This is a genomic window from Mesorhizobium sangaii (assembly GCF_014207355.1).
Classification (GTDB): Bacteria; Pseudomonadota; Alphaproteobacteria; order Rhizobiales; family Rhizobiaceae; genus Mesorhizobium; species Mesorhizobium sangaii.
The window spans coordinates 898312-955982 of the sequence record NZ_JACHEF010000002.1 but is presented as its reverse complement, the minus strand read 5'-3'; the positions used below and the strand labels follow the sequence as shown (position 1 = coordinate 955982).

The following is a 57671-nucleotide window of genomic DNA, read 5'->3' as shown; positions in this document are numbered from 1 at the left end:
TTGCTTCGGCGGAACGGGGCGACATGACCTTGTCCTTGTCCCAGGGTTTGATGCGTTCCAAGCCTTCACCGGCTTGAAAACGAGAGCCTTCTAGCAGCATGATCCGGCGATTGCCAGTTGCCATCCGGGTCGCTATCGAGCCGTTTGCAATCACCGGGCCCATGCATACATATGGCCGATCAACTCACTCGTACCGCGCCAATCGCCTTTTTGGGATAGCGCGAATCGGAGCCAGGAAATGTCAAATGAACTGACCATGCACGCCACGACCATCGTGACGGTGCGTAAGGGCAACAAGGTGGTGATTGCCGGCGACGGCCAGGTCAGCCTTGGCCAGACCATCATGAAGGGCAATGCCAAGAAAGTGCGCCGCATCGGCAAGGGCGGCAACGTGATTGCCGGTTTCGCCGGCGCCACCGCCGACGCCTTCACGCTGCTGGAGCGGCTGGAAGCCAAGCTCGAACAATATCCCGACCAGCTGACGCGCGCCTGTGTAGAGCTCGCCAAGGACTGGCGCACCGACCGCTACCTGCGCCGGCTGGAGGCAATGATGCTGGTTGCCGACAAATCGATCTCGCTGGCGCTGACCGGGACCGGCGACGTGCTCGAGCCCGAACATGGCGTCATGGCCATCGGCTCCGGCGGCAATTACGCACTCGCCGCCGCACGCGCGCTGATGGACACCGACAAGGACGCCGAGGAGATCGCCCGCAAGGCGATGCAGATCGCGTCCGACATCTGCGTCTACACCAACAACAATTTTGTTGTCGAAACGCTGGATGCCGCTTGAGACGCCGGATGCCGCTTGCGCAAGCCGGCCGTGATCCCGAAAAGTGGAAACCGGTTTTCGGAGAAGATCTTGGCCAAACAAGAAGATAGAGCCTCATCCCGATCTCGTCGGGATGAATCGGGCTCGCTCTACGATTTTCGGCCGGTGACCGAGAAAGACCTGCCGATGATCGCCGGCTGGCTCGCCCAGCCGCATGTCGCGGAGTGGTGGGACGACCCCGAGACGGAAATCGCCGAGATTCGCGAGCATATCGACAGCATTTCCGTCGAGCCGCTGATCGTCGAACTCGACGGCAAGCCGATCGCCTACCTGCAGAGCTACGACCCGCATCTGGAGGACGACCACCCCTATGCCGACCAGCCGTTCGGCACGCTCGGCATCGACCTGTCGATCGGCCGGCCGGAGCTGATCGGCCTCGGCCACGGCTCGGCGATCCTGCGCCAATTCGTCGAGCAGCTGTTCGAGGAAGGCGTGCCGCGGGTCATCATCGACCCGCATCCGAACAATGCACCTGCGATCCGCGCTTATGAGAAAGCCGGCTTTGCCGCCTTTGACACCAGAACAACGCAATACGGGCCAGCCCTGATGATGGCGCGCGATGCACCGCAGGAGGCCAGTTGATCAGCGCTGAAACACTCGACAAGGCAGTCGCAGCAGGTCTGATCTCGCAAATCACGCGGGATCAGCTGGAGGTCATGGAGCGCGCGGTCGCTCTCGCCCCCGAGGCTAGGCGCGCCGATGACGAGGGTGACGAGGAAAACCTGCGGCTGGTCGGCGGCGGCAATGATCTGTTCGTCACGGTGGGAACCGTTCTGCTCAGCGCCGGCTTCTTCTTTGTACTCACCACCTTGCTTCCAGGCCAGACATTCTGGATCGCTGGCATCCTCGCGGTTTTCGCCTGGGGGCTCGCCGAAATTGTCACGCGTCAGCACCGGATGAAGTTATCGTCGTCCGTGCTTGCCGTGATTTTCATGGCCGCCACTCTGGTCGTTCTGGCGCTACAGGTGGAGGCCAGCTTCGGCATACGCAAGCCAGAGACTATCTGGCAGCTATTGGCGTTGCGCCAGACGGCGTCCCGGGCCGGGTATCTGTTCCTGGGCGGAGGAATAATCGCGGCGGCGATCTATTTCTGGCGCTTTCGCGTCCCCATCATTGCCGGGGTTATCGCGATCGCCTTCACACTGCTTGCCTTCTTGCAAACGGCGATAATCCTGTATGACAGTGTGACAACGGGCGCGATTGCGCCGCCGCGCCTTGAGGATGTTCCCGAATTGCTCCGCGCGGCACTTTACATGCCGCTGATCTGCGGCCTGATCGTGTTCGCAACGGGTGTAGCTTTTGACATTTACGATAGGGATCGACGCAAGATCTGGTCCGATTGCGCTTTCTGGCTGCATGTCGTCTCGGCGCCCATGCTGGTGCATCCGCTCTTTATCATGGCAACCGGCCAGAACGTCGTATTCGGACATATCGCGCCGGACGCCAATGCAACCATTATGCTGACGATCCTGATCCTTGGCTTCCTCTATGTCGCGCTCGCCATAGACCGCCGTTCGCTTCTGGTTCCTACGTTGGCTTACTTCGGCTCGCTGGGCATCTATTATCTGGTGAATTCCGCCTCCGATTCGACGGGCATACCGCCTTTTGCCTTGATCCTGGTCGTTGTCGGCGCGCTGATTATTCTGTTCGGGGCTGGCTGGCAGCGTATCCGGCGCATTGTCGTCAAACCCACCTTGCCGGCGGCCGTGATCCGGCGGCTACCGCCGCTGAAGGCGTGACGGGCTTTGTGATGGTCGAGACGGCGACGCGGAAGAGAGGCAATAGGGCATGAACGCATCGGGCGACGACAACAGCTACTCGGCCTATGAAGACAGCTGGCGAATGGGGCTGCTGCTTGTCCTGGCCCTGCTCATCTTCCAGGCCGGAGCCCTTTACGGCATGGGTCATCCGCCGATCTGCACCTGCGGTTACATCAAGCTCTGGCACGGCGTGGTGAACAGTTCCGAGAACTCCCAGCACATTTCGGACTGGTACACGTTCTCGCACATCATCCACGGGTTCCTGTTCTACGCGCTGGCACGGTTCCTGTTTCCGCGTTCGCCGATCGGCTTGAGGCTGGCGTTCGCGGTCCTCATCGAAGGCGGCTGGGAGTTGCTGGAAAACAGCCCGTTCATCATCGAGCGCTACCGCGCCGGCACGATCTCGCTCAACTATTACGGCGACAGCATCATCAATTCGGTGTCGGACACACTGGCCATGGTGCTGGGATTTGTGATGGCGCGAAGGCTACCTATATGGGTGATCGTCAGCCTCGCCATCATCTTCGAACTCGGTACCGGCTATCTCATCCGGGACAATCTGACACTCAACGTGATCATGCTGCTGCATCCGTTCGAGGCCATCAAGCAGTGGCAAAGTGGAATTTAGTGATATGAGCACATTCTCTCCCCGCGAAATCGTTTCGGAACTCGACCGCTTCATCATCGGCCAGAAGGACGCCAAGCGCGCCGTGGCCATCGCCTTGCGCAATCGCTGGCGCCGCCAGCAGCTGGAAGGCCAGATGCGCGAAGAGGTGATGCCGAAGAACATCCTGATGATCGGGCCGACGGGCGTCGGCAAGACCGAGATTTCACGCAGACTGGCGCGCCTTGCCGGGGCGCCTTTCGTCAAGGTCGAGGCGACCAAGTTCACCGAAGTCGGCTATGTCGGCCGCGATGTCGAACAGATCATCCGCGACCTGGTCGAGATCGCCATCGGCCTGGTGCGCGAGAAGATGCGCGAGGACGTCAAGGCACGCGCCCATATCAACGCCGAGGAACGCGTGCTGGAGGCGCTGGTCGGCAAGACGGCGAGCCCGGCCACGCGCGATAGCTTCCGCAAGAAATTGCGCGACGGCGAACTCGACGACAAGGAGATCGAGATCGAAGTGGCCGACACCGGCAATGGCGGCATGCCCGGCTTCGAAATCCCCGGCATGCCGGGCGCCAATATCGGCGTGCTGAATATCAACGACATGCTGTCGAAGGCGATGGGCGGCAAGAAGACCAAGACGCGCAAGACGACGGTCAAGGAGTCCTACGCGCTTCTGGTCGGCGACGAGTCCGACAAGCTGCTCGACCAGGAGGTGGTGGTGCGCCGGGCGCTGGATGCGACCGAGAATGACGGCATCGTCTTTCTCGACGAGATCGACAAGATCGCGTCGCGTGAAGGCGGCATGGGCGCCGGCGTTTCCCGCGAAGGCGTGCAGCGCGACCTGCTGCCGCTGATCGAAGGCACCACGGTGGCGACCAAATATGGGCCGTTGAAGACCGACCACATCCTGTTCATCGCCTCCGGGGCGTTCCATGTCTCGAAGCCGTCGGACCTGTTGCCGGAATTGCAGGGCCGCCTGCCGATTCGGGTCGAACTGCGGGCGCTGGAGAAGGACGATTTCGTCCGCATCCTGACCGAGACCGAAGCCAGCCTGATCAAACAGTATATCGCGCTGATGAAGACCGAGGGCGTCGACCTGACCTTCACCGATGACGCCATCGATTCGCTGGCCGGCATAGCCGTCGACCTCAATGACAGCGTCGAGAATATCGGCGCCAGGCGGCTGCAGACGGTGATGGAGCGGGTGCTGGACGAGATCTCCTATGACGCGCCCGACCGCAACGGCACTGCGGTCACCATCGACGCCGCCTATGTGGAAAAGCATGTCGGCGACCTCTCCAGAAACACAGATTTGTCGCGATTCATCCTTTAAAGGACGGCGCCGGGTCATCCCGGCGCCGGCTTCTTCAAAGTGACGCAACACAGTCCGGCAAACAGAATCATGTGTGGCCAGATGGCACCATCTGGCCACCTTTCGTCTTGCCGGCGGATGGGGCGCTCTCGACTCGACCAAGAGCACTACCTAGTTTGCGCGGCAATATCTGCAGGCGGCGGCGCATGAAAAAACTGATCCTGGTCATTCTCGGCTTGACGCTGGCGGCGACGCTGTTCGCCGCCGATGCGGCGACATTGGTGCCGCCGGGAAACCGCAATGCCGAGCAGCCGGATATTCCTGGCGCTTCGAGCCGGCGCACGCAGGCCACCAACACCACCTTCCAGGCAAAGTACCGCAAGGTCTACGCCTTGCTGCAGAACGACGCCGACCTGCGCGGCAAGATCAAGAAGGCCGCCGCCGCCTACGGCATCGATCCCCTGCACATTGTCGGCGCCATCGTCGGTGAGCACACCTACAATGTCGACGCCTACGACCGGCTGCAGACCTACTACGTCAAGGCGATTTCCTATCTCTCCAGCAAGCTGTCCTTCGCCTATGACGGCGAAGACATCACCGATTTCGTGCAGCGGCCGGAATTCAAGAAATGCGCTGGGGTGTCGGACAGCTATGATCTGTGGGAATGCCGCGAGCAGGTGTGGAACCATTCGTTTCGCGGCAGAAGCGTCGGTGGCGAGAGCTTCCCCGACAACCGTTTCGGCGCCACCTTTTTCCAGCCCTATTATGCCGGCCAGACTTTCGGCCTCGGCCAGCTCAACCCGCTGACAGCCTTGCAGATGAGCGATCTCGTGCACAAGGTTTCGGGCCTGCCGAAGCTCGACGTCGCCGATCCCAACTCGGTCTACAAGACCATCATGGATCCCGACCTGACGCTGCCTTACGTCGCGGCGACGATCCGGAAATCGATCGACGCCTACAAGAACATTGCCGGCTTCGACATTTCGGGAAATCCCGGGCTCACCGCCACGCTCTACAATGTCGGCAATCCGGAGCAGCGCGCCGACGCGCTGAAGACGGAGAACGACAAGCGCCGCGCCGCCGGCGAGCCGGAAAAGCTACCCGAGGAGAATTATTACGGCTGGCTGGTCAACGACAAGCTGCCGGAGCTGAAGGCGCTTTTCTAGGATGCATTGCGGTTTCAGGCTTTTGAGCCGGAACCGACGTCGTCCCACTTTCGGCTTTCGCTACGCCGCCAGCAACGACTTCAGCTTGATGGCCTGCGAGCCGAGTGCTTCCCGTGCCGGCTTCGCCCGCTTGCCGATCAGCATTTCGGCGAGCCTGATGTCGCGGGCGACCGCATTGCCGGGACCGATGCCGCTGGCCGCCACCAGTCTGCCGTCTTCAGCCAGATGGAAGAGAATGAAGGCGCCGTCGCCGAGATCGCGGCGCACGACGCTGCGGCCTTCGTCGGAAAGCCCGGCGATCTGCAGGGACAAGCCATACTGATCCGACCAGAACCACGGCACCGCGGCATGCGCCTCGCCGGCCCCCAACATGTTCCTGGCCGCCAGCGCGCCCTGCTCCTGGGCGTTGCGCCAGGCTTCCAGCCGCACCCGGCGGCCGCCATAGACTGCAAGCGGAAACGAGCAGCAATCGCCGGCGGCGAAGATGTCGGGATCGCTGCTGCGCAGCTGCGCATCGACAGCAATGCCGTTGTCGATCGTCAACCCGGCTTCGGCTGCCAGCCCGGTCACCGGCACGGCGCCAATGCCGATGATCGCGAGGTCGGCTGCGATCTGCTGTCCGCCGGCAAGCGCGATGCACACCTCCTTGCCGTCGTCGGCAACAGACGCGATCCCGTCGCCGCACAAGATTCTCACGCCCTCGGCAACATGAGCAGCATGAATGATTCCGGCGATCTCGGCCGGCACGCCACGCATCAGGATGCGTGGCTGCGCCTCGATGACGGTGACCGAAGCGCCGAGCTTGCGGGCCGCGGCGGCGAGCTCGAGGCCGATGAAGCCGCCGCCGACAATGGCGATACGGTTGCCGGCACTGAGATGGGCGCGAATGGCCAACGCATCGGCGAAGGTGCGGAGATAGACGCAGCGCGAACCCAATCCCGGCATCGGCAGCTTGCGCGGGGTCGAACCGGTTGCCAGCAAGAGCTTGTCGTAAGGCAGGACTGAACCGTCTGACAGACGCACCATATGCGCAGCACGATCGATCGCCACGGCCTGGACGGAATGGATATGGCGGATCGACTTTTCAGCCAGCAACACATCACTGGCGATCGCCTTGATTTCGGGCGCCTCGCTGGCCATCGCCTCCTTGGACAGAGGCGGGCGTTCGTAGGGCAGATGCGGCTCGTCGCCGACCAGCGTCACCGGCCCCTCATAGCCGAGATCGCGCAGGGCCAAGGCTGCCCGGCCGCCGCATTCTCCGGCCCCGATGATGACCATCCCTCGCGTCATAGCGGTCATCCGACCTGGATGAGGACTTTGCCGGCGTCGACCCTGACCGGATAGGTCCTGAGGTTGACGCAGACCGGCGCGCCGCGGGCGTCCCCGGTCTTGTAGTTGAAGCGGCCATTGTGCTTGGGGCATTCGATGATGTCGTCCATCACCAGGCCATCGGCGAGATGCACCTTTTCGTGGGTGCAGAGGCCGTCGGTAGCGAAATAGTCATCGTCCGGGCTGCGATAGATGGCGAAGGTGCGGCCGCCATGATCGAAGCGCATCACATCCTCTTCATCGATGTCACCGGCGGCACAGGCCTCGACCCAGTCGCTCATTCAGTCCTCCCGTGGAAATCGGATAGCCGCACGATCACTCAGCCGCCGCGACGGCATCGTTGTGGAATTCCTCGCGATATGGCCTGGCGGTGGGCGGCAGCTCGCGCTTGAGGAAATAGTCTTCGTTGCGCAATTGGCGCAGGAAGGCCGGGATCATCTCGCGATAGCCGGCCAGGATCGACGGCGTCGGCGCCGGCAAATCGTGCTTGACCAATTCATGCAGCTTCGGCAGCGCGTGATAGGGCACCATCGGGAACATGTGATGCTCGACATGGTAGTTCATGTTCCAATAGATGAATCGGCTGATCTGGTTCATGTAGACGGTGCGGCTGTTGAGGCGGTGGTCGGTGACGTTGTCGGCTAGGCCGCCATGCTGCAGCAGCCCGACCATGACATGATGCCAGGCGCCGTAGAGCCTGGGCAGGCCGACCAGCATCAGGGGCAGGAACGAACCGGTATAGAGCGCCAGTGCGATGGTGGCGGCATAGATCGCCGTCCAGATGCGGGCGAAGCGGATTGCCCTTGGCTGCTCCTGCTCGGGAATGAAGGTCTTTTCGGCCGCGCTGATGTTGCCGGCCGCGTTGCGCAGCATGTCGCTCATTGCATGCCAGGCATCGAGCACACCGACAAAGGCAAGGACGACGCGAACCAGGTCCGGTGGCCGCATGACCGAGATTTCCGGATCGCGGCCGACGATGATGGTGTCGGTGTGGTGGCGCGTGTGGCTCCAGCGCCAGGTCACCGGATTGCGCATGATCATGAAGCAGGCGATCTGATAGATCACATCATTCATCCACTGCGTACGGAAAGCGGTGCCGTGGCCGCATTCATGCCAGCGTGAATCGGTGGATGAGCCGTAGAGCACGCCGTAGACGAAGAAGAACGGCACGCACCACCACGTGCCCCAGAACCAGGCGGCGCCGGCGCCGCTGAGGATCAGGGCGGCGAGCCAGATGATGGTATCGCGGATCGCCGGTCCGTCGGAGCGCTGCATCAGCTCCTTCATCTGCTTGCGCGGGATGTCGGTGTGATACCACTCGGCCGCAGACAGGCCGGTCTCGACGGCGAGCTTGGCGTCGCGGCCGATCAGGCTGTAGTCACGCCGGGACGGCGTTGTGGACATGATTGCCTCCCACGGCAAAGACATTCGCCAGGCGAATGCCCGATATCCATTGGCTTCGAGGGCTGAAAATAACGCCAACGCATGATAGACTCAACATCACAAAGATAGTTTCTATCATTTCCTATCAGAATGATGTAAGACGGGCGAGGCAACCCGATGAGGCAAGCATGGCAAAACGGCCGACCATCACCGACCTGGCGCGCATCTCCGGTGTCAGCGTTGCCACGGTAGACCGTGTGCTCAACAGCCGGCTGCCGGTTCGCGAGGACACGGCACGCCGCGTCTACGAGGCGGCAACCGAGATCGGCTATCACGCGGCCGGCCTGATCAAGCAGCGGATGCGCCATGAATTGCCGGAGTACCGGCTGGGCTTCCTGCTGCTCAAGGGCAATTATGTCTTCTACAGCGAGTTCGCCCGCGAGCTTGAACTCGCCGTGTCGCGATCGCCGCGTTTCCGCGGTGTCGCCATCATCGACTTCGCGGACTCGCTGGCCCCCGACGAAATCGTCGAGCGAGCGCGCAGGCTGGCGGCCAAATGCAGGGCCGTCGCCTTGGTCGGCCCGGATCACCCGACGCTGACGGTCGCCGTCGAGGAGATGAAGGCGAAAGGGCTGCCGGTGTTTTCCCTGCTGTCCGACTTCGCCGCCGGCATTCGCGAAGGCTATGTCGGCCTCGACAACCGCAAGGTCGGCCGCACCGCCGCCTGGATGATTTCGAAGGCCGCCAAACGGCCGGGCAAGGTCGCGCTCTTCGTCGGCAGCCATCGCTTCCATGGCCATGAGCTGCGCGAGATCGGCTTTCGCTCCTTCTTTCGCGAGCAGGCGCCGGAATTCATCTTGCTTGAGACATTGGTCAATCTGGAAGCAAACCAGATCACGCAGGACACGCTGCTCGACCTCCTCGGCCAGCACCCCGATCTCGTCGGCTGTTATGTCGCCGGCGGCGGCATGGAAGGCGCAGTCTCCGCGCTCAGGCAAGCAAAGCCCGCCGAAATGCCCGCGGTTATTTGCAACGAGATCACAGCCATATCGCGCTCCGCCTTGGCGGACGGTGTCCTGACGATGGTGATCTCGACGCCGCTGGCGGCACTTTGCCGCGAACTGGTCGACCTGATGGCACATGCCCTCGAAACAGGTGCGGCGAACGCGCCAGGCCAGACCTTCCTGCCGTTCGATATCTATCTGCCGGAAAATATCTAGCGCTGTCGACCTTCAAGATTGCCTGAGAAACCTGAACTTCGTCTTCCCAGGGCCGAGCAGGAGGGAAGCAGCGTCGCGGAGTCCCCGGGATGACGAAGTGATCGGTGCCCGTCATCCGAAAATCGCGCATCCGGTTTTGGAATCTCCCTTGACGCCCGGAGGCAAAATGGAATAAATATTTCACCAGCTATATATTTTGGTTCTTTCGTTCCGGAACATCTGTTTCAAACAGAAGGTTTGACGTTCCAGCAATCGGGAAACGTCGCCCGGGACAGAAATGACAATCGGGAGAGATTCCCCGGGGAGATCGGGGATTCCGGATAGATCGGTGCAACCGGACACCAATATGTGGAGGAGAAACACAATGAAGAAACTGATTTTGGGCGTCGCTTTCGCGGCGCTGATGAGTTCATCCGCCATGGCCGCCAAGGTCGGCGTATCGATGGCCAAGTTCGACGACAACTTCCTGACCGTGCTGCGCAACGGCATGATCGAGCAGGCCAAGGGCATGAGCGGCGTGGAGTTGCAGGTCGAGGACGCGCAGAACGACGTCGCCAAGCAGCTTGACCAGATCAAGAACTTCGCCGCCTCTGGCGTCGACGCGATCATCGTCAACCCGGTCGACACCTCGGCCACGCAGGCCATGTCGGACGCCGCGGCTGCCGCCAAGATCCCGCTGGTCTACGTCAACCGCGAACCGGTCAATGTCGACAAGCTGCCGGAAAACCAGGCCTTCGTCGCTTCGAACGAGGCCGATTCCGGCACGCTCGAGACCAAGGAAGTCTGCCGCCTGTTCAAGGAAGCCGGCAAGAAGGAAGCCAATGTCTATGTGATCATGGGCGAGCTGTCCAACCAGGCCGCCGTGCAGCGCACCAAGGATATTGAAGAGGTGATCGCCACGCCGGATTGCAGCTTCATCAAGATCATCGACAAGCAGACGTCGAACTGGAACCGCGACGAGGCCCAGAACCTGATGACCAACTGGCTGTCGACCGGCAAGCCGTTCGATGGCGTCATCGCCAACAATGACGAAAGCGCCATCGGCGCCATCCAGGCGATGAAGGCCGCCAACATCGACATGAAGGCGGTCGTGGTCGGCGGCGTCGACGCCACCCAGGACGCGCTTGCCGCGATGCAGGCCGGCGACCTTGACGCAACCGTGTTCCAGGACGCGGCCGGCCAAGGCGCGGGCGCGCTGGACGCGGCGTTGAAACTGTCCAAGGGCGAGAAGGTCGAACACAAGGTCTACGTCCCCTTCCAGCTGGTGACGCCGGCGAACATCGACAAGTTCCTGAAGAAGAACTGAGCAACGGGCATACGGAGCGGCGCTTCAGCGCCGCTCCCCTTCCCTCAGCGCCGGCAAGGCAGCGAGGGGCGACCGTGGCTGACGGAGGATAGAAGATTTGGCACAGACATCTCATGGCGTCGGCGGGGTCGGCTACGACGCGAAGAAGCGCGCGTGGCCTGCCGAAATCAACGTTTTCCTGGCGCTTGTCATCCTCGTCGTCGTCTTCGAACTGATCGGCCGGATCTTTCTCGGCGACAGCTTCCTGTTCAACACCCGCAGCGACGTCAGCGGGATCTTCAACGAGGCGCGCCTGCAGATCATCATCCTGCAGGTGTCGATCGTCGGCATCATCGCCATCGGCGTGACGCAAGTGATCATCACCGGCGGCATCGACCTGTCCTCGGGTTCGATCGTCGGCGCGACAGCCATGATCGCCATGAGTTTTGCCCAGGTGGCGACCGTCAATGGCAACCCCAACCCCAAGGCGATGTTCCTCGCGCAAGGCTGGACCGACCTGCCTGTCATCGTGCCGCTGCTGGTCGCGATCAGCTGCGGGCTGTTCGCCGGCCTGGTCAACGGCGCCTTGATTGCCTACACGCGCATTCCGCCTTTCATCGCCACGCTCGGCATGATGGTGACGGCGCGCGGCATCGCCAAATGGTGGTCCAAGGGACAGCCGATCTCGTTTCCCACCGACAGTTTCGCTGCAATCGGCAAAGGCCTGATGCCGGTCATCATCTTCCTGTCGCTGGCGGTGCTGTTCCAGCTGATCATGACCTACACGAGATATGGAAAGCACTGTTACGCGATCGGCTCCAACGAGGACGCCGCGCGCATGTCCGGCATCAAGATCGCCAACCACAAGATCCTTGTCTACGTCATCGCCGGCGTGCTCGCCGCGCTCGCCGCCGTGGTGCTGAGTTCCAAGAACCTCACCGCGCAGTCGGGCATGGGCGTGATGTACGAACTCGACGCGATCGCCATGGCGGTCATCGGCGGCGTCTCCTTGTCGGGCGGCCGCGGCTCGATCGTCGGCACGGTGATCGGCTCGCTGATCTTCGGCGTCATTATCTCCGGCTTCACCTTCCTGCGCCTCGACGCCTACTACCAGGAGATGGTCAAGGGCGTGATCATCGTCGGCGCAGTCGTTCTCGACCAATGGCGTCAACGCCTTAGGGCAATGAGGGCTTGATCATGGCAGACATCGTCCTGAAGACCGAAAACCTGACCAAGCACTATGGCGGCGTGCATGCGCTGGAAGGCGCGAACTTCGAGCTGCGCAAGGGCGAACACGTCGCCATCATGGGCGACAACGGCGCTGGTAAATCGACCTTCGTGCGCCAGATCACTGCCGTCGAGCAACGCACCGACGGCAAGATCTGGTTCGACGGCAAGGAAGTGAACTTCACCGGGCCGATCGCGGCGCGCGAGGCGGGCATCGAGACGGTGTTCCAGAACCTGGCGCTGGCCGACGACCTCGACGTGCCGTCGAACCTGTTCCTCGGCCGCGAAAAGGTGCTGTTCAATCTCGGACCGTTCTCGATCCTGGACCGCAAATACATGCGCAAGGCGACCGAGGCCGCACTTGTCCGTACCGCGGTGAAAATCCCCAATCTGTCCAACACCATCCGCCACATGTCGGGCGGCCAGCGCCAGTGCGTGGCGATCGCCCGAACCGCGACCTTCGCCTCCAAGTTGATCATCATGGATGAGCCGACGGCAGCCCTCGGCGTGCAGGAGACCGCACAGGTCGAAAACATCATCCGCACGCTGAAGGACAATGGCGAGCCGCTGATCCTGATCAGCCACAACATGCGCCAGGTGTTCGACCTTTGCGACCGCATCGTCGTCTTCCGCCGCGGCCGCATCGTCGCCAACCTGCGCAAGCAAGACACCGACGGAAACGATATCGTCTCCTACATCACCGGCGCCAAGACCGGAGAGGCGGAACTCGCGGCCTAGGGCCGGGCAAGGAGGCGGTGGTCACCGCCTCCCTGTCGATGTCGTCTTGACCGGAACATCACCCGCGCCCATGACCGGCGCCCTGCTTCGAACCATCCTCAAAGGACATTCCATGGTACTCCGCTTCGCCCTCCTCGGTGCCGGCCGCATCGGCAAGGTCCACGCCCGCGCCGTCGGCTCCAACCCGCAGGCCAAACTGGTCGCCGTGGCCGACGCCTTCGAGAAGGCGGCGACCGAGCTGGCGACCGCCTATGGCGCCGAAGTGCGCAGCATCGACGACATCGAAAAATCCAAGGACATCTACGCCGTCGTCATCTGCACGCCGACCGACACCCATGCCGATTTGATCGAGCGTTTCGCCAAGGCCGGCAAGGCGATCTTCTGCGAGAAGCCGATCGACCTCGACGTCAAGCGCGTCGAGAAGTGCCTGGCCGTGGTCGAGAAGGCCAAGGCGACGCTGATGGTAGGCTTCAACAGGCGCTTCGATCCACATTTCGCCGCCGTGCGCAAGGCGATCGACGACGGCGCCATCGGCGCCGTCGAGATGGTGACCATCACCTCGCGTGACCCAGGTGCGCCGCCGATCGACTACATCAAGCGCTCCGGCGGCATTTTCCGCGATATGACCATCCATGATTTCGACATGGCGCGCTTCCTGCTCGGCGAGGAGCCGGTGGCGGTGAGCGCGCACGCCTCGGTGCTGGTCGACAAGAAGATCGGCGCCGCCGGCGATTTCGACAGCGTCAGCGTCATCCTGGAGACCGCTTCCGGCAAGCAGGCGGTCATCTCCAACTCTCGCCGAGCCACCTATGGCTATGACCAGCGCATCGAGGTGCATGGCTCGAAAGGCATGATCGCGGCCGAGAACCAGCGTCCGGTGTCGATCGAGCTGGCCAACGAGAAGGGTTATACGCGCCCGCCGCTGCACGACTTCTTCATGACCCGCTACCTCGACGCCTATGCCAACGAAATCGCCTCGTTCATCGCCGCCACGACGTCAGGCAAGAAGGCGGCGCCGAGCGGCGCTGACGGCCTCGTGGCGCTGAAGCTGGCGGATGCGGCGCTGAAGTCGGCCACATCGGGCAAGACCGTCCGTCTCGACAAGTAAGAACCGGAATCTGGGTCCAAGCCACAGGAGCAAAGCGATGAGCACATCAGCCGCTCGCAATCATGAAACGCGCGCCATTGTCACTGGCGGCGCGCAAGGCATCGGCTTTGCCGTGGCCGAGGCGCTGGCCGACGAGGGCTGCCGGGCGCTGGCGCTGATCGGCCGCTCGCAGGAAAAGGGCGACAAGGCCGTCGCCCATTTCAAGAAATCGGGCGTCGACGCGATCTTCATCAGCGCCGACGTCTCGAAGGTCGCCGACTGCAAGCGCGCGGTCGCCACCGCAATCTCGCATTTCGGGACAATCAACGCGCTGGTCAATGCCGCAGCGACGTCGGCACGCGGTTCGCTGGTCGAGACGAGCGAAGAGCTTTTCGACACCATTTTCGACACCAATGTGCGCGGGCCGTTTTTCCTGATGCAGGGCGTGGTCGCCCACCTGCTGGAGCGCAAGGCGCCGGGGTCGATCGTCAACGTGCTGTCGATGTCGGCGCATGCCGGCCAGTCCTTCCTGACGCCCTATTCGACCAGCAAGGGCGCACTGATGACGCTGACCAAGAATGTCGCCAGCTCCTATCGAAAGAACCGCATCCGCTGCAACGCGGTGCTGCCCGGCTGGATGGACACAGAGGGCGAGGCGATCGTGCAGAAGAAATGGCACGACGCGCCGGACGACTGGCTGGCGAAGGCCGAGGCCGCGCAGCCGATGGGCCAGTTGGTCAAGCCAGCGCAACTCGCCCGGCTGATCACCTATATGATCAGCCCGCAGGCCGGCGTGATGACCGGGTCGCTGGTCGATTACGACCAGAACATCGCTGGAGTGATCGGCGAATAGCAGCAACTGGACTCACGCCCAGAAACAGCTCGGCTCCTGTTGCCGCCACATCGCCATTGCCGCATAGTCAAGATGGTCAGAAGGTCATGGAGGTCGAGATGCCGCCTGTGCCCAAAGGGGGTGCCATCTGGACGGTCGCCGAGGCAAAAGCCCGGCTCTCGGTGGTTATCGAGTGCGCGCAGGCTTCGCCGCAGACGATCACCAGAAACGGCAAGCCAAGCGTGGTTGTTGTCTCGGCGGAGGAATGGCGGCGCAAGACCGCGCGCAAGGGTACGCTTGCCGAGTTCTTGCTGGAGTCGCCGCTGCGCAGCCTCGATCTCGACCTTGAGCGTCAGCGCGACGAACCGCGTGACCCACTGCTGTGAGGCTGTTGCTCGATACGAATGTCCTGTCCGAGGTGACAAGGCCGGCGCCGCGAGCGTGGCAAGAGAACCTCTGATGCATCCATATTGGATCACGCCAAGCGGCCATCTTGGTGTCGGCATCACCGCCCGGTCGGAAGCCGATGCCCTGCAACTCTTCGCGCTTGCCTTCGGGTCCGCCGAGAAAATTGTCAGCATCGAGATCATCAAGGACATGAACGATCTCGAACAAAATCACGTCGTGCCCAATATGGGCGGAGCCAACTGGTTTCGACGCGGCATCTGGTTTCCGCAGGGCCAGGAGCACATTTCAAACTGAGACGCTGCGTCGTCTCATCAGGTAGGTGACAAGCGCCTCCGCTTCGACTATATGAGCCTCATGATCAACCTGACCGCCACGTATTGGTACTTTAGGAGCTCGCTGGCGGCGGGAGGATTGCGCTCGATCTGAAGATTGCAGCAACAAGATCCGAACAGCCGCCAGACCTGGCGGCTTTTTTGTTTCAGCCGGCAGGTCTCCCAATCAGGAGCAGAAAGCCGTGTTGACCACCACAGATGACCTTCGGGTCAAGGAAATCAGGGAACTGAGTACGCCGGATCAGGTGATGCGGGAGATCCCGCGCACGCTGACGGCGACGCGCACCGTTGCCGCGTCACGCAATGCAACCCACGCCATCCTGAACGGTACCGACGATCGACTGCTCGTCATCGTCGGTCCCTGTTCGATCCACGATCCGGTCGCGGCCGTCGACTATGCCAGCCGTCTGGCGGCGCTGCGCGAGACCTTGTCCGACCGGCTCGAGATCGTCATGCGGGTCTATTTCGAGAAGCCACGCACGACGGTCGGCTGGAAGGGCCTGATCAACGATCCCGACCTCGACGGCAGCTTCAACATCGACAAGGGGCTGCGGATGGCGCGCAACGTGCTCTCCGCCGTCAACAATCTCGGCCTGCCGGCAGCGACCGAATTCCTCGACATGACGACGCCGCAATACATTGCCGACCTCGTCGCCTGGGGCGCGATCGGCGCGCGCACGACCGAGAGCCAGATCCACCGCGAGCTGGCATCGGGCCTGTCCTGCCCGGTCGGCTTCAAGAACGGCACCGACGGCAACCTGCGGATCGCCGCCGAGGCGGTGAAATCGGCCGCCCAGCCGCATCATTTCATGGCGGTGACCAAGGGCGGCCGCAGCGGCATCGCGACGACCACCGGCAATGAGGACTGCCACGTCATCCTGCGCGGCGGTATCGCGCCCAATTATGACGCAACGAGCGTCGAGGCCGCCAGCGTGGAACTCGCCCGCATCGGCGTCGCACCTCGGCTGATGATCGATGTCAGCCACGCCAACAGCGGCAAGAAGCCCGAGAACCAGCCGAAGGTCGCGGCCGATGTCGCGGGCCAGGTGGCGGCGGGCGACGAGCGCATCATCGGCGTCATGATCGAGAGCAATCTCGTCGCCGGCCGGCAGGACGTGGTGCCCGGCAAGCCGCTCGTCTACGGCCAGAGCATCACCGATGGCTGCATCGACTGGGCGACCACCGAGACGGTGCTGCACGGCCTTGCCGGCGCCGTCGAGTGGCGCCGCTCAGCGCGCCGCGCCATGATCGACAGCCGCCAGGGAGCGGCCTGACAAGGCAGGGGATAGGGCGGCGGTGTTTCCAGGCTCGGGCCTGGAATTCACGCCGCCTTCAAACCTTGCCAGGCGGTCAGCATCGACACCGCAACCAGGAGCAGTCCGGCCGCCCGGCCAGCAAATGCGGTCGCCCGGGGATTGGCGACCAGGAGGTTGCGGCTGCGCCCGGCTGATATGGCAAGCCCGCCATAGACGGCACGGCCACCGTCATCAATCCCATGATGGCCACCTGTATCCAGATCGGACCATAGTCGGGCTTGAGAAATTGCGGATAGACCGCAAAGACGAAGAGGCAGGCCTTGGGATTGATCAGGCAGATCACCAGCCCCTGGCGAAACGCCTTCCATGCGGAGCGGCTACCGGCAGGCCCCTCGTGGCCGACCTTGATCGAGCTGCGCATCAGCGTCAGGCCTATGAAAGCCATGTAGGCGGCGCCCACAATCAGCAGCGGATTGTAGAGGATCGGCACGAAATGCATCAGCAGGCCGACGCCGACAGCGCCGTTTAGCGTATGCACCATGCCGCCCAGCATGATGCCGCCGGTCGCGGCAAGGCCTCTGTTGCCGCCGCCGGTCAGCGCATTGGCAAGCACGAAAAGCATGTCCATGCCGGGCACGATGATGATGCCGAACAGGAGGAGGAAGAACAGCCAGAGATTATCCGCATAGTCCATGTCACTTGCCTGTCGCCTCGCCCGGCCGAGCCGCCGAGGAATGTGTTGATTTTCAACTCGATAGGCCGTCGTATAGGTCAGCCCTACTGACGATGTAGTGTCAGTTGTGATCGGAGCGGGTGAGGAAATGCGCAAGGCGTCACGACTGTTCGAGATCATCCAGATCGTGCGGCTGGCGCGGCAGCCGGTGACGGCTGCCATGATGGCTGAAAAGCTGGAAGTGACGGTGCGCTCCGTCTATCGCGATATTGCAGCCCTTCAGGCGATGCGCGTGCCGATCGAGGGCGGGCGCGGCATCGGCTACATCCTGCGCCCCGGCTTCGACCTGCCGCCGCTGATGTTTTCGATCGAGGAGATGGAGGCGATCGTTCTGTCGCTGGCGCTGCTGGAGCGCACGGGTGACAGCGAACTCAAGCAGGCGGCCAAGCGCGTCAGCGCCAAGATCGCCGGCGCGGTGCCGCCGCCCTTGCGCCAGACGTTCGACGCCAATGCGTTGCATGCGTGGGGATTCGCGGCGCCCTCGGTCGGTGCGGTCGATCTGGCGCTGGTACGCCGCGCCATCCGCGACGAGGAGAAGCTCGACCTGTCCTATCGCGACGAACTCGGCCGCGCCTCCAGGCGCCTCATCCGCCCGATTGCGCTGATCTATTACGCCGAAACCGCCAACATCGTCGCCTGGTGCGAGTTGCGTCAGGCGATCCGAAATTTCCGCAGCGACCGGATCGAGGATTGCCAGGCGACGGGGCTACGGTTCAAGGGCGAAGGCGATCGTTTGCGGCAGGTCTGGGTGAACGGGTGGGAGACGAACGCCGCCCAGGCCGCCAGCGGCTGAGGCGATCCATCGCGAAGCGGACTACCTCACATCCACCCAGCGCTTTTCGTCGAACGAGCGCGCCATGGCGTGCACGGTGCGCTCGATCTCCAGCCCTTCGGCAAACTCGATGATCCGCGCCGGCTTGCCGGCCAGCCGCATCAACAGTTCGTGGCACTCGATGATCTTGAGATCGTTGAAGCCGAGGCCATGGCCGGGCGCCGGCAGGAAGGCGTCGTAGGGCTTGTGGTGCGGCGCCACCAGGATGGTGCGATAACCCTGTTCGGTCGGGCGATCGGCGGTGAGGTAGAGCTGGAATTCGTTCATCCGCTCCTGGTCGAACAGGATCGAGCCTTTCGAGCCGAAGATCTGGATGGCGATGCGGCCCTTGCGGCCCCAGGCCGAGCGGTTGACCAGCAGCGTGCCGGCAATTCCGTTTTCCAGATGCATCAGCACGCTGGCGATATCGTAGGTCTCGACCGCGCGGCGCCCGCCGGCAGCGAGCTTGCGGTCGGCATAGGGCTTGGCCATGTCGCAGATGACGCTGGCGACGCGACCGAACAGGGCTGAGACCAGCGACAGCGGATGCACGGCGAAATCGTCGAGCGCGCCGTAGCCGGAAGCCGCTTCGTGCTTCCAGAAGAACAGCGCCTCCGGGTCGGCCATGAAGTCCTCGTCCATCTCGATGCGCAGATGGTTGACCTCGCCGATGACCTTCTCGTCGAGCAGCGCGCCGATGTGGCGGATGGCCGGGCTCTGGATATAGTTGTAGCCGAGGGCGGCGACCTTGCCCGACTTCTTCGCCGCCGCCGCCATGGCTTCGGCCTCGGCGAAGCTCGGCGCCATCGGCTTTTCGCACCACAGATGCTTGCCGGCCTCGAGGATGGCGATGGCCATTTCCGGATGGAACTGGTTGGGCGTGGTCAGCGAGACGATATCGACGTCCGGGTCATTGACGACGGCCCGCCAGTCGCCTGATGCCTTGGTAAAGCCGAATTCGCCGGCCTTGCGCCTGGCGAGGTCCTCATTGACCTCGCCGAGATGGACGAGCCGAGGCTTGGGCACGTCGGGAAAGACGGCGCCGACGGCACTCCATGCGATGGCGTGACATTTGCCCATGAAACCCGTGCCGATGAGACCGACGCCGACCATTTTCCGTTTCTCCACTGCCTGAAGCGCTGGATGGATGAATTAGTCCATTTTCTCTTGGAATGGAATGTCTGCCTCATTTTTTATGGCGTTCTTGCGCAGGCTCGCTATGATGGGGCAGAGAGGGTACCCATAGATGAGCCTGGACAGAGCGACGATGGACGAACGGGTACCTCGCGACTTCGAGACGCTGCGCGCCACCATCCTGGACCGGCGCGAAAGCCTGCCGAAGCGCATCGCCCAGATTGCCGCCTACGCGCTCGACAATCCCGACGACATCGCCTTCGGCACCGCGGCCAGCATCGCCGCTTCGGCCGGCGTGCAGCCATCGACCTTGATCCGCTTTGCCCAGCAGCTTGGCTTCGACGGTTTCACCAGCCTGCAGCAGGTGTTTCGCGAGCGGCTGCGCGAGCGCAATTCCTCCTATGATGAACGCCTGCAGGCGCTGCGTGCCAAGGCCGAGGGCGCCGCTGGTCACCGGGCGATCTTCGACGGCTTCGTCGCCGCGGCCAGCACCTCGCTTAACGACATTTCGCGCACGCTGGACGACGCGCATCTGGAAGACGCGATTTCCCTGCTGGCAAAGGCGGAGACCATCTACGTGCTGGCCAAGCGCCGCTCCTATCCGGTGGCGTCCTACATCGCCTATGCGCTGGGCAAGCTGAAGATCCGCAACCAGCTGATCGAATCGGCTGCCGGGCTGAACGCCGAGATGATCGCATTCGCGACGCCGGCGGATGCCGTCATCGCCATCAGCTTCTCGCCTTACGCGCCGGCCACCATCGAGGAGGCGCGCAGCATTTCGGAACAAGGCGTGCCGATTGTCGCCATCACCGACAGCTCGTTTTCGCCGCTCGCCCAATTCGCCAGCATCTGGTTCGAGGTGGCCGAGGCGGATTTCGCCGGCTTCCGCTCGCTGTCGGCGACGATGGCGCTGGCCATGGCACTGACCGTCGGCGTCGGCGAAAAACGGCGCAGCACGGGCCGCAGGCGCAAGGCCTAGCAGGCACCTGAAAGACAATTTTAGACCAGGGAATGCTCATTCCATATTGACTATGGATTGGAATTATTATTTCATATTCCTGGCGCCACGCTGCCGCTCGCGCGTGTACCCCAAAATACGTTGCTCAAGACAACAAGACTGACGGGAGGTTCCAATGAGCGAAGCCATGGACGCGAAACAGGCGCCGCTCGACGTCATCACCATCGGTCGCGCTTCCGTCGACCTTTATGGCCAACAGATCGGCTCGCGGCTGGAGGACATCACCTCGTTCGCCAAGTCGGTCGGTGGCTGCCCGGCCAACATTTCGGTCGGTACGGCGCGGCTCGGCCTGCGCTCGGCGCTGCTCACCCGCGTCGGCGACGAGCAGATGGGCCGCTTCATCCGCGAACAGTTGACGCGCGAAGGCGTTTGTGTCGACGGGCTGAAAACCGACAAGGAACGGCTGACCGCGCTGGTGTTGCTGTCGGTCGAGGATGAGGGCGTGTCGCCGATGATCTTCTACCGCTCAGACTGCGCCGACATGGCGCTGGCGCCGGAAGACATCGATGAAGCCTTCATCGCCTCGGCGCGCTCCATCGTCGTTACCGGCACGCATTTTTCCCGCCCCAACAGCGATGCCGCCCAGCGCAAGGCAATCCGAATCATCAAGGCCAAGGGCGGCAAGGTGGTGTTCGACATCGACTATCGGCCCAACCTCTGGGGTCTGGCCGGCCATGCCGAAGGGTTCGAGCGTTACGTGAAATCCGACAGGGTCTCGGCCCAGCTGAAGACAGTGCTCCCCGATTGCGACCTGATCGTCGGCACCGAAGAAGAGATCATGATCGCGTCGGGTGCCGATGATTGCCTGAGCGCCTTGAAGACGATCCGCTCGCTGTCTTCAGCGACCATCGTTCTGAAGCGAGGCGCCATGGGCTGCATCGTCTATGACGGGCCGATCAGCGACGATCTCGAGGATGGTGTCGTAGGCAAGGGCTTTCCGATCGAGATCTACAATGTGCTCGGCGCCGGCGACGCCTTCATGTCGGGCTTCCTGCGCGGCTGGCTGGGTGGCGAAGACCATGCGACGGCGGCGACCTGGGCCAATGCTTGCGGCGCCTTCGCCGTGTCGCGGCTGCTGTGCGCGCCGGAATATCCGACCTTCGAGGAGTTGCAGTTCTTCCTCAAGAACGGCAGCAAGCATCTCGCCTTGCGCAAGGACGAGGCGATCAACCACATCCACTGGGCGACCACCCGTCGCCGTGACGTACCCTCGCTGATGGCGCTCGCCTGCGATCATCGCGTGCAGCTTGAAGATGTGGCGGCGAAGGCCGGTGCCGATCCCGCACGCATCCGCGATTTCAAGGTGCTGGCGGTCAAGGCGGCAGCGAAGGTCGCCGCCGGTCGCGACGGCTACGGCATGCTGATCGATGAAAAGCATGGCCGCGAGGCGATGTTCGAATTCGCCCGCCATCCCTTCGCCTGGCTCGGGCGGCCAGTCGAATTGCCGGGGTCGCGACCGCTGCGTTTCGAGTTCTCGCAGGACATCGGCTCGCAGCTCGTCGAATGGCCTGTCGACCACTGCATCAAGTGTCTGTGCTTCTATCACCCCGACGATCCGGCGGCCTTGAAGGAAGAGCAGCAGCAGAAGCTGCGCGCGCTGTTCGAGGCCGCCCGCAAGGTCGGCAGGGAATTGCTGGTCGAGATCATCGCCGGAAAACACGGCAAGCTCGACGACAAGACGATCCCGCGCGCGCTGGAGGAACTCTACGCGCTCGGCATCAAACCCGACTGGTGGAAGCTCGAACCGCAGGCTTCGGCAGCGGCGTGGGCCAAGATCGAAGCGGTGATCCTCAAGCACGATCCATGGTGCCGGGGCGTTGTGCTGCTTGGCCTGGAAGCGCCGCAGGACGAGCTGGAAGCGGCTTTTGCCGCGACCGCGAAGGCGCCCATCGTCAAGGGATTTGCCGTCGGCCGCACCATCTTCGTCCACTCGGCCGAACAGTGGCTGGCCGGCAAGATGTCGGATGACGAGGCGATCGCCGACATGGCCACGCGCTTCGAACAGTTGACCGAAGCGTGGCTTGCCGCGCGCGGCCGCAAAGCAGCATAAGAAGGCGCGGCATAGGACTGCGGAGGAAAACACCATGAGCAAGACAATCCGCCTGACGATGGCGCAGGCGCTGACCCGCTTTCTCAGCAGGCAGGTGACCGAGATCGACGGCAAGAAAGTCCCGATCTTTGGCGGTGTCTGGGCGATCTTCGGCCACGGCAATGTCGCCGGCATCGGCGAAGCGCTCTATGAGGTGCGCGACGAACTTCCGACCTTCCGCGCCCACAATGAGCAGGCGATGGCGCATGCGGCGATCGCCTATGCCAAGGCCAATTTCCGCCGCCGCTTCATGGCGGCGACCTCGTCGATCGGACCCGGCGCGCTCAACATGGTGACGGCTGCGGCACTCGCCCATGTCAACCGGCTGCCGGTGCTGTTTCTCCCCGGCGATGTCTTCGCCAACCGCATTCCCGATCCGGTGCTGCAGCAGGCCGAGGATTTCTCCGACGGCACCGCGACGGTCAATGACTGCTTCCGTCCGGTGTCGCGGTATTTCGACCGCATCACGCGGCCCGAACAGATCATCCCGGCGCTCAGCCGTGCCATGCAGGTGCTGACCGATCCGGCCGATTGCGGCCCGGTGACGCTGTCGCTGTGCCAGGACGTGCAGGCCGAGGCTTATGACTATCCCGAAAGCTTCTTTGCCGAGCGCGTCTGGCACCAGCGTCGGCCGCGGCCGGATCGCCATGAGCTTGCCGCCGCGGTGGCAGCGCTCAAGGGGGCGAAGAAGCCGCTGGTGATCGCCGGCGGCGGCGTGCTTTATTCGCAGGCCTCGGACGAGCTGGCGAAATTCGTGCAGGGCGCCGGCATTCCGGTTTGCGAGACGCAAGGCGGCAAATCCTCGCTGCCGGACGATCATCCGCTCAACATGGCGGCGGTCGGCGTCACCGGTACCTCGGCCGCCAACCGGCTGGCGGAGGAGGCCGATGTCGTGCTGGCCATCGGCACGCGGCTGCAGGATTTCACCACCGGTTCGTGGGCGCTGTTCAAGAAATCCGGCAAGACCATCATCGGCTTGAACGTGCAGCCCTTCGACGCCGGCAAGCACCGGGCGTTGCCGCTGGTCGCTGATGCGGCCGAGGGGCTGGCCGAACTCGGCGCGGCGCTGAAGGGCTGGAAAGCGCCGGCAAGCTGGACCGACAATGCCGCCGTCGGCAAGAAGGCCTGGCAGGCCGAGGCGGCCAAGGTGACGGCGTCGACCAACGCCGCCTATCCTTCCGACGCGCAGGTGATCGGCGCCGTGCAGCGCGCAATGGGCTCTGGCGTAACCCTGCTGCATGCCGCCGGCGGCCTGCCTGGCGAACTGCACAAGCTGTGGCAAGCCGGCGCGCCCGGCTCCTACCACGCCGAATACGGCTTTTCGACCATGGGCTACGAGATTGCCGGCGGCCTTGGCACCAAGATGGCGAAGCCGGACGACGAGATCGTCGTCATGATCGGCGACGGCTCCTATCTGATGCTGAATTCCGAGATCGCCACCTCGGTGATGCTCGGCCTCAAGCTGACCATCGTGCTGCTCGACAACCGCGGTTATGGCTGCATCAACCGGCTGCAGATGGCGACCGGCGGCGCCAACTTCAACAATCTCCTGAAGGACTCGCGCCACGAAATCCTGCCCGATATCGACTTCGCCGCGCATGCGGCGAGCATGGGGGCGATCGCCGAGAAAGTGCCGTCGATCGCAGGGCTGGAAAACGCCCTGGAAAAGGCAAGGAAGAACAACCGCACCACCATGCTGGTCATCGACACCGATCCGCTGGTTTCGACCGATGCCGGCGGCCATTGGTGGGATGTTGCGGTGCCGGAGGTGTCGGCGCGTGCCCAGGTGAACGCGGCGCGCAAGGCCTATGACGAAAAACGGCAGATGCAGACCATTGGCGATTGATGCCAACGCCGGCAACCCTTCCCCTTGTGGGAGGGTAGACACGAACTGAAACTGGAGTGACGACTTGAAAGCCAAACTGGGCATGTCCCCCATTGCGTGGTGGAACGACGATCTTGTGGAACTCAGCGATGATGTGTCGCTGGAAGAGTGTTTGCGCCAGTCGCGCTCGGCCGGTTTCACCGGCATGGAGATGGGCCGGCGGTTTCCCAACGATCCCGATGTCATGCTGCCGATCTTGAAGGCGGCCGACGTGACGCTGTGCGGCGGCTGGTTCTCGGGCACGCTGGTCGATGAGGACATCGGCAACAACAAGGATCGCATCCAGCCGATGATCGATCTGTTCAAGGCGGTGAACGCGCCTTGCATCGTCTATGGCGAGGTCGGCCGTTCGATCCAGGGCGACCGCTCGAAGCCGCTTGCCACCAAGCCGAAGCTCTCGAACGACGAGATGAAGGCCTATGCGAAGCGCCTCACCGAATTTGGCGAATGGTGCGCCGAACAAGGCATGCCGCTTTCCTACCACCACCACATGGCGGCGGTGGTCGAGACCGAGCCGGAACTCGATGCGTTCATGAATTATTCCGGAGCCGGCATTCCGCTGCTGCTCGATGCGGGGCACCTGGCCTTTGCCGGCGGCGACGTCCTGCGCGCCATCGACAATCATCACAAGCGCATCAGCCATGTGCATGTGAAGGACGTGCGCATGGGCGTGATCGACAAGCTCGACCGCACCAAGCAATCCTTCCTCGACGCCGTCGCGCTCGGCGCCTTCACGGTGCCGGGTGACGGCTCGCTGGATTTCGGGGCCATCGTGCAGCGGTTTGCCGACCATGGCTATGAGGGCTGGTTCGTGGTCGAGGCCGAGCAGGATCCGAAGAAGAACCCGCCGCTCAAGATGGCTGAGGTCGGCCACAAGGAATTGATGCGGGTCATGACGGCTGCCGGCTACACCGTCGAGACACAGGGCTTTCCCAATGCCTAGGGCTTTGCCAATGCCCACGGCTTTGCCAATGCCTGGCGCGCTGGTTCTCGGCGAAGCCGGGTTGCTGTAGGTTGGCCGGATGAAAGATTCCGAGCACCCGTTTTTCCGGCCTTTGTGGCGGCGCGTCGCCGTCGTCGCGGTCTGCGTCATCTGGTCGATCATCGAATTCGCCACCGGCACGCCGTTCTGGGGCGTGCTAGCGCTCGGCTTCGCCGCCTACGGCGTGTGGCAGTTCTTCTATCTCTACAAGCCGGCCGACGAGAGGCCTACCGACGAGAGCAAGGCAGCGGCCGGGCCCGAACCGAAGGAGTGAACCGGATGTCGAAGCTGCTGGTGAAGGCCAACAAGGGCCATGGCCGCGTCGCCCATGTGACGCCGCAGATCGCAGGCTGGACCTATGTCGGTTTCGACCTGCATCGGCTGAAGCCTGGCGAGAGCGCCTCGGGAAAAACGGACGATCGCGAGGTCTGCCTGGTGTTCGTCACCGGCAAGGGCAAAGCGACGGCCGGCGGCAGGGACCTCGGGCTGCTCGGCGAGCGCATGTCGCCCTTCGAGGGCAAACCGTGGTCGGTCTATGTACCCGAGGGTTCCGACTGGTCGGTTACGGCAGACACCGAACTGGAACTCGCGGTCTGCTCGGCACCGGGCCTCGGCGGCGGCCTACCGGTGCGCGTGATCAGACCGGAGGATCTCGGTCAGGAGGTGCGCGGCAAGGGCACCAACACGCGCTACGTCACCAACGTCCTGCCGGAAGGCAAACCGGCCGATTCGTTGCTGGTGGTCGAGGTCATCACGCCTGGCGGCCACACGTCGAGCTACCCGCCGCACAAGCACGACCAGGACAATCTGCCGGCCGAATCCTATCTCGAGGAAACCTATTATCATCGCCTCAACCCGCCGCAGGGCTTTGCCTTCCAGCGCGTCTACACCGACGCCGACAAGAATGGCCATCGCGCGCTGGATGAAGCCATGGCGATCGAGGATGGCGATGTCGTGCTGGTGCCCAAGGGCTATCACCCCTGCGCCGCCTGCCATGGCTATGACCTCTACTATCTCAACGTGATGGCCGGGCCGAAGCGGACGTGGAAATTCCACAACGCGCCCGAGCACGAATGGCTGATGAAAGCCTAACCGGTCATCCGTTTCGGGTGAAGCTATTGGTCCAGCTTGGGAAAATCGTCGGCTAAGGACCTGCCGGGTCGATTCGCCTTCGAAAACCCTTCAAAGCTTCGTCAATCCGTCATGGAAATCGCCTATGGCAGCGGGGCCAGTGCATGTCGCCCAAAAGTGCGCAGCGGTTTTGGGATCACGACATGCGAAAAACAAAGACTTAAAGCGCGTCGCAGCATTTCTTCAAAGGCGGCGCGCTTTGACGAGGACTTCTCATGCGCTACGCCATCTATTTCACCCCCCGGCAGGACGAGCCGCTGGCGCGGATCGCCGCCAATTGGCTTGGCCGCGACCCGTTTGGTGGCGCGACAAGGCCGGTGGAGGCGGTGGCCGATTTGTCGGCGGCGGAAGTCGCCTTCCACACCGCTTCGGCGCGGCGCTACGGTTTTCACGCGACGCTGAAAGCCCCCTTTAGGCTGGCTGTCAACGAGACGGAGACCTCGCTGCGCGCGGCACTCGACCATTTTGCCGAGGCAACGCCGGTGGTGACGATCCCGCGCCTTGTCGTCAGCCAGATCGATAGCTTCTTTGCACTGGTGCCGGAAGGACCGCTGGCTCCGCTCAACCGCTTTGCCGATGACGTGGTGCTCGGTTTCGACCGGTTTCGCGCACCGTTGACCGAGGCGGAGATCGAACGGCGCAGCCCGGACTCGCTGAAGCCGGCCGAATTCCGCAATCTGTGCCAGTGGGGTTATCCCTACGTCTTCGAGACCTTCCGCTTCCACATGACGCTGTCCGGCCGGGCGGGGCCACAGGAAAGCCCTCGTCTTCGTGCAGCAATCGACAGCCTGTTCGCGGAGGTGCTGCAAAAGCCGGTGCTCGTGGATGCGTTGACGCTGTTTGTCGAAACCGAACCGGGCGCACCGTTCATGGTGCTCTCCCATCACGCGCTTGGGCGCCGCCCGGCCAGAAAAACCGCCTGAATAACCCAGCCGGAATACACAAGGACTGCCTGAAATGACCGCCGAAACTGTTCTTACCAACGCGCGCATCGTGCTTGCCGACGAGATCGTCGAGGGTTCGCTGGTGCTGCGCGACGGCTTTGTCGCCGGCATCGACGCCGGCATCGGCCACACCGGCGGGAACATGACCGGCGAGGACATGGGCGGCGACTACATCATTCCCGGGCTGGTCGAACTCCACACCGACCATCTCGAGGGCCACTACGCCCCGCGGCCGAAGGTGCGCTGGAACCCGATCGCCGCCGTGCTCGCCCATGACGCGCAAGTAGCGACCGCCGGCATCACCACCGTGCTCGATGCCTTGCGCGTCGGCATGGACGAGGACGCCGACCTGACATCCGACGACATCCGCAAGCTGGCCGACGCGATCGAGGACAGTGTCCAGCAGGATCGTCTGCGGGCCGACCACTTCATCCATCTGCGCTGCGAGGTTTCGGCGCCGGACTGCCTCAAGGCTTTCGCCAATTTCGACGGCGACGAGCGGGTCAAGCTGGCATCGCTGATGGACCATGCCCCCGGCCAGCGCCAGTTCGTCAACCTCGAAACCTATGCCTACTACTACCAGCGCAAACTGAAACTGACCGACCGCGACTTCAAGCTGTTCTGCGAAAAGCGGATGGCGGAATCGGCCAGGAATTCGGGGCCGAACCGTGTCCATATCGCCGCCGCGTGCCACGAACGCGGCATCGTTCTGGCAAGCCACGACGACGCCACGACAGGCCATGTCGACGAGGCGATCGAACAGGGCGTGCGCGTCGCCGAGTTCCCGACCACGGAAGAAGCCGCCAGGGCCTCGAAACAGGCCGGGCTCGGCGTCTTGATGGGTGCGCCCAACGTCATGCGCGGCGCCTCGCATTCGGGCAATGTCTCGGCCCGCACGCTGGCCGGCGACGGGCTGCTCGACATCTTGTCGTCCGACTATATTCCTTTCAGCCTGATCCAGTCGGCGTTCTTCCTCGGCGACGTCGTCGAAGGCATTTCGCTGCCGCAGGCGGTCGCCATGGTCTCGAAGAACCCGGCCGAAGCGGTTGGCCTGACCGACCGCGGCATCATCGAGCAGGGCCGCCGCGCCGATCTGGTGCGCGTGCGTGTCGACGACCATGTTCCGGTCGTGCGCACCGTCTGGCGGCAGGGACGCCGGGTCGCATGATGGTATCGGCCTTGATCGAGCGCGAATTGTCCGCCGAGACGTTTCCGATCCGCGACGGCGTCTTCGTCGCCGTCGTCGGCCCGAGCGGCGCCGGCAAGGATACGGTGATCGGCTACGCCCGCGCCCGCTTTGCCGACGAGACCCGGCTGGAGTTCGTTCGCCGCGTCATCACCAGGCCGAGCGATGCCGCGAGCGAGGATCACGACACGTTGGCCGACGCCGCCTTCGTCGAGGCCGAAGCGGATGGCGCCTTCGCCATCTCCTGGGAGGCGCATGGCTTGCGCTACGGCATCCCGGCCGATGTCGACTGGTCGGTCGCCAATGGCCGTGTTGCCGTCGCCAATGTGTCGCGCGCGATCATCCCGGTCCTGCGCGAGCGCTATGCCAATCTGGCCATTGTCGAGATCACCGCCTCGCCGGAGGTGCTGGCCGAGCGGCTGGCGATGCGCGGCCGCGAGTCGCGCGGCGAAGTGCTGGCGCGGCTGGCGCGCAGCGCCAATGTGACCTTGTCCGGACCTGATGTCACCTCGATCGACAATAGCGGCGCGCGCGAGGCGGCCGGAGAGCGTTTCGCCGAGGTGCTGCGCAAGGCAATGGCCTTCTCCGACATGCCGGGCTTGATCTAGAGAGCCATAGCGCTCCACTTGCTTTTTCGCTGCCACTGGAGCGCTGTATGGTGCTGACCGCATCATGATGCTGGATCGCGATCCCGAGGCAACGACCTTCAGGAAGAATCTCCATGCAGACACTGACACCCATCCTTTCGACGATCACGGCGGCATTTCTGGCCTCCTTCGTCGAGGTCGTCGAGGCCTTCACCATCGTGCTCGCTGTCGGGGTGACGCGCAGCTGGCGCCCCGCTCTGACCGGCGCCGCACTGGCGCTGGCGCTGCTGGCGGCCCTGGTACTGGCGTTCGGCCCGCTGCTGGCGCTCGTACCCATCACCACGCTGCAGTTCGTCGTCGGGGTGCTGCTGATCCTGTTCGGCATGCGCTGGCTGCGAAAGGCCATCCTGCGCAGCGTCGGCGTCATCGCCCTGCATGACGAGGAGGCGGCCTTCTCCAAGGAAACCGCCGCCTTGCACCGGCAGGCCAACGACCGCCGCGCCGACTATCTCGCTGGGCTGGCGTCGTTTAAGGCGGTGCTGCTCGAGGGTGTCGAGGTGGTGTTCATCGTCATTGCCGTCGGCGCGGCACACGGCCAGACGCTTTACGCCAGCCTCGGCGCGCTGGCGGCGTTCGTCTTGGTGATGCTTATCGGCCTGGCGGTCCACCGGCCGCTGGCGCGCGTGCCGGAAAATGCGCTCAAATTCGTCGTCGGGCTGATGCTGACCAGCTTCGGCATCTTCTGGACCGGCGAGGGCATCGGCGCCGACTGGCCAGGCGCCGATCTCGCCCTGGTCGCCATCTTCGCCATCGTCGCGCTGGCGTCGTTTGCCATGGTGCGCTGGCTGCGCGCTGCCTATCCCACGCTCAGCGGAGGGCTCGCCCGATGAACGTCATTCGGCTCGCCGCCAAGGAATTCTTCGGCATGTTCGTCGATGACGGCAGTCTGGCGCTGCTGGCTCTGGTCCTGGTGGCCCTCATCACGGCGGCGGTGAAGCTGCTGACGCTGCCGCCGCTGCTCGGCGGCTCCCTGCTGTTGGTGGGCTGCCTCGCCATCCTGTTGCAAAGCGTTCGCCGCGCCGCACGCGGGACCAATCGGTAGCGCTGGCGCTGTTGCTTCAGGCCCCAAGCGCAAAGGGCATCAGCGACACGGTGCCAGCCGCACTTTCGCCTGGGGCGAGCACGATGATGCCCTCATCCGGATCGTTCCATCGGCCCCGGTTGAAAGCGCCGGACGCGTTGGTCTGCGGCTCGACGCAGAAATATGGCTTCGTCGGGTCTGCGTACAACATCAGGTGCTTGAAGACGGGATCGGCCTTGATGCGCAAGCCGGCGCCGCGCAGGGGAAAGCGAAGCGTCGCCTCACCCGTCCAACCGCCATAGTCATTGTTGCACCAGCCGGCGGGCAAAGGCCGGCCGCCGGCGAAGTCGAGTTCAGGTGCAAGCGTGATCGGATCGCCAGCGATGCCCAGCGGTTCTTCGAGATAGAACCGCGTCGCCTCGAACTGCAATGTGACGTCGGGGTCGCGATCGAACCAGGGATGGAGGCCAAAACCGAACGGCATGGAAACCGGCCCGGTGTTGGTCAGCGTCATGGTCACGCCGAGGCCTTCCTCCGACACCACGAAAGCCTGCGTCGCTCGGAAGGAGTAGGGGTCGATGCCGGCTGCGATATCCAGCGACAGCGTTGCCCGGGCGTCGCTCGCCTCAGCGACGGTCCACGCGTGTTTCCAGCCACTGCCATGCACGTTGATTGTTTCGGGGGGATTGTTCGGCTGGACCCGCCAGCGCTTGGCTGCGAACTCGAAGGCATTTCCAGCGATGCGGTTGGCGTAGGGCATCATCGGGAACATGGCGACGCCAAGCACGTTGCCCGCTTGCCGATCGTCGTCGGAAAGCCGGCGCATGAGATCGATGCCGCGCCAGCGCAGCGCGCCCACGCTGCCGCCAATTCGCGGCACGAGGTCGACCTCAAGCGCCCCGGCCCTGAGCGTCAACGGTTCAGGAATTACACCCATCGCCTGCCATCCATCCGCCGATCGATATCAGGCATTTGGCCCGATATGCGTGTTCAGTGGATCGCAGAAGAACACCACGGCTGCAATCATTTCATCAATACAGCTATGCCGGGGCTGGCGGTTATTCAGCGGCCGCACCGGCCACGTTCTTGCGAGCGGCGTCGACCATCAGCCGCCTTGCCCGGAACACGCCCCATTGCTGGTCGACCAGCACGCCGATGAGGATGACGCCACCCATCACCGCGAAATTGAGCGAGGACGGGATGCCGAGCAGATTGACGAGGTTCTGCAGCTCCTGCAGCAGCACCGTGCCGAGGATGACGCCGATCAGCGAGCCCTCGCCGCCGCGCAGCGAGAAGCCGCCGAGCACGGCCGCGGCAATGGCATAAAGCTCGTAGAACTGGCCATGGCTGGCCGGCGAGATCGAGCGCGTGTACATGGCGAAATAGATCGCCGACAGCGCCGTCAGCACGCCGCAGATGACATAGGCGGCCATGACGACGCGGCCGGTGCGGATGCCGGAGTATTTCGCCGCCTCCTCGTTCTTGCCGATGGCGTAGAGATAGCGGCCGAACACCGAGCGGTGCAGCACCACCCACATGACGATGGAGATGACGATCAGCGCGATGAAGCTGTTCGGCACGCCCCAGGAGCGGCCGGCCGTCAGGAATTCCAGGTCAGGAAAATTCTGGCCGAAGGCGAAGCCGGCAGTGCCGTCGGCGGTGTAGAAGCGGGCGACGCCGCGATAGATCAGCAGGCCGCACAGGGTGACGACGAACGGCTGCAGCTTGAGCCGCGTGATCAGCCAGCCATGCACCAGGCCGATGATGGCGCCGAGCGCGATGATCAGCACGAAGGCCAGCGGCCAATCCAACTCGCGCACGGCGATGAAGTCGATGAACAGCGTTCCCAGCAACGCGACAACCGAGCCGACCGACAGTTCGATGCCGCCGGTGATGATGACGAAGGCCTGGCCGATCGACAGGATGCCGAACAGGCCGATCAGGTTCGAGGTGTTGGCGAGATTGATCGGCAACAGGAAGCGCGGGTTGATGATCGCCACCACCGTTCCGACCACCAGAATCAGGATCAGCAGGCCGAGATCTTTCTTGCTCATCGTCTTCTCCCCAATGCCGCCTGAGCAGATCGCGCTTCCCGCGACCCCACGGCAAACTATTTCGGCTGCTTGCCCACCGCCAGCAGCAGCACGTTTTCCTGACTGAACTGGTCCTTGTCGAGAATGCCCGAGATCTGGCCCTCATGCATGACGGCGATGCGGTCGGACACGCCGATCACCTCCTCCATGTCGCTGGAGATCATCAGCACGGCGACGCCCGCGTCGGCCAACGCCCGCATCAGCCCATAGATTTCCGCCTTGGCGCCGATATCGATGCCGCGCGTCGGCTCGTCGAGGATCATCACTTTCGGGTTCATGGCCAGCCACTTACCGAGCACGACCTTCTGCTGGTTGCCACCCGACAGCGTGCCGGTGCGTGTCTGCACCGACGGCGCCCTGATGCCGAGATTGCTCTTCTGCTTTTCGGCGGTGGCGGTCTCGGCACTTGTCGAAACCAGCGAGCGGCGCGCATGCGCCGGCAGATTGGGCAGCGAGATATTCTCAGCGATCGAAAGGTCGAGCAGGATGCCGGTCAGCTTGCGATCCTCGGGCACCAGGAAGATGCCGTGGGCGACGGCATCCGCCGCCGAGCCCAGCGCAAGCGGCTTGCCGCCAAGCTCGAGCGTGCCGCCAAGCCTGCTGTCGATGCCGAAAAACACCCGCGCCAGTTCGGTGCGGCCGGAGCCGACAAGCCCGGCAAGGCCGAGGATTTCGCCGCGCCTGACATCGAGATCGACAGGTCGGCTGGGATAGGCAGGGGTGCGGATAGCCTTGGCTGCAAGCGCGACCGCGCCGGGAGCCCGCGCGGCCTCGGAGGCTTTTTCGCGCTCCTTCAGCATGCGGCCGATCATCAGCTTGACCATCTGGTCGTGGTTGATGGCGCTCTTCTGCAGCGTGCCGGCCAACATGCCGTCGCGCAGCACGACGACGCGGTCGGCGACACGCTCGACCTCATGCAGGCGGTGCGAAATGAAGATGACGCTGATGCCGTCGGCCTTCAGCGCCTTGATGACGTCGAGCAATTTGTCGGTTTCGGCGAGCGGCAAGCTCGATGTCGGCTCGTCGAGGATGACCAGCCTTGCCTTGATCGACAGCGCCTTGGCGATCTCGACCATCTGCTGCTGGGCCAGCGACAGAGCGGCCACCGGCGTGTCGGACGAAAAATTGGCGCCGACGCGCTTCAGGAGTGGCGCCACCATGGTGCGCAGCCGGGCGCGGTCGACGAGCTTCAGTGCGCCGGCGCGCAACGGCTCGCGGCCAAAGAAGATGTTGGCGGCAACGTCGAGATTGTCGAACAGGTTGAGTTCCTGGTGGACGAAGGCGATGCCCGAACCGAGGCTGGCTTCGACCGAGAGCCCGTCATGCGCGATGCCGTCGACGGTGACGGTGCCGGTGTCGGGCCTGGTGACGCCGCCGAGGATCTTCATCAAGGTCGATTTGCCGGCGCCATTCTCGCCGACCAGGCCGATGACCTCGCCCGGCCTGACCTCCATGGAGAAGCCGTCGAGCGCGACGACGCCCGGATAGGTCTTGCGCACGTTCTCGAGCGTGAGGAACGGGGTGGACGCCGTTATGGATGTTTCGGAATAATTCATCACGCCTGACAGCAGCCGGTGGGCTACAGACTGACCGGCCTTCGCCGGCCCGTCAATACGAATGCCGGCCCGAGGCGAACCCCGGACCGGCGCAATTGCCTAGTCTCAGTTTCCGGACATCGCCTTCAGATTGGCGGCATAGGCATCGACGTCGTCCTTGCCGATGATCTTGGTCGGGATGATGATCAGGCCGCCCTCCGGGATGCCCGACTTGTCGCCCTTGAGATAGGCAGCCATCAGCTTCATGCCCTGATAGGCCCATTCGAAGGGCTGCTGCACGACGGTGGCGGCAACAGTGCCTTCCTTGACGCCGCCCAGCGTGATCGGATCGTCATCGAAGCCGACGACGGTGATCGAGCCGAGCTTGCCGGCGTCGCGCAGCGCTTCATAGATGCGCGGCGTGTTGTAGGAATAGAAGCCGACCATGCAGGTGACGTCGGGGCTGGCGACCAGCGCGTCCTCGACATTCTTCTTGGCGCGCGCCTGGTCGATGTCGTCGCCGCGCACGTCGATGAGTTCGATCTTGGTGCCGGCCAGACCATCCTTCATGCCCTGGATGCGCTCCTTGGCATTGTCGGCGCCGAGCAGGCCGACGAAGCCGAGGCACTTGCCGCCATCGGGCATTGCCTTCTTGGCGATCTCGGCCGCCTGCTTGCCGGCATCGACGTTGGACGAGCCGATATAGGCGACACGCTTGGTCTGCGGGGCGTCGCTGTCGGTGGTGAACAGCGCCGTTTGCGAGGCGATCTTGTTCAGCCCGTCGGTCGAGGTCTTGGGATCGACGGCCGAGACCATGATGCCCTTGACGCCGGCCGTCACCAGGTCATCCATCAGCCGCTGCTGGATGGCGACGGAGGACTGCTCGGGATATTTGAGCTCGAGATTGTAGTCCGGCAGTTCGCCTTGCGCCTTCTTGACGCCGGCTTCGGCGGCCTTCCAGAAATCGGAAGCGCCGTTGACGACGAAGGCCAGCGTGGGCTTGTCGTCGGCGCGTGCGATGGCCGTCGCCGTCAGGCCGATGAGCAGCGCCGCTGCGGCTACGGATGCATTTCGTATCAAGGATTTCATATTCAACCTCCCGTTTGGCTCAGTCGTTCGACTGGCCGATCCAAGTCACCTGAATTTGCCGTCTGCAGCTTGGACGCCCTCCTCCTCAAAGGGTCCCGGCGCCGAAACAACGGCGTCGATCCAGCTGCGATCATGGACTTTAGAGACTCATCCTTCGTTCGTAAATAGTCCGATTTGTCAGACATATCACTTGTCCGAGACAGAGCTTGCGGTGATAGTATCCGCTCGCCATCGGGCTGTTTTCACGCACTCCCACCGCTCCCGGACCGATCGGGCCGGATGCGATGGATTGACGGTACAGCGCATTTTTGTATTAGTAAACAGTATTAGTTTTTGAGCTCTTCCCGGGCAGTATTGCGGTTTCGCGGCGCACCTGCCGGCAAGACGGCGTATCGCCTGCGCCTGGGACCCGGGCCTTATGATCTTTGGGATTCGGACTGTGTCGCACTGCGTGAAAGAATGGACCTCGAGATCACTAATAGATATAAGTTTCTCTGGCGATTTCTATAAATCGATAATGTCGCGCCATCTTGTCGGCCTGACCGGCTGCCGCTAGACAGGCCTAGCATTGGGGATGCCATGAGCGAGACGACGGATCCGGAAACCCTCGACACGGCGAAACGGCGCAAGCCGCCGGCGAAGAGCGCCAGGGGCCGCGTCACCATGACCGACATCGCCAGGGCCGCCGGCTGCTCGCAGGCGACCGTGTCCTTCGTGCTCAACAATTCGCCAGGCATCAAGCTGTCGCAGCAGACCCGCGAACGAGTGATCGAGGCCGCGCGCTCCCTCGGCTATGCCGCGCCGGCCTTCTCTGCCCTGCGGGCGCCCGTGGCCTCGTTCGACGGGCTTGACGGGGTGATCGGCTTTGCCGTCGACCAGCTTGCCACCAGCCCCGAAGCCGTGGTCGCCATCGAAGGCGCGCGGCAGGCCTCGTGGAACGCCGGCAACGTGCTCCTGGTTGCGCAGACGCTGGGCGATTCCGTCATGGAGCCGCGCGCCATCGCCGCCTTGACCAAGCGGGGCATTTCGGCGCTGATATACATGACCATCTTCACCCGCGAGATAACAGCGCCCGACTATCTCTACGGCCTCGACATCCCGGTGATCCTGCTCAATTGCTATACGGCGGACTATGCCTTCCCGGCCGTGGTGCCGAGCGAGATCGCCGGCGGCCAAAACTCCACTCGCCATTTGATCAGCCACGGCCACCGTCGCATCGCCACCATCACCGGCGAACCGTGGATGCAGGCCGCGCAAGACCGGCTGAAGGGCTACCGCCGGGCGCTCGCCACCGCCGACATCCCCTTCGATCCGGAACTGGTGGTCGAGGGCGACTGGTCGGCCAGCGCCGGCTATGCCGCGACCGTCAAGCTGTTGGCACTGAAGGACCGGCCGACCGCGATCTTCTGCCAGAACGACCGCACCGCGATCGGCTGCTACGAGGCGCTGAAGGAAGCCGGCCTGCACATCCCGCAAGACATTTCCGTCGTCGGCTACGACGACGAGGAAATCGCCCGGCATCTGTTCCCGCCGCTGACGACCTCGATCCTGCCGCACATGGCAATGGGGCAATGGGCGATCGAACAGCTCGAGGCGCCGGCGGCGCCTGGGCGAGGACGCTATCCTATCACCAAGCTGGAATGCCCGCTGGTGGAACGGGAGAGTGTGCGGGCGGTGGCGGCCGCGTCCTAAAAAGGCGCGTCGCTTTTGAAGATGATACAGGCGACGCGCTTCCGGTCTTCCATTGTCGATAGGGCCTTCGCTGCCCGGTTGTCCGCGACCACGCAAAAGTCCGCCCAGAAATAGTCAAATGCCGCGAATTGACCGCGAGCAAGTCCCGACCTAGCGTCCGCCGCGGTTGGGTTTGGGTTGCCTCAAGAATTTGGTGCTTGAAACGGATGCGCGTGTCCTCGGCGCGGCATCCGGGCGGACAGCTGTGTCCTGTCGACAGGCTCCAAGCAGGGCACGAGGGCGGATGACGCTTGAGCGGCATGTCTTTTCGGATGGCGGGGCGCGCGCCTGCGGTCCAGGACGCGGCGCGTTGGCGCATTCCTCTTGCCGACCGGGGTCGGCGGCTAAACCCACCGGATCAATTTTCGCGGCGAACCCGGCCATCCCAGCCGGGCGTCGATACGACCGCTAACGAGGGACGACGATGACCACTTTCACGATCTCCGACCAGGCCACCCTCAACGCGGCGATCACCGCTATTGCGGGCCGCGCCGGGACCGACATCTTCAATTTCACGACCAGCTTCACGCTCAGCGGGAATATGACGCCGCTGTTCCTGACGGCGGGCGAAAACCTGACGATCAACGGCAATGGCCAGACAATTGACGGCGCCAACACCTATGGCGGCTTCGTCATCGAGCACGGCACCGTCGCGATCAACGACCTCGACATCGTCCACACCACGGCAAGAGGCGGCACTGGCGGCGTGTGGCAAGGCAATGGCAGCGGCGGCGGCGCCGGGCTGGGCGGTGGCCTGTTCGTCGGCGCCGGCGCCAATGTGACGATCAGCAATGTCGATTTCACCGGCGACCGGGCAATCGGCGGCAATGGCGGCGGTATCAGCAGCACTTTCGCCAATGGCGGCCTGTGGAATGGCTTCCTCAACGATGGCACCGGCTTCGGCATAGGCGGCATAGGCGGCACTGGCTCCGGCCCTGGCGGCAGTGGCGCAAGTGGCGGCTTCGGCGCCGGCGGTGGCGCGGCCACCCCCTCTGCCGGCGCTCCCAATGTGCCTGGAAATGGCGGCTGGGGCGCCGGTGGAGGCGGCGTCGGAAGCTTCAGCCATGCCGGGTACGCCGGTGGCGGCGGCGGCCTGGGAGCAGGCGGCGCCATCTTCGTCGACACGTTTGGCACGCTGACCATCGCCGGAGGCACGATCTCCGGCGGCGCGGTGCAAGGGGGCGCGGCTGGCCCGAATCAGGGCATCGGGGTCCAGGGCGGCGGCGGCGGCGGGTCGTCCGGTTCCGGCATCTTCCTGCACGGCGCGACCATAAATTTCACGACGGCGCTCGGGCAGATCTCGACCATCAACGATGTCATCCAGGACGGCGAGGGCATCGGCGGCATCGTCATGCGAGGCGCCGGAACGCTGCAACTGGGCGGCGCCAACGGCTTTGCCGGCGGTATCACCGTTTACAGCGGCACGCTTTCGCTGGCCAACACAACCGCCGCCGGCTCAGGCGCCATCAACTTCTTCGGCCATGGCGCGCTGCAGCTTGCCGCCGGCGTGAACATCGCCAACCAGCTCAAGAATTTCGGCACGTCCGACACGATTTCACTGCTCGGCTTTGGTTCGGCCACCGGCGTGTCGTATAATTCAGGCACCCATATTCTGACGGTCACCCGCGCTTCGGGGGGCAGCGAAACGCTGCAGCTCGATCTTACCCACAACTATGCCGGCAATCATTTCGTGATGGCGACCGACGCCAACGGCAACACGACGATCTCGATCGCCAGCCTCATCGCCAACGGCGACTTCCAGCTCATCGACCTGTCGGACACCGGCCCCGGCGTCAGTGTCGATCACACCGCCGGCAATACCGTGAATGGCTCGCTGACGGGCTGGACCGGATCCGGCTCGTTCGGTGCGTTTGCGCCGACATCTGCCGCTTCGACCGGCTTTGCCGGCAACAACATCGGCTTTCTGAGTGCACAAAACAGCAGCGTATCGCAAACGGTCAACGCGCCTGGAAACTTCGACAGCTACAGCGTCGCGTTCGACCTGGGCAGCCGGGCCGACGCGGGCAACGGAACCACGGTGCGGGTGCAGGTCTTCGCGGGCGGGATCCAGATCGCCTCGCAGGACTACGACACCTCATCGGCTGTGCAGGCCCATGGCAGCGTCGCGCACTACGTGCTGAACACAGCCGCGCTTGACGCGACCACACGCGGCTTGGCCGTCAAGGTCATCATCACCGAAATCGGCACTGGCCAGGCGCTGTTCGACAATGTCGTGCTGACCGGCATCGACACCACCGCGCCTGTCGTGACCAATCATCTCCAGACCGATACCGGCATTTCGAGCATCGACACCATCACCAACGCCGCCACACTGACCGGGACGGGCGACGCCAACGCGATCGTGCATTTCACCGTCGACGGCACGCTCATCGGCCAGACGGCGACCGCCAACGCCGCCGGCGTGTGGACATTCACGCCGACCGGCCTCTTGAATGGCCAGCATACCATCGTGGCGAGCGAAACCGACGACGCCGGCAACACCGGAACCTCGTCGCTGACCTTCACCCTCGACACCACCTTGCCGGCGGTGACCAACCATCTCCAGAGCGATACCGGCATTTTGGGCAGCGACACCATCACCAATGTCGCGACATTGACGGGATCGGGTGACGCCAACGCGATCGTCCACTTCACCGTCGACGGCAACCCAATCGCCCAGACGGCGACGGCCAACGGCGCCGGCGTCTGGACACTCACGCCGACTGGCCTGCTGGACGGCCAGCACACCATCGTGGCGAGCCAGACCGACAATGCCGGCAATACCGGAACGGCGTCGCTGACCTTCACCCTCGACACCACCGTGCCGCAGGTGACCAACCATCTCCAGACCGATACCGGCATTTCGGGCAGCGACACCATCACCAATGTCGCGACGGTGACCGGATCGGGTGACGCGAACGCCATCGTGCATTTCTCCGTCGACGGCAATGCCATCGCCCAGACGGCGACAGCCAACGGCGCCGGCGTCTGGACCTTCACGCCGACCGGCCTGCTCGACGGCCAGCACACCATCGTGGCAAGCCAAACGGACGCCGCCGGCAACACCGCAACGTCGTCGCTGGACTTCACCCTCGACACCAGCGCTCCGACCCTGACGATCTCCAGCGATAGCGACCAGATCCATGCCGGCGAATCGGCAACGATCACGTTCACCTTCAGCGAGGACCCCGGTTCGACCTTCGCGTGGGATGGCACGACGGGCGATGTCACCGTCAACGGCGGTACGCTCAGCGCGATCACCGGCACGGGCCTGACGCGGACGGCCATTTTCACGCCCCACGCGGTGCATGGCAGCATCGGCGTCGCCGGCGCAACCTATAGCGATGCCGCGGGCAATCCCGGTGGCGCAGGCAATGCGCTGGCGCTGACCGGACTCGATCACAACAGGGTCAGCGGCACCGCGTTCGACGACAAAAACGGCAACGGCATCAATGACGACGGTGCCGTGCTGAGCGGAATTGCCGTGCACCTTCTCGGCACGGACCATCTCGGCAACGCGGTCAACGTCTCGACAACGACCGGTGTGGATGGGGGCTATTCCTTCACCGACATTGTGGATGGCGCCTATTCTGTCCAGTTCGACGCCGACGGTCATATTTTCTCACCGGCGAACCAAGGTGGTGATGCCGCCCTCGATAGCGACGTCAATTCCCTGGGCATCGCGCCGACGATCGTCCTCGTGGAAAACGCCGACATTTCCCATGTGGACGCCGGCATGGCCGTGCCCGCCACGGTCGGCGATTTCGTTTTCAACGACACCAACCTCAACGGTCGCCAGGATGTCGGCGAGGCGGGGATTGCCGGCGTTTCCGTCTCACTTGTCGATACATCCGCGGCGCATAGCATCCTGGCAACCGCCACCACCGATGCGAACGGGCACTACAATTTCACCAATCTCCTGCCGGGTTCCTATCAGCTGCAGTTCACGGCGCCCTCGGGATATGTGCTGACGACGCAGGACTCGCCTGTCTCCAACGACGCGACCGACAGCGACGTGTCCGAGTCAACCGGCCTGACAGGTGCATTCAGCCTGATCGAAGGCCAGAACGACACCAGCCGCGATGCCGGCATGTATGCCTTGCCGACCTTCGCCGCTCTCGACGGCGACACGGCGACCTTCACCGAGGACGGGCCGGCAGTGCATCTCGACACCGGCATCGCCGCTTCGCTGGCCGATGCCGACGGGACGATCTTTTACACCTACGATTCAAACAATCTGGTGCAGCCCGGGCATCTTACGATCTCGATCACCGGCGGCGGCACGGCGGCCGAGGACGTGCTTGGCTTCGACACGTCAGGCGATGTTTCGCTTTCCGACGGCCTCACCGCCGGCAGCGTCGTCACGGTAGGCGGGGTAACCGTCGGAACGATCGCGGCCGGTGGCGATGGCCAGAACGGACATGACCTGACCGTCACTCTCGATCTTTCGCTGAACAACGCGAAGTTCGAAACGCTGCTGCATGCGTTGACCTATTCCAACAGCAATGGCGCCGACCCGTCGGCCGCCGACCGCACGGTCACCGTGAGCTTCGACGGCGACCTGCAGACGCATACTGCAACGACGACGGTTCACATCACCGCCGTCAACGACGCGCCGGTAGCCGCGAACGACAGCTACAACGCCAGCGAGGACACGCAGCTGACGATTGCGGCGCCCGGCCTGCTGGCCAACGACAGCGATGCCGACCACGATCCGCTGACGGCGCTGCTGGTCAACGGCCCGTCGCACGGCGTGCTGACGCTGAATGCCGACGGATCGCTGAGCTACACGGCGGACGCCAACTACAATGGCGCCGACAGCTTCACCTATAGGGTCGGTGACGGAACGACGACCTCGAACGTCGCCACGGTCAGCATAGACGTGGCGGCGATCGATGACCCCGGGCTTGCGGCGGTCGATTCCTTCTCGACCAACGAGGCGACCGCGATCGGCCCGGGCTTCAACGTCTTCGCCGACAATGGCGACGGCGTCGATGTCGACATCGACAATCCGCTTTCGGTCGCTGCCGTGAACGGCGTCGCCGGCAATGTCGGCACCGAGATCACGCTGGCCTCCGGCGCGCTGTTGACGCTGAAAGCGGACGGCACCTTCGACTACGACCCGAATGGTGTCTTGAACGACCTGCCCGGCGCGTCGTCGGGTGCGAGCAACACGACGGCAACCGACAGCTTCACCTATACGCTCGCCGGCGGCAGCATCGGTACGGTGACCATCGCCGTGCACGGGGTCGATGGCGACGGCGACAATCTGGTCGGCACGGCGGGCGCCGACACGCTGAATGGCGGCATCGGCGCCGACACCATGCATGGCCTTGCCGGCAACGACATCTACACCGTCGACAACGCAGGCGACCAGGTGTTCGAGGCGGCGGGCGAAGGCAGCAACGACACCGTCCGCACCTCGGTCAGCTATGCACTTGCCACGGGCCAGCAGATCGAGACGCTGGCAACGGAGAATGCTGCGGCCACGACCGCCATCACCCTGACCGGCAATGAATTCGCTCAAACCATCATCGGCAATGCCGGCGCCAACATCATCGACGGCCTTGGCGGCGCCGACACCATGCAAGGCGGCCTCGGCAACGACACCTACACTGTCGACAATGCCGGCGACCAGGTGATCGAGGCGAACGGCCAGGGCACCGACAGTGTCTTCAGCTCCGTCTCCTTCAATCTCTCCGGCCAGGAGATCGAGACCCTAACCCTGACCGGCACAGGGTCCATCAACGGCACCGGCAATCAACTTGCCAACACCATCACCGGCAATAGCGGCGACAACGTCATCGACGGTCTCGGCGGCGCCGACACCATGCAAGGCGGCACCGGCAACGACAGCTATTATGTCGACAATGCCGGCGACCGTGTCTTCGAGCTCAACGGCCAGGGCATCGACAGCGTCTTCAGTTCCGTGTCCTTCAACCTCTCAGGCCAGGAGCTGGAGAACCTGACGCTGCTCGGCGCCGCAAGCATCGACGGCACCGGCAATTCGACCGGCAATGTTCTCACTGGCAATTCAGGCGCCAACACGCTCACCGGGCTCGGCGGCAACGACACGCTGGACGGCAAGGCGGGCGCCGACACCATGCAAGGCGGTATCGGCAACGACATCTATTACGTCGACGATGCCGGCGACCATATCATCGAGGCCAACGGCCAGGGCACCGACAGCGTCTTCAGTTCTGTATCCTTCAACCTCTCCGGCCAGGAGCTGGAAAACCTGACGCTGCTCGGCGCGGCAAACATCGACGGCACCGGCAATTCCACCGGCAATTTTCTCACTGGCAATGCCGGCGCCAACACGCTCTTCGGGCTGGGCGGCAACGACACGCTGGATGGCATGGCTAGCGCCGACACCATGCAGGGCGGCCTCGGCAACGACACCTATTTCGTCGACAATGTCGGCGATCATGTCATCGAGCTCAACGGCCAGGGCTTCGATACCGTCAACAGCGCCATTTCGTTCAACCTCTCCGGCCAGGAGCTGGAGAACCTGACGCTTCTCGGCACGGGCAACATCAACGGCACCGGCAATTCGACCATCAACGACATCACCGGCAACAGCGGCGACAACATCCTCGACGGCCTCGGCGGCGCCGACAGCATGTGGGGCGGCCTCGGCAACGACACCTATTTCGTCGACAATCCTGGCGATCATATCTTCGAGCTCAACGGCCAGGGCATCGACAGCGTCTTCAGTTCCGTCTCCTTCAACCTCTCAGGCCAGGAGCTGGAAAACTTGACGCTGACCGGCGCGGGCAACCTCAACGGCACCGGCAATTCGACCGGCAACACGCTGAACGGCAATGCCGGCGCCAACACGCTCATCGGCCTTGGCGGCAACGACACGCTGGATGGCAAGGCCGGCGCCGACACGATGCAGGGCGGCACCGGCAACGACATCTACTTCGTCGACAATGCCGGCGACCGGGCGATCGAGCTCGACGGCCAGGGCACCGACACGGTCAACAGTTCCGTCAGCTTCAATCTCTCCGGCCAGGAACTGGAGAACCTCAACCTGCGCAGCGGGGCTTCCATCAACGGCACCGGCAACCACATCGACAACATCATCACCGGCAATTCCGGCGACAACATCATCAACGGCCTCAGCGGCAACGACACGCTGACCGGTGCGCTGGGCCATGACAGTTTCCTCTTCACCACCGCACTCAGCCTCGTCGTCAATGTCGACACCATCACCGACTTCTCGGTGGTCGACGACACCATCGTGCTCGATCACGCCATCTTTGCAGCTCTTGCCGGCAACGGCACGCTGAGCGCCGACCGGTTCACCGCCAACGCCACGGGCACCGCGACCGATGCCAACCAGCACATCATCTACGAGACCGACACCGGCTGGCTCTACTATGACAGCAACGGCGATGCCGCCGGCGGCGCGAAGCATTTCGCCACGGTGGCGGCGAATCTGGCGATGACCAATGCGGATTTTGTTGTGATGTGAGGGGCGAAGGCAGAGGGACGCCATCCGGGGGAGCTGGGATGGTGGGCTTTCGTGGGCGGAACCCCTGAGACGGTCGATACGAGGAACTGTCGCCACCTCACGCGCCGTGGATGCAGGCCGCGCAAGACCGGCTGAAGGGCTACCGCCGGGCGCTCGCGACATTCCGTTCGATCCGGAACTGGTGGTCGAAGGCGGCTGGTCAGTCGGCGCCAGCATCGCGATCAATGAGGGTGAGGAGGGCTTCATCGTAACTCTGGAGCATTCCAGAAAAGCGCAGCCTCTGGCGGTCGTTATAGAGCGCCTACCGGGCCCTGATTCCTAAGGTCGACAGCGCTTGTCGTAGTTCCTATTAGGCATGCAGATTGTTCTTGAAATATAGAGCAAGGGGCCTTGGATACTACCGCAGCCAAAGCTAATTGTATCCTTCCAGTCTGCATTTTGAAATTCGATCCCATACAGCGGTGGATAAAACGAGATGACGCAGCCGGCAACGATCTACGGCACCGATGGGGATGACCACAACCTGGACGGGAGCGATGGAGACACCGTGTTCGGTCTGGGCGGTAATGATTATATGGAAGGAGGCGGTAGCTATCTATATGGCGGTGACGGTGACGATTATATCAGAGACGTATCGTTTGGCCCCACGGTAATATTTGGTGGCTCCGGCAATGACACCATCACCGATGCTATGGGCAGCGACACGATCGATGCCGGATCGGGCGACGACATCTTCGGTTTCAGCTTGGCGTTTGGTGGAGGAGAGATTGTAGACGTCGACGTGGTCGACCTCGGGGAAGGTAACGATATTTGTGGTCTCGCATTGATACCTCAGCTTCGTGCACACGGCTCAGTTACTGGCGGCGGAGGCGTTGATACGCTGCAGGTTGAAGGAGCCACAGGTGGTGTTGGGGACGTTTTCTCATATGATTTCAGGCTCGCGGCCGGTAGCGGAACTATGAATATCGGCATATTTTCAGTAACAAGTTTCGAGCAGGTAGTTTTTGTAGGAGAAGTTGCTAGGTACAATATACAGTTTGGAAATCTTAATGATGTTTACTACTCCAGCTATGCAGGCGGTGAGGCTTTCGGCAATGGCGGAGATGACATTCTTTCAAGCCACGGATCAGCTGGGAATAGGCTCCATGGTGGGGATGGTAATGATATTATCATACCAGATGGAGGAAACGCAAAAGCAAATTCAGCTTTCGGCGATAATGGAAACGATCAGATATATTATAATTATAATTACGCCGACTACAATTCTAATGCTCAGTTGTCAGGTGGCGCAGGCGAAGACGGCTTCTTGAGCATCGGCGCAGTGGGTTCGACAGACGAGCACGATACTATACTTGATTTTGAACTGGGAAAGGACTGGCTTGGTTTTTCTTTCGACGCCGCCTCACAAGTGGACATAAATGTTACACAAAAAAAGGCGATGCAGAAATACAATATAATTGACAATCATGATGTACTGTCGTTCGACACACCATCTTCGCAATATGGTGGACCCATTTTAATTCATATTTCTTACGACAGACATAGTGGTGAGCTTTTTGTTAGCGCAGGCTACCAAGGAGGTTTGCAGCTTGTTATTAATGGTGCCCCTCATCTTACTGTCTCGGATTTCTTTTCCTTAACCATTCAGGACGGAGCTACTTTCAACGACCTTGTTCAGGGAAATGAAGACAATAATTTTCTCACTGGAGACGAGCAAGCTTTCGGCCGAGCCGTCGGCGGTGATGACATCATGTACGGTTATGGTGGCGACGACACCATTATAGGCGATGCTGGCAACGATACCATCTATGGCGGCAACGGGAATGATAGTCTCCACGGTGAAATCGGAGCCGATCATCTCGACGGCGGTGGCGGTTCCGATACTGCTTTCTATGACACGTCGGAATCGGCGGTAGTGGTCAGCTTAATGACGGGTAAAGGCACAGCTGGGGATGCTGCCGGAGACACATTAACGTCGATCGAGAATCTCGTCGGTTCCTGGTTTGCGGATACCCTCACCGGGAACAACCTGGACAACGTTTTGATAGGAGCACACAACAACGATCCCTGGTGGTTCGCCAAGCCTGTCGAGGGCGGAGATACGCTACTCGGCTTCGGGGGCAATGATATTCTCGACGGTGGCGGTGGCGCCGACACAATGGACGGTGGCGGTGGCGTCGACACAATGGTCGGCGGCACCGGCAACGACACCTATTGGGCCGACAATGCCGGCGACCATGTCGTTGAATTGAACGGCCAAGGCACGGATACTGTCAACTGTACCTTCTCCTTCAATCTTTCAGGCCAGGAACTGGAAAACCTGACGCTGACTGGATTGGCGAATATCAACGGCACCGGCAATTCCTTCGCCAATGTCATCACCGGCAATTCCGGCGTCAACACGCTGATCGGCCTTGACGGCAGCGATACGCTGGACGGCAAGGAGGGCGCCGATACGATGCAAGGCGGCATCGGCAACGACACCTACTTCGTCGACAATGCCGGCGATATCGTCAGTGAAAGCACCGTCGGCGCCAACGGCACCGATATCGTCAACAGCTACATCTCGATCAACCTCAGCGATGGCAACCACTTCACAGACAACATCGAGAACGTCGCACTGCGCAGTGCAGCCTCGATCAACGCCACCGGCAACAGCCTGGCCAACGCGATGAACGGCAATTCGGGTGTCAACACGCTGATCGGCCTGGGCGGCAACGACACGCTGGACGGCAAGGAAGGCGCCGATACGATGCAAGGCGGCATCGGCAACGACACCTACTATGTCGACAATGCCAGCGATATCGTCAGTGAAAGCACCGCCGGCGCCGACGGCTCGGATATCGTCAATGGCTATATCTCGATCAACCTCAGTGATGGCAACCACTTCACGGGCAATATCGAGAACGTCGCACTGCGCAGTGCAGCCTCGATCAACGCCACCGGCAACAGTCTGGCCAATACGCTGACCGGCAATTCGGGTGTCAACACGCTCACCGGCCTGGGCGGCAACGACACGCTGGACGGCAAGGAAGGTGCCGACAGCATGTATGGCGGGGCCGGCAACGACACTTACTATGTCGACAATGCCGGCGATATCGTCAGTGAAAGCACCGCCGGCGCCGACGGCACCGATATTGTCAATGGCTATATCTCGATCAACCTCAGCAATGGCAACCACTTCACGGGCAATATCGAGAACGTCGCGCTGCGCAGTGCGGCCTCGATCAACGCCACCGGCAACAGTCTGGCCAATACGCTGACCGGCAATTCGGGCGTCAACACGCTCACCGGCCTGGGCGGCAACGACACGCTGGATGGCAAGGAAGGCGCCGACACCATGCAAGGCGGCGTCGGCAACGACACCTACTGGGTCGACAATGCCGGCGACCATGTCATCGAGCTCAACGGCCAGGGCACCGACAGCGTCTTCAGTTCCGTCTCCTTCAACCTCTCTGGCCAGGAGCTGGAAAACCTGACCCTGACCGGCGCGGGCAACCTCAACGGCACCGGCAATTCGACCGGCAACACGCTCAACGGCAATTCCGGCGACAACATCATCAACGGCCTCAGCGGCAACGACACGCTGACCGGTGCGCAGGGCCATGACAGTTTCCTCTTCACCACCGCACTCAGCCTCGTCGTCAATGTCGACACCATCACCGACTTCTCGGTGGACGACGACACCATCGTGCTCGATCACGCCATCTTCGCCGCACTTGCCGGCAACGGCACGCTGAGCGCCGACCAATTCACCGCCAACGCCTCCGGCACCGCCACAGACGCCAACCAGCACATCATCTACGCGACCGACACCGGTTGGCTCTACTACGACAGCAACGGCGATGCCGCAGGCGGCTCGAAGCATTTCGCGACGGTGGCGGCGAATTTGGCGATGACCAACGCGGATTTTGTTGTGATGTGAGGGGCGAAGGGCGAAAGCTGGAATGGGTGGCCTGGAACGGACCCTCAGGCTGCTGGCGCACCCGACAGGATTCGAACCTGTGACCTCTGCCTTCGGAGGGCAGCGCTCTATCCAGCTGAGCTACGGGTGCTTTCAGGACCGGCGATCCGGAAAACGAACCAGCCGGTGAACCGGCAAGTCACGGCTTCTTAGCGGAAGCAGGCGCTGGCTTCAACGGGCAATTGGCGATTGGCGGCGTCCTTGATGGGAGGTGGGTTGGTCCTGTCACGAGTGCCGGCTTATCGTATATGGCCCTCCCCCTCTCTGTCTCGGCTTCGCCGAGCCACCTCTCCCCCACTCGAGGGGGCGAGGAACCGGAGCTTTCCGGAGACGCGCCTGGTGACCTCAGACCGCTCCTTCCGTTCGACCTGCGCTCCGCCCTACTACCCCGCCTCGCCCCTCACCGCCCGCCGCCTGCGTGGTGCCCGCTTTGGCTTCTTGGCGCCGGTCAGTTCGTGCATGGCGTCGAGCTGCATCTGCTGCATTTCGGCCAGGCGGGTCCATTGGCGCGAGATGAGGTAGTCGAGTTTTTCGTGCAGATGGCGCACTTCGAGCTCGGCCTTGAGGTTGACGCGGTATTCGTTGAAGGAGCGCAGGCGGTCCTTGGTCTCCTGCCGCTTCTGGCTCATCATGATGATCGGCGCCTGGATGGCGGCAATGCAGGAGAGCAGAAGGTTGAGCAGGATGAAGGGGTAGGGATCGAAGGCGCCCCCCGTGCCCTCGAGCAGGTTGAGGCCGATCCAGAGCAGAAGCACGGTGCCGAACGAGATCAGGAACCACCAGCTGCCGCCGAAGGCGGCCATGTTGTCGGAGACGCGGTCGGCAAATGTCCGGTGCTCCTCGAACTCTTCCTCGCTGTTTTCCGAAATGGTGTCTTGCCTGGCGATCGATTCGACCACCTGGCGGTCGAGCTCGGAGAATTCGCCATGCTCCTGCTGGAGCAGCTCCTCCATGTAGCGCATGCGGTAGCGGCCAAGCTCGGCGCGGCTGATGCGGGCGCCGGGCGGCAGGTCCGGATGGTCGGCATGGATGCGGTCGGCGAGGCTCGGGCGCAACGTGTCGATGCGGACCAGATCGCGCTTGCGGAATTTCCGGCCCGAGATAGCCGATGGCTTTTTCTTCGGTTTGGCGTGTGATGCGCCTGGAGCCGATGGCTCCGAATCCGGCACGTCGGGCACCTCGAAGTGCTCGTCCGAACCATGTTCGGCCTCGTGCTCGCCAAGGGTCGGTGCCTCGAAATATTCGCTGCCGCCATCGTTCTGGTTTTCTGCCGCCTGCTCCGGCGTTTTCGGGACGGTGCTCATGGTGCGGGCTCCTGCGGGTGGTGCTCAGCTTGACGATACGCCTATGCCGCAACATCGCCAGCATCGCGACGGTTTTCGCAGCACTACAAGCGCTTGTGATCGATCGGAAGGGGCAGCGGCTGGCGTGGCCGAAGAATGCAGCGGCGGGATGGAAGCTCGTTCTGTAGCGATCCTTCCCACCCCCCTCTGTCCTGCCGGACATCTCCCCCTCAAGGGGGGAGATTGGCGGTTTGCTCTCACGGCACTTTTTCTTCGACGTTGGGTATTGGCGAAAGGAGTCGTGACATCCAATCTCCCCCCTTGAGGGGGAGATGTCCGGCAGGACAGAGGGGGGTGCTGCCCCGCCGACATCACACAAACTTCTGCACCGCAGCAGCGCTCTGACGTAGCGGCGTGGTTGCCGACGGCAACAAAAAACCCGCCTTGCGGCGGGTCCCAGTAGGTCAGTTGGCGCAAATCAGCACCATAGGCGAATCTATAGCACAATTGCCCTCACAGGACAATCCGTCACCGGGTGGCCGGGCGCGAATTCGGACCCCTCCTCACTGCTGCTCGGCGAACATCAGCCTTGTCCTGGTGTCGGCCATGGCGGGCGACAGGCTGCGCTGGATCAGCGCCTCGACATGGTCGTTGCGCTGGCGGGCGCTGTCGGCGCCCATCACCACGACGATCAGCTGGCGGCCGTCGGCGTCGTAGGAGGTGACGATGTTGAAGCCGGAGGCCCTGATGTAGCCGGTCTTGATGCCGTTGACGCCGCGCACGCGGCCGAGCATGTCGTTGTGGCCGCGCACCAGCCGGCCGCGGAACATGAAATCGCTTTCGGAGAAATAGTGGAAGTGCCGCGGGAAGCGGGAATGCAGCGCCATGCCGAGCACCGCCATGTCGCGCGCCGAGCTGTGCTGGTCGTCGTCGGGCAGGCCCGACGCGTTGCGGAACACGGTGCTGGTCATGCCGAGCTGGCGCGCCTTGGCGGTCATCATGGCGGCGAACTGCTCCTCCGAGCCGCCGAGATACTCGCCGACCGCCACCGCCACGTCATTGGCCGACTTGACGACAATGGCGCGGATCGCCGAATCGACGTCGATGGTCTCGCCGCGCCGGAAGCGCATCTTGGTCGGCGGCTGCGAGGCGGCGTGGTCCGACACCGGGATCTGCGTCTCCTTGGTGACCCGGCCGGACTCCAGCGCCTCGAACAGCAGGTACAGCGTCATCATCTTGGTCAGCGAGGCCGGATAGCGCTGCGCCGTCGAGTTGACCTCGAACAGCTGCTTGCCGGTCTTGGCGTCGACGACGATGGCGGCATATTTCTGCGGCGGCGCCGGCACCGCCAGCACGGCATCCGGCGGCGTCACGGTCGTGCAGCCGGCAAGCAGCGCCAACAGGGCAAGGGCCGCGAAAAGTCTCTGGACGAGCGGCAGGGGACGCGGGCTGGACAAGGGCAAGTCTGTTCTGGTCATGCTGTTGCTGAGATGAGGCGAAGCTAACGTAACCCGCCAGCTGCGTCCAACTGGTTAATGGCGGTCATACCCAGGATTGTCGTGGCCTTGGGTTCCTCGCCCCGAAATCGCCTGCTTCCTGTCTTCCCTTGCCAAAACCGCGCTTCCTGTGGGAAGGGGCGTGGCATCTGTCGGCTTGGGGGGCTTGGGCATGACGAATATCGGGGCTGGCGGCGCTGCGCCGTCGCTAATCAAGGCATCACTCAGCCGCACCGGCAAATGGGCCGGCAGCATCGCCTTTGTCGGGGGTGCTGCTTCCGACATCCTCAATCCGCTGGCGCCGTTCGCCGCCTATATCGCGCTGGTCGCCTCGGTGGCGGCGGTCATCATCGCCATCGCCATCGTTCTGCGGCTGGTGCTGGCGGCCAAGGCACTGCCGGCCCTGATTTTCGCCACCAGCGCCGCCGCCGTCGCCGGCGGCGTCTACGGCCTGCAACAGCAGACCAACTCGCAGAACGGGGTGATCGCCAGCCTGGTGCCTGCGGTGGCCGGGCTGCAGCAGTCGATGGGCATCGTCTCGGAGAAGGTGGCCAAGATCGAGCAGACCGTCACGCAAACGCAAAAGACGGTCGAAGAGGTCAAGCAGTCGACCGACACGGTGGCGAAGAACACCGACGAGATCGCCTCCACCCAGCAGCAGCAGACGCAGCAGACGGCGCAGGTGCAGAAGACCGCCGAAGAGGTGAAGAAACAGACCGAGACGCTGGCCGCCGGCCAGGCGCAGCAGCAGGCCCAGACCGAGAAGCTGCAGGCGACGACGCAGCAGATCGCCGCCTCGATCGACACAATAGCCAAGGGCTTTGCCGCGCTTGCCGTGCAAGGCGGGGCGATCGCCGAGCCGAAGCGGCCGGACGAGTTCTACCACAACGCCCGCGTCTACGAACTGTCGGGCGACATGCTCAATGCGCGGCGCTCCTATCTCGCCTTCGCCGGCTTCGATGTCGACGCCATCGATCCCTACACGCGCTTTGCCACGCTGCTTCGGGTGCAGGACGGCAAGGCCGGCGCCCGCGAGGTGTTCGGCGCCCTTTCGGACAAGGGCAAGGCGCTGTCGATCAAGCTCGTGCATATCCTGCAGTTCGACGACGCCCAGCGCCTCGACAAGCTCAACGCCTTCATCGCGGCCAATCCGGATTTCGCGCCGGCCCATTTCCTGTTGGCGCAGGAGTTCTCGGAAGGCCGCCTCGGCGCCCAGACGCTGGCCGACAAGCGCAACGAGGCCAAGGCGCTGACCAAATTCGTTTCCTACGAAAAGGATGGCGGGCTGCTCAAATATTTCGTCGACCAGACCCAGCTCGCCGACTGGCTGGACCGTAGCCGCAGCCGGCTGGCAGCACTTGGCGACGTGCTCGATCCCTCCCGCTTCGTGCCGACGCTGACGCCGATGCGCTCGAACCAGGGCTGGTCGATGACCATCTCGCTGCCGGAGCCGGCGACCGCCATCTCCTGGCGCATGGGCGACAGCGGCCCGTTCACCGACACCGGCTTCCTGGCGCTCAACGACCAGACCACCGGCAAGCCGATGCCCAATCCGAGCTTCGAGCTGCCCGGCAGCACCGTGGCCGGCACCATCGCCGTCAAATATCACGACATCAGGGGCCGCGAGACCGGCCCGTTCGACATCCGCTTCGACCCGGAGGCAGCACTCCAGCAAGGCGACAAGCAGATCCTCGACCAGTTCTGGACATCGTGGATCGCCTTCGACTCCGGCGGCAATCACGGCCTGGTCTATTTCACCCAGATGCTGTCCTACCGCTGCGCCATCAAGGAGGTGCATTACAGCCTGAATGGCGCTGCGCTCGACAAGTCGTTCGAAATACCGCCCTGCGACAAGAAGGACCCCTACGCCATTCCTTACGAGGCCAAGGGCTACATCAAGGTTGCCGACAGCGTGACGTCGATGTCGGTGCAGGTCACCTATACCGACGGCACCAAGTCGCCGGTGCGGGAATACAAACGGCAGTAAGCGCCACCCTCCCCCTTGTGGCGAGGGTCGGCGAACGGTCGGAGCGAAGTGGAGATCGTTCGACGGGGAGGGGGCCGGTCCAGGAAGACCCCCCGATCCGCTATGCGGATCGACCCTCCCCACAAGGGGGAGGGTAAGATGGCGCTGATGCGAAATGCCTCACGCGGCGCTTGCGCAAGCCGCGCCGAACGAGTTCTTGTTCCGCCCATCAGAATCGGTGAGAGCGCAATGACTATCAGCACGATCAAGGCAAAGGGCATTTCGGTCTCGCTCGACCTCACGGTCGGCCACATCGCCGACATGGTCGTCGACAGTGGCGGGCGGCAGCTGAAACCGCTGCATCGCGCGCCGTGGATCGACGAGCCGCGCGAGACGCTGCCGAAAGACCTGCCCGAGGGCACCGTCCGCCTGTCCGGCGACTTCCTCTGCGCGCCGTTTTCGCGCAGCGATGTCGAGGAGGCGCCGCTGCATGGCTGGCCGGCTAACAGCGCCTGGGATGTCACCGACAGCGCCGCGACGGACGATGGCTGGCGGGCCAGCTTCCGCTTGCGGCACAAGGTGATGGGCGCGACGGTCGACAAGATCCTGACGCTGCGCGACGACCATCCTTTCCTCTACCAGGAGCATGTGTTTTCCGGCGGCCATGGCGCGATCTCGGTCGCCCATCACCCGATGACGGCGATGACGGGCGGCGGCAGGCTGGCCTTTTCGCCAAAGCGGTTCGCCGCGACGCTGGACGATCCGCTGGAGCCGGACCCCGCACGCGGCCGCTTCATGCTGGCCTATCCGGGGCGGTCCACCGATCTCAGCCATTTCCCCGCCGCCGGCGGCGGCACGCTCGACCTGACGCAATACCGCATGGGCGACCATCGCGAGGATTTCGTCACGCTGGTCGAGGCCGATCATGGTGGGCCGGGCTGGACGGCCTTGGCGCGCCAGGCCGAAGGCGACCTGCTGCTGGTGCTGAAGAACCCGGCCGAGCTGCCGATCACCATGCTGTGGCTCAGCAATGGCGGGCGCGACTACGCGCCCTGGAGCGGCCGCCATCGCGGCGTGCTCGGCATCGAGGACGGCCGCGCTTCCGTCGGCCATGCCGCCTCGATCGGCGACAACTGGCTGAAGCGTGAAGGGGTGGCAACCGCCTTTGCGCTCGGCGAGGGCCTCAGCGTTTCCTTTCGCCATGTCATCGGCGCCATACCGCTCTCCGGCGGCGAGCCGCCGCAAGCGGTCACCACGGCGAACGGCCTCATGCGGCTGGCGGCCGGTGACTCGACCTGGGAGGTTCCCTTCGACAGCGACTTCCTGCGCATCGGCCAGCCTGTTCCAGGCTGAGTGCGCGGCATCAATGCGGATTTGAAATTTCCGCCAACTGCCGCCAAGATGTGTCCGAAATCATCATGCGGAACATGGTGGATTTGAAGCTCCTGCCAGAGAGAGGCTCTCATGTCCGAAATCGCCCATCTCGCCGCCACCATCTTCAAGCGAGCCGGCAAGGCACGGCGCTTCGTCGTCGCCATTGCCGGTCCGCCAGGCGCCGGCAAGTCGACATTGTCGGCAAGCCTGCATGACCTGCTGCCGGAGGGTGCTGTGGAAGTGGTGCCGATGGACGGCTTCCACTATGACGACATCGTGCTCGAGCGGCGCGGCCTGCGCGCACGAAAAGGGGCGCCGGAAACCTTTGATTTTGCCGGCTTCGAAACCCTGCTGAAGCGCATCCGCGCCGGTGAACCCGATATCGCCATCCCGGTCTTCGACCGCAGCATGGAACTGTCGCGCGCCGCCGCCTCGATCGTCGCCACCGAGACCAAGTTCATCCTGGTCGAGGGCAATTACCTGTTGCTCGACGAGGAGCCGTGGTCGCGGCTGGCACCGCTGTTCGATTTCTCGATCTTCGTCGACGTGCCGCGCGACGAGCTCGAGCGCCGGCTGCTCGAGCGCTGGCACGGCCATGGCCGCTCCGACGCGGATGCCCGGGCCTGGATCACCTCCAACGACATGCCCAACATCGACCGGGTGCTTGCCCGCCGCCGGGCCGCCGACCTGGTGATCGGCGTTTCGGCCTGATTCTAAGGATTCTCCAAGGGGAACCTTAAGACTTTCAGGCCGTTATCCCTCAGGCAATTCTGCCAGAAAAGGGATTCCACCCGATGGCACAAAAGGCAAGAAAGCCCGCGCCCGCCAAGGGCAAGGCGACCCAATCGAAGGCAGGCGCCGGTCCGGCGATCGCTGAGCGTTCCAAGGACGCCAAGCCGTCTTTCGGCAAGGCAGCGCCGAAGAAAGTGGTGCCGGCCGCGGCCAAGACCGCGCCGAAGGCCGCGAAGCCGAAAAAACCGGCAAGCGCCGACAACTCGGTGTCCGGCAGCGCCATGCGCACGGTCAAGGCGGCGGCCAATGTGGCGGCAGGCGCGGTTGTCATCGCAGCCAGAAGCACCGCATCGCTTGCGGCCTCTGTCATGGGCAAGGGCGGCTCGAAAGCCAAGGCGAAGGCGAAGTAGCCAGTTCTATCGAGGCCTGGCCGGCTTTGATTCATCCCTTCGCCGGGATGGTCAAGCCCTTTTGCACGGCGGGCCTGGCAAGGCCGCGTTCCAGCCAAGCCCCGACATTGGCGAAATCATCGAAGCCGACGAGTTCGCGCGCTTCGTAGAAGCCGATCAGGTTGCGCACCCAGCCGAGCAGCGAGATGTCGGCGATGGTGAAGTCATTGTCCATGATCCACCTACGGCCCTTCAGCCTGCCGTCAAGCACACCGATCAGCCGCCGCGATTCATCGCGATAGCGCTCCAGCGGGCGCTTGTCGGCGATTTCGCGGCCGGCGAATTTGTGGAAGAAGCCGACCTGGCCGAACATCGGCCCGACCGAGGCCATCTGGAAGAACACCCATTGGATGGTCTCGTAGCGCCGCGCCGCGTCCACCGGCATGAGCAGGCCGGTTTTTTCGGCGAGGTAGAGCAGGATGGCGCCGGATTCGAACAGGCCGATCGGCTTGCCGTCCGGACCGTTCGGATCGATGATCGCCGGTATCTTGCCGTTGGGGTTGAGCGACAGGAATTCCGGTGTCCAGCTCTCGTTCTTGCCGATGTTGACCAGATGCGGCTCGTAGGGCAGGCCGAGCTCTTCCAGGGCGATCGATATCTTCACCCCGTTGGGCGTCGTGGCCGAATAGAGCTGGATCTGGTCCGGATGCCTGGCTGGCCAGCGCGTTGCGATCGGAAAGGCGGACAGGTCGGCCATGGAAAACTCCTGAACGGGGATTGGCGCCGGGCGGCGCTGGCAAGAATTAGGCGGGTGACCGCTTCTGATCAATATGGCGGCGACAGTGTCGCACGGACGGTCAATGGAAACAGCCGGATCAGACGGCCTTGAAGGCCAGCACCGCATTGGTGCCGCCGAACGCGAAGCCATTGCTGATCGCCGTGCGCACCTTGCGTTCACGCGCCACGTTCGGCGTGATGTCGAGGTCGCAATCGGGATCGGCTTCGCGAAAATTGGCGGTCGGCGGCACGATGCCTTCACGGATCGCCATCACGCAGGCGATCATCTCCAGCGCACCCGATGCACCAAGGCAATGGGCATGCATGGATTTGGTCGACGACACCGACAGTTTGTAGGCATGGTCGCCGAAGACGCGCTTGATCGCCGCCGTCTCGATCTGGTCGTTGGCCTTGGTGCCGGTGCCATGGGCATTGAGATAGTCGACATCCTCGGGATTGAACCCGGCGTCGGCCAGGCAGGCGCGCATGGCGGCCGTCGGTCCTTCGATGGTTGGCGCGACGATGTCGGACGCGTCGGCGGAAAGGCCGGCGCCGGCAATTTCGGCAAGAATGGTGGCGCCGCGCGCCATGGCATGTTCGTAGCTCTCCAGCACCGCCATGCCGGCGCCCTCGCCGAGCGACAGGCCCTGGCGATCGGCCGAGAATGGCCGGCAGGTGTCGGGCGCCAGCACCCGCAATGCTTCCCAGCCCTTCAGGATGCCCCAGACCAGCGGCGCATCGGTGCCGCCGGCGACCATCACGTCGGCGCGGCCGAGCCTGATCTGGTCGACGGCCGAGGCGATGGCATGGTTGGACGACGAGCAAGCGGAGGTGACGCCGAAAACCGGACCGCGCAGGCCGAGATTCATGCTGACCTGGCCGGAGGCGGCACTGGGCATCACTTTCGGCACGGTGAAGATGCCGGCGCGGTTCTTGCCCTCGATCAGGATGGCGCGATAGTTTTCCTCGATCGCCTCCCAGCCGCAGACACCGACGCCGACGACGGTGCCCATCCGGTAGGTGGTGGCCTCGTCCGAGGCCAGGCCGGCCTGCTGCATCGCCTCCCGGGCCGCGATCACCGCCAGCAGGCTGAAACGGTCCATCGACACCAATTGCTTGCGGTCGATGCCGTGATCGGGAAGCGTCTTGATTTCGCAACCGACCTTGATCTTCAGGTCATGCAACTGCGGACTGGTGATCGGGCCGATGGCCGAGCGCCCGGCGCGCATTTCATTCCAGATCGCAGGCGCGTTGGTGCCAAGCCCGCAAATACCGCCCATGCCGGTGATGACAACGCGCTGCCGCATTCAGGTCAGGCTTTTTTCGCGATCAGCGCGCGAACAGCTTCCACCATGTCGCCGACATTCTTCAGATTGCTCCAGGCATCGACCGTGTTCATCTCGA

General features: G+C 63.3%; 48 protein-coding genes, 1 tRNA gene and 2 pseudogenes (2 of these 51 only partly in view). 35 read left to right on the top strand and 16 right to left on the bottom strand.

Annotation, left to right across the window (positions count from 1 at the left end):
- On the bottom strand, positions 1-25 hold the beginning of the coding sequence (gene hisB, locus HNQ71_RS13740) for an imidazoleglycerol-phosphate dehydratase HisB (protein WP_184873071.1). It extends 575 nt beyond the left edge of the window; 25 of the gene's 600 nt are visible here — the first part of the coding sequence; the start codon lies at positions 23-25; the stop codon falls past the left edge of the window.
- A 213-nt stretch (positions 26-238) separates the two neighbouring features.
- Between hisB and hslV the strand changes: the two genes are divergently transcribed.
- The 6 genes from hslV (at position 239) to HNQ71_RS13710 (ending at position 5680) form a co-directional block, all read left to right on the top strand.
- Entirely contained in the window at positions 239-790 is a 552-nt protein-coding gene (hslV, locus tag HNQ71_RS13735; RefSeq protein WP_184873070.1) for an ATP-dependent protease subunit HslV, read from the top strand.
- Between the two features lie 144 nt (positions 791-934).
- Positions 935-1411, top strand: coding sequence for a GNAT family N-acetyltransferase (locus tag HNQ71_RS13730; RefSeq protein WP_343068164.1), 477 nt, complete (start codon positions 935-937; stop codon positions 1409-1411).
- A complete protein-coding gene (locus tag HNQ71_RS13725; RefSeq protein WP_184873069.1) occupies positions 1408-2568 on the top strand; it encodes a hypothetical protein in 1161 nt (386 codons plus the stop codon). The genes HNQ71_RS13730 and HNQ71_RS13725 overlap by 4 nt, the downstream gene beginning before the upstream one ends.
- 49 nt (positions 2569-2617) lie before the next feature.
- Entirely contained in the window at positions 2618-3217 is a 600-nt protein-coding gene (locus HNQ71_RS13720; RefSeq protein ID WP_184873068.1) for a DUF2585 domain-containing protein, read from the top strand.
- Positions 3218-3221: 4 nt separating this feature from the next.
- On the top strand, positions 3222-4535 hold the full coding sequence (gene hslU / locus HNQ71_RS13715; RefSeq protein ID WP_184873067.1) for an ATP-dependent protease ATPase subunit HslU: 1314 nt from the start codon (positions 3222-3224) through the stop codon (positions 4533-4535).
- Between the two features lie 185 nt (positions 4536-4720).
- Entirely contained in the window at positions 4721-5680 is a 960-nt protein-coding gene (locus HNQ71_RS13710) for a DUF1402 family protein (RefSeq protein ID WP_184873066.1), read from the top strand.
- Between the two features lie 60 nt (positions 5681-5740).
- On the opposite strand, the gene HNQ71_RS13705 is transcribed toward HNQ71_RS13710, so the two are convergent.
- Genes HNQ71_RS13705 through HNQ71_RS13695 form a run of 3 tightly spaced genes read right to left on the bottom strand, consistent with a single transcriptional unit; the run spans position 5741 to position 8413 of the window.
- Positions 5741-6979: an NAD(P)/FAD-dependent oxidoreductase gene (locus HNQ71_RS13705; protein WP_184873065.1), complete on the bottom strand. Its 1239-nt coding sequence runs from the start codon at positions 6977-6979 to the stop codon at positions 5741-5743.
- The gene (locus tag HNQ71_RS13700) at positions 6976-7290 is read right to left on the bottom strand and encodes a MocE family 2Fe-2S type ferredoxin (protein WP_184873064.1); all 315 of its coding nucleotides are present in this window, start codon (positions 7288-7290) and stop codon (positions 6976-6978) included. Before HNQ71_RS13700 ends, HNQ71_RS13705 begins: the two co-directional genes overlap by 4 nt.
- Positions 7291-7324: 34 nt before the next feature.
- Positions 7325-8413 (bottom strand): fatty acid desaturase family protein, encoded by a 1089-nt coding sequence (locus HNQ71_RS13695; RefSeq protein ID WP_184873063.1) that lies wholly within the window; start codon positions 8411-8413, stop codon positions 7325-7327.
- A gap of 167 nt (positions 8414-8580) precedes the next feature.
- Between HNQ71_RS13695 and HNQ71_RS13690 the strand changes: the two genes are divergently transcribed.
- The 9 genes from HNQ71_RS13690 (at position 8581) to HNQ71_RS13650 (ending at position 16795) form a co-directional block, all read left to right on the top strand.
- Complete coding sequence (locus tag HNQ71_RS13690; protein ID WP_184873062.1) at positions 8581-9612, top strand: LacI family DNA-binding transcriptional regulator; 1032 nt, start codon at positions 8581-8583, stop codon at positions 9610-9612.
- A 364-nt stretch (positions 9613-9976) separates the two neighbouring features.
- Complete coding sequence (locus tag HNQ71_RS13685) at positions 9977-10918, top strand: sugar ABC transporter substrate-binding protein (protein ID WP_184873061.1); 942 nt, start codon at positions 9977-9979, stop codon at positions 10916-10918.
- Between the two features lie 97 nt (positions 10919-11015).
- Positions 11016-12092, top strand: a complete 1077-nt coding sequence (locus HNQ71_RS13680) for an ABC transporter permease (protein WP_095083255.1) — start codon at positions 11016-11018, stop codon at positions 12090-12092.
- Positions 12093-12094: 2 nt separating this feature from the next.
- Positions 12095-12862, top strand: a complete 768-nt coding sequence (locus tag HNQ71_RS13675) for an ATP-binding cassette domain-containing protein (RefSeq protein ID WP_184873060.1) — start codon at positions 12095-12097, stop codon at positions 12860-12862.
- Between the two features lie 112 nt (positions 12863-12974).
- Positions 12975-13970 carry an inositol 2-dehydrogenase gene (iolG, locus tag HNQ71_RS13670; protein WP_184873059.1) on the top strand — a complete coding sequence of 332 codons (996 nt, stop codon included), beginning with the start codon at positions 12975-12977 and terminating at the stop codon, positions 13968-13970.
- A gap of 37 nt (positions 13971-14007) precedes the next feature.
- On the top strand, positions 14008-14802 hold the full coding sequence (locus HNQ71_RS13665; protein ID WP_184873058.1) for an SDR family oxidoreductase: 795 nt from the start codon (positions 14008-14010) through the stop codon (positions 14800-14802).
- Positions 14803-14888: 86 nt separating this feature from the next.
- Positions 14889-15167, top strand: a complete 279-nt coding sequence (locus tag HNQ71_RS13660) for a type II toxin-antitoxin system Phd/YefM family antitoxin (protein WP_246461500.1) — start codon at positions 14889-14891, stop codon at positions 15165-15167.
- Positions 15127-15483, top strand: coding sequence for a hypothetical protein (locus HNQ71_RS13655; RefSeq protein ID WP_184873057.1), 357 nt, complete (start codon positions 15127-15129; stop codon positions 15481-15483). Before HNQ71_RS13660 ends, HNQ71_RS13655 begins: the two co-directional genes overlap by 41 nt.
- A gap of 220 nt (positions 15484-15703) precedes the next feature.
- A complete protein-coding gene (locus HNQ71_RS13650) occupies positions 15704-16795 on the top strand; it encodes a 3-deoxy-7-phosphoheptulonate synthase (protein WP_184873056.1) in 1092 nt (363 codons plus the stop codon).
- Between the two features lie 47 nt (positions 16796-16842).
- On the opposite strand, the pseudogene HNQ71_RS13645 reads toward HNQ71_RS13650, so the two are convergent.
- A pseudogene (locus HNQ71_RS13645) lies at positions 16843-17471 on the bottom strand (LysE family translocator).
- 127 nt (positions 17472-17598) lie between these two features.
- Between HNQ71_RS13645 and HNQ71_RS13640 the strand changes: the two are divergent.
- Complete coding sequence (locus HNQ71_RS13640; protein WP_184873347.1) at positions 17599-18303, top strand: helix-turn-helix transcriptional regulator; 705 nt, start codon at positions 17599-17601, stop codon at positions 18301-18303.
- A gap of 21 nt (positions 18304-18324) precedes the next feature.
- Here HNQ71_RS13640 and HNQ71_RS13635 read toward each other — a convergent pair whose 3' ends face one another.
- Positions 18325-19434 (bottom strand): Gfo/Idh/MocA family protein, encoded by a 1110-nt coding sequence (locus HNQ71_RS13635; protein ID WP_184873055.1) that lies wholly within the window; start codon positions 19432-19434, stop codon positions 18325-18327.
- A 154-nt stretch (positions 19435-19588) separates the two neighbouring features.
- On the opposite strand from HNQ71_RS13635, the gene HNQ71_RS13630 reads away from it, so the two are divergent.
- The 11 genes from HNQ71_RS13630 to HNQ71_RS13580 all read left to right on the top strand — a co-directional run bounded on the left by HNQ71_RS13630 (position 19589) and on the right by HNQ71_RS13580 (position 30379).
- A complete protein-coding gene (locus HNQ71_RS13630) occupies positions 19589-20434 on the top strand; it encodes a MurR/RpiR family transcriptional regulator (protein ID WP_167392076.1) in 846 nt (281 codons plus the stop codon).
- A gap of 154 nt (positions 20435-20588) precedes the next feature.
- Complete coding sequence (locus tag HNQ71_RS13625) at positions 20589-22523, top strand: bifunctional 5-dehydro-2-deoxygluconokinase/5-dehydro-2-deoxyphosphogluconate aldolase (protein WP_184873054.1); 1935 nt, start codon at positions 20589-20591, stop codon at positions 22521-22523.
- 34 nt (positions 22524-22557) lie between these two features.
- Entirely contained in the window at positions 22558-24408 is a 1851-nt protein-coding gene (iolD, locus tag HNQ71_RS13620; protein WP_184873053.1) for a 3D-(3,5/4)-trihydroxycyclohexane-1,2-dione acylhydrolase (decyclizing), read from the top strand.
- A 64-nt stretch (positions 24409-24472) separates the two neighbouring features.
- Complete coding sequence (iolE, locus tag HNQ71_RS13615) at positions 24473-25390, top strand: myo-inosose-2 dehydratase (RefSeq protein WP_184873052.1); 918 nt, start codon at positions 24473-24475, stop codon at positions 25388-25390.
- Between the two features lie 79 nt (positions 25391-25469).
- Positions 25470-25703 (top strand): DUF3329 domain-containing protein, encoded by a 234-nt coding sequence (locus HNQ71_RS13610; protein WP_184873051.1) that lies wholly within the window; start codon positions 25470-25472, stop codon positions 25701-25703.
- A 5-nt stretch (positions 25704-25708) separates the two neighbouring features.
- Positions 25709-26521 carry a 5-deoxy-glucuronate isomerase gene (iolB, locus tag HNQ71_RS13605; protein WP_184873050.1) on the top strand — a complete coding sequence of 271 codons (813 nt, stop codon included), beginning with the start codon at positions 25709-25711 and terminating at the stop codon, positions 26519-26521.
- Between the two features lie 254 nt (positions 26522-26775).
- Complete coding sequence (locus HNQ71_RS13600) at positions 26776-27483, top strand: DUF1045 domain-containing protein (RefSeq protein WP_184873049.1); 708 nt, start codon at positions 26776-26778, stop codon at positions 27481-27483.
- Between the two features lie 34 nt (positions 27484-27517).
- Complete coding sequence (locus HNQ71_RS13595; RefSeq protein WP_184873048.1) at positions 27518-28672, top strand: alpha-D-ribose 1-methylphosphonate 5-triphosphate diphosphatase; 1155 nt, start codon at positions 27518-27520, stop codon at positions 28670-28672.
- Positions 28669-29298, top strand: coding sequence for a phosphonate metabolism protein/1,5-bisphosphokinase (PRPP-forming) PhnN (gene phnN / locus HNQ71_RS13590; protein WP_184873047.1), 630 nt, complete (start codon positions 28669-28671; stop codon positions 29296-29298). The genes HNQ71_RS13595 and phnN overlap by 4 nt, the downstream gene beginning before the upstream one ends.
- A 113-nt stretch (positions 29299-29411) precedes the next feature.
- Positions 29412-30167, top strand: a complete 756-nt coding sequence (locus tag HNQ71_RS13585) for a COG4280 domain-containing protein (RefSeq protein WP_184873046.1) — start codon at positions 29412-29414, stop codon at positions 30165-30167.
- Entirely contained in the window at positions 30164-30379 is a 216-nt protein-coding gene (locus HNQ71_RS13580; RefSeq protein WP_184873045.1) for a hypothetical protein, read from the top strand. Before HNQ71_RS13585 ends, HNQ71_RS13580 begins: the two co-directional genes overlap by 4 nt.
- Before the next feature lie 16 nt (positions 30380-30395).
- On the opposite strand, the gene HNQ71_RS13575 is transcribed toward HNQ71_RS13580, so the two are convergent.
- The 4 genes from HNQ71_RS13575 to HNQ71_RS13560 all read right to left on the bottom strand — a co-directional run bounded on the left by HNQ71_RS13575 (position 30396) and on the right by HNQ71_RS13560 (position 35075).
- Entirely contained in the window at positions 30396-31295 is a 900-nt protein-coding gene (locus HNQ71_RS13575; RefSeq protein WP_184873044.1) for an aldose 1-epimerase, read from the bottom strand.
- Positions 31296-31416: 121 nt separating this feature from the next.
- Complete coding sequence (locus HNQ71_RS13570) at positions 31417-32412, bottom strand: ABC transporter permease (RefSeq protein WP_095083296.1); 996 nt, start codon at positions 32410-32412, stop codon at positions 31417-31419.
- A gap of 56 nt (positions 32413-32468) precedes the next feature.
- Positions 32469-34007: a sugar ABC transporter ATP-binding protein gene (locus tag HNQ71_RS13565; RefSeq protein WP_184873043.1), complete on the bottom strand. Its 1539-nt coding sequence runs from the start codon at positions 34005-34007 to the stop codon at positions 32469-32471.
- A 105-nt stretch (positions 34008-34112) separates the two neighbouring features.
- A complete protein-coding gene (locus tag HNQ71_RS13560; RefSeq protein WP_184873042.1) occupies positions 34113-35075 on the bottom strand; it encodes a sugar-binding protein in 963 nt (320 codons plus the stop codon).
- Between the two features lie 579 nt (positions 35076-35654).
- Here HNQ71_RS13560 and HNQ71_RS13555 point away from each other — a divergent pair.
- From HNQ71_RS13555 to HNQ71_RS13545, 4 genes and pseudogenes are all read left to right on the top strand, one after another.
- A complete protein-coding gene (locus HNQ71_RS13555; protein ID WP_184873041.1) occupies positions 35655-36767 on the top strand; it encodes a LacI family DNA-binding transcriptional regulator in 1113 nt (370 codons plus the stop codon).
- Between the two features lie 463 nt (positions 36768-37230).
- Entirely contained in the window at positions 37231-44286 is a 7056-nt protein-coding gene (locus tag HNQ71_RS13550) for an Ig-like domain-containing protein (protein WP_184873040.1), read from the top strand.
- A gap of 107 nt (positions 44287-44393) precedes the next feature.
- Positions 44394-44506, top strand: a pseudogene (locus HNQ71_RS35815) (LacI family transcriptional regulator); the annotation flags it as partial.
- Positions 44507-44761: 255 nt separating this feature from the next.
- Complete coding sequence (locus HNQ71_RS13545) at positions 44762-48211, top strand: beta strand repeat-containing protein (protein ID WP_184873039.1); 3450 nt, start codon at positions 44762-44764, stop codon at positions 48209-48211.
- Positions 48212-48264: 53 nt separating this feature from the next.
- Here the strand turns inward: HNQ71_RS13545 and HNQ71_RS13540 are convergent.
- From HNQ71_RS13540 to HNQ71_RS13530, 3 genes are all read right to left on the bottom strand, one after another.
- Positions 48265-48341 (bottom strand) — tRNA-Arg (locus HNQ71_RS13540).
- Between the two features lie 292 nt (positions 48342-48633).
- Positions 48634-49554 carry a DUF1003 domain-containing protein gene (locus tag HNQ71_RS13535; RefSeq protein ID WP_184873038.1) on the bottom strand — a complete coding sequence of 307 codons (921 nt, stop codon included), beginning with the start codon at positions 49552-49554 and terminating at the stop codon, positions 48634-48636.
- 542 nt (positions 49555-50096) lie between these two features.
- Entirely contained in the window at positions 50097-51011 is a 915-nt protein-coding gene (locus HNQ71_RS13530) for a D-alanyl-D-alanine carboxypeptidase family protein (protein ID WP_184873037.1), read from the bottom strand.
- A 190-nt stretch (positions 51012-51201) separates the two neighbouring features.
- Between HNQ71_RS13530 and HNQ71_RS13525 the strand changes: the two genes are divergently transcribed.
- The 4 genes from HNQ71_RS13525 to HNQ71_RS13510 all read left to right on the top strand — a co-directional run bounded on the left by HNQ71_RS13525 (position 51202) and on the right by HNQ71_RS13510 (position 55511).
- Positions 51202-53016 carry a methyl-accepting chemotaxis protein gene (locus HNQ71_RS13525; RefSeq protein ID WP_184873036.1) on the top strand — a complete coding sequence of 605 codons (1815 nt, stop codon included), beginning with the start codon at positions 51202-51204 and terminating at the stop codon, positions 53014-53016.
- 228 nt (positions 53017-53244) lie between these two features.
- A complete protein-coding gene (locus tag HNQ71_RS13520; protein ID WP_184873035.1) occupies positions 53245-54348 on the top strand; it encodes a hypothetical protein in 1104 nt (367 codons plus the stop codon).
- Positions 54349-54459: 111 nt separating this feature from the next.
- The gene (locus HNQ71_RS13515) at positions 54460-55080 is read left to right on the top strand and encodes a nucleoside triphosphate hydrolase (protein ID WP_184873034.1); all 621 of its coding nucleotides are present in this window, start codon (positions 54460-54462) and stop codon (positions 55078-55080) included.
- Between the two features lie 83 nt (positions 55081-55163).
- The gene (locus HNQ71_RS13510; RefSeq protein ID WP_184873033.1) at positions 55164-55511 is read left to right on the top strand and encodes a hypothetical protein; all 348 of its coding nucleotides are present in this window, start codon (positions 55164-55166) and stop codon (positions 55509-55511) included.
- 31 nt (positions 55512-55542) lie between these two features.
- On the opposite strand, the gene HNQ71_RS13505 is transcribed toward HNQ71_RS13510, so the two are convergent.
- The 3 genes from HNQ71_RS13505 to HNQ71_RS13495 form a co-directional block, all read right to left on the bottom strand.
- On the bottom strand, positions 55543-56247 hold the full coding sequence (locus tag HNQ71_RS13505) for a glutathione S-transferase family protein (RefSeq protein WP_184873032.1): 705 nt from the start codon (positions 56245-56247) through the stop codon (positions 55543-55545).
- A gap of 118 nt (positions 56248-56365) precedes the next feature.
- Positions 56366-57574, bottom strand: a complete 1209-nt coding sequence (locus HNQ71_RS13500; protein ID WP_184873031.1) for a beta-ketoacyl-[acyl-carrier-protein] synthase family protein — start codon at positions 57572-57574, stop codon at positions 56366-56368.
- 5 nt (positions 57575-57579) lie between these two features.
- Positions 57580-57671, bottom strand: partial view of an acyl carrier protein gene (locus HNQ71_RS13495; RefSeq protein ID WP_184873030.1) — the final stretch only. Its footprint extends 163 nt past the window's final position; the window shows 92 of its 255 coding nt (coding positions 164-255); its start codon lies off the right edge, out of view; it ends in the stop codon at positions 57580-57582.

Bases quoted from the DNA above. Each gene is read 5' to 3' on its own strand.
- iolD (WP_184873053.1), top strand. From the start codon at position 22,558: ATGAGCAAGACAATCCGCCTGACGATGGCGCAGGCGCTGACCCGCTTT.
- HNQ71_RS13565 (WP_184873043.1), bottom strand. From the start codon at position 34,007: ATGAATTATTCCGAAACATCCATAACGGCGTCCACCCCGTTCCTCACG.
- HNQ71_RS13555 (WP_184873041.1), top strand. From the start codon at position 35,655: ATGAGCGAGACGACGGATCCGGAAACCCTCGACACGGCGAAACGGCGC.
- HNQ71_RS13690 (WP_184873062.1), top strand. From the start codon at position 8,581: ATGGCAAAACGGCCGACCATCACCGACCTGGCGCGCATCTCCGGTGTC.
- HNQ71_RS13695 (WP_184873063.1), bottom strand. From the start codon at position 8,413: ATGTCCACAACGCCGTCCCGGCGTGACTACAGCCTGATCGGCCGCGAC.
- HNQ71_RS13595 (WP_184873048.1), top strand. From the start codon at position 27,518: ATGACCGCCGAAACTGTTCTTACCAACGCGCGCATCGTGCTTGCCGAC.
- HNQ71_RS13575 (WP_184873044.1), bottom strand. From the start codon at position 31,295: ATGGGTGTAATTCCTGAACCGTTGACGCTCAGGGCCGGGGCGCTTGAG.
- HNQ71_RS13515 (WP_184873034.1), top strand. From the start codon at position 54,460: ATGTCCGAAATCGCCCATCTCGCCGCCACCATCTTCAAGCGAGCCGGC.
- HNQ71_RS13500 (WP_184873031.1), bottom strand. From the start codon at position 57,574: ATGCGGCAGCGCGTTGTCATCACCGGCATGGGCGGTATTTGCGGGCTT.
- HNQ71_RS13560 (WP_184873042.1), bottom strand. From the start codon at position 35,075: ATGAAATCCTTGATACGAAATGCATCCGTAGCCGCAGCGGCGCTGCTC.
- HNQ71_RS13660 (WP_246461500.1), top strand. From the start codon at position 14,889: ATGGAGGTCGAGATGCCGCCTGTGCCCAAAGGGGGTGCCATCTGGACG.
- phnN (WP_184873047.1), top strand. From the start codon at position 28,669: ATGATGGTATCGGCCTTGATCGAGCGCGAATTGTCCGCCGAGACGTTT.
- HNQ71_RS13705 (WP_184873065.1), bottom strand. From the start codon at position 6,979: ATGACCGCTATGACGCGAGGGATGGTCATCATCGGGGCCGGAGAATGC.
- HNQ71_RS13545 (WP_184873039.1), top strand. From the start codon at position 44,762: ATGACGCAGCCGGCAACGATCTACGGCACCGATGGGGATGACCACAAC.
- HNQ71_RS13610 (WP_184873051.1), top strand. From the start codon at position 25,470: ATGAAAGATTCCGAGCACCCGTTTTTCCGGCCTTTGTGGCGGCGCGTC.
- HNQ71_RS13720 (WP_184873068.1), top strand. From the start codon at position 2,618: ATGAACGCATCGGGCGACGACAACAGCTACTCGGCCTATGAAGACAGC.
- HNQ71_RS13665 (WP_184873058.1), top strand. From the start codon at position 14,008: ATGAGCACATCAGCCGCTCGCAATCATGAAACGCGCGCCATTGTCACT.
- HNQ71_RS13625 (WP_184873054.1), top strand. From the start codon at position 20,589: ATGAGCGAAGCCATGGACGCGAAACAGGCGCCGCTCGACGTCATCACC.
- iolG (WP_184873059.1), top strand. From the start codon at position 12,975: ATGGTACTCCGCTTCGCCCTCCTCGGTGCCGGCCGCATCGGCAAGGTC.
- HNQ71_RS13585 (WP_184873046.1), top strand. From the start codon at position 29,412: ATGCAGACACTGACACCCATCCTTTCGACGATCACGGCGGCATTTCTG.
- HNQ71_RS13630 (WP_167392076.1), top strand. From the start codon at position 19,589: ATGGACGAACGGGTACCTCGCGACTTCGAGACGCTGCGCGCCACCATC.
- HNQ71_RS13580 (WP_184873045.1), top strand. From the start codon at position 30,164: ATGAACGTCATTCGGCTCGCCGCCAAGGAATTCTTCGGCATGTTCGTC.
- HNQ71_RS13520 (WP_184873035.1), top strand. From the start codon at position 53,245: ATGACTATCAGCACGATCAAGGCAAAGGGCATTTCGGTCTCGCTCGAC.
- hslV (WP_184873070.1), top strand. From the start codon at position 239: ATGTCAAATGAACTGACCATGCACGCCACGACCATCGTGACGGTGCGT.
- HNQ71_RS13505 (WP_184873032.1), bottom strand. From the start codon at position 56,247: ATGGCCGACCTGTCCGCCTTTCCGATCGCAACGCGCTGGCCAGCCAGG.
- HNQ71_RS13635 (WP_184873055.1), bottom strand. From the start codon at position 19,434: ATGGTCGGCGTCGGTCTCATCGGCACGGGTTTCATGGGCAAATGTCAC.
- iolB (WP_184873050.1), top strand. From the start codon at position 25,709: ATGTCGAAGCTGCTGGTGAAGGCCAACAAGGGCCATGGCCGCGTCGCC.
- HNQ71_RS13510 (WP_184873033.1), top strand. From the start codon at position 55,164: ATGGCACAAAAGGCAAGAAAGCCCGCGCCCGCCAAGGGCAAGGCGACC.
- HNQ71_RS13675 (WP_184873060.1), top strand. From the start codon at position 12,095: ATGGCAGACATCGTCCTGAAGACCGAAAACCTGACCAAGCACTATGGC.
- HNQ71_RS13685 (WP_184873061.1), top strand. From the start codon at position 9,977: ATGAAGAAACTGATTTTGGGCGTCGCTTTCGCGGCGCTGATGAGTTCA.
- HNQ71_RS13640 (WP_184873347.1), top strand. From the start codon at position 17,599: ATGCGCAAGGCGTCACGACTGTTCGAGATCATCCAGATCGTGCGGCTG.
- HNQ71_RS13550 (WP_184873040.1), top strand. From the start codon at position 37,231: ATGACCACTTTCACGATCTCCGACCAGGCCACCCTCAACGCGGCGATC.
- hslU (WP_184873067.1), top strand. From the start codon at position 3,222: ATGAGCACATTCTCTCCCCGCGAAATCGTTTCGGAACTCGACCGCTTC.
- HNQ71_RS13600 (WP_184873049.1), top strand. From the start codon at position 26,776: ATGCGCTACGCCATCTATTTCACCCCCCGGCAGGACGAGCCGCTGGCG.
- HNQ71_RS13525 (WP_184873036.1), top strand. From the start codon at position 51,202: ATGACGAATATCGGGGCTGGCGGCGCTGCGCCGTCGCTAATCAAGGCA.
- HNQ71_RS13570 (WP_095083296.1), bottom strand. From the start codon at position 32,412: ATGAGCAAGAAAGATCTCGGCCTGCTGATCCTGATTCTGGTGGTCGGA.
- HNQ71_RS13530 (WP_184873037.1), bottom strand. From the start codon at position 51,011: ATGACCAGAACAGACTTGCCCTTGTCCAGCCCGCGTCCCCTGCCGCTC.
- HNQ71_RS13710 (WP_184873066.1), top strand. From the start codon at position 4,721: ATGAAAAAACTGATCCTGGTCATTCTCGGCTTGACGCTGGCGGCGACG.
- HNQ71_RS13700 (WP_184873064.1), bottom strand. From the start codon at position 7,290: ATGAGCGACTGGGTCGAGGCCTGTGCCGCCGGTGACATCGATGAAGAG.
- HNQ71_RS13535 (WP_184873038.1), bottom strand. From the start codon at position 49,554: ATGAGCACCGTCCCGAAAACGCCGGAGCAGGCGGCAGAAAACCAGAAC.